The sequence below is a fragment of the Streptomyces beihaiensis genome (assembly GCF_026274175.1).
GTDB lineage: Bacteria > Actinomycetota > Actinomycetes > Streptomycetales > Streptomycetaceae > Streptomyces > Streptomyces beihaiensis.
Genome location: NZ_JAPHNL010000277.1, coordinates 1 through 56377, shown reverse-complemented (window position 1 = coordinate 56377; position 56377 = coordinate 1). Strand labels below are relative to the sequence as shown.

Below are 56377 nucleotides of genomic sequence, written 5' to 3'. Positions count from 1 at the left end.
CTCGTGGTCGGTCAGTTCGCGGCGGCGGGCGTCGAGTCCGGCGCGGACGCGGTTGACCGCGCCGAGCACATCGGCGATGTGTTCCAGGATGGCGGTGCGGACGGTGACGTCGGCGATGTCGAGGGCGCCGACGACGTCGGTGACGGTGCGCAGTTCGTCGGCGAGTTCGTCGAGCTGTGCGGCGATCTTGTCGGCGCCCGCGGCCGTCTCCGCCTGCTCGCACAGGTCGGCGAGTTCCGTCACGCGCTGCCGCTGCTGGGCGAAGGCGTCGTCGCGGGCGAGGAAGGCGACGGCGCGCTGCCCGAAGTGGGCGAGGTCGTCCTCGGCGCGGGCGGCGAGTTCCTCGACGCGTTCGACGTCGACGTACCTGAGGTCCTTGAGCGTGAGCAGGTGGCCTTGCGCGCGGCGCAGTTCGGTCAGGCCCGCCACCCACTGCCCGGCGTCGCGCGGCACCTCGCCGCGGAGCCTGCGTACGACGGCGGTGATGCGGGCGGCGGCCTCCTCCAGGGTGCGGGCGGCCTGTTCGGTCAGTTCGCGTACGGTCTCGAACTCCGCGACGATCTGCTCGGCCGTGGCCCGCAGCGCGCTCAACGGACCGTCCAGCGCGCCCGCTTCGGCGTCGGCCAGCCACGGGTGGCTGTCGGCGGCGCGTACGCATCCGGCGAGCAGCGCCGCGTAGCCCTCGCTGGTCGGGGTGGCGGTGGTGGCGGCGCGGGCGAGGGAGAGGCAGTCGGCGACGCCGCGCACCAGGTCGGCGTTGCCGATGCGGGCGAGGGCGCCCTCGCCGACGGGCTGGGCGGCCGCGTAGGTGTCGGTGACGTACGGGGAGTCGTAGCGCTGCACCGGGTGGACGCGGGCGGGTTCGGCCCCGGCGTCGGTGCGCAGCACGACGAGCGTGCCGTCGTCCAGGAGCGCGTGCCCCTGGCAGCCCAGCGGGGCGAGCGCCTCCTTGCGGATGGTGTTGTACGAGAGCAGCAGGTCGCGGCCTTCGGTGCGGTCGTGGAAGACGTAGAGGACGTCCTCGCCGTTGGGCGAGCGGACCGTCTGCTCGTGGGCGAGGCCCGCGGTGTCGATGTCGAAGGTCTTGTGGCCGCCCTCGGACAGGCAGTAGCCGCCGGGGAAGACGACGCCCTGCTCGTCGGGCAGGACGCGGCAGGCCCGGCCGATGCCGTCGAGGCGTACGACGTCGTGGGTGAGGGTGTGGTAGACGAGGTGGCGGTCGGCGCTCTCCTTGTAGGGGCGCACCCGCAGCAGCAGGAGGGAGCCGACCCGGGCGTAGGCGATGTCGGCGTCGGCGAGCGACTGCAGCGGCTCGTCGACGGGTTCGCTGTGGATGCCGTCGCCGGTCTCGGTGTCGTTCTCGGTCTTGACGGTGAGGCTGCCGCCGACGGTGGAGACGTAGATCTCTCCGTCGACGGCGACGTGCGGGTGGCGGCCCAGGACGTGGTCCTCGCGGCCGGTGGTGTGCCAGGTGACGTCGTGGGCGGGCGGCAGGACGTCGTCGCGGTCGCCGCGTGCGTCGAGGAAGCGGACGCCGCCGTCGGCGGTGAGCGCCCAGCGCAGGACGCGGATGTCGGTGGTCTTGTCGCCGGTCTGGAAGACGGCCAGCAACTTGCCGTCGACCAGGCGCAGTCGAAGCAGACGGGCTGCCTGGTAGTAGCGGTGCAGCGCGGTGAACTCGTGGACGAACGCCGGGTCGTCGAGCAGTCCGGGCACCGCGTCGTCGGGCAGCGGGTTCAGGTCGCGGTCGTAGAGGGCGAGCACGTCGCCGACCGCGGTGCGGGGCGCGCCGTCGGTGCGCGCGGTGTCGTGGCCGAGCAGCAGGTGTCCGCCGACGGCGGCCAGGTCGCGCGGGGTGGAGGGCCGTTCGGTGCGCAGCCGGTCGGTGCCGGCGAGCTCCAGGCGGGTGGAGGCGAACTCCTCGATGCGGCGGGCGTTCAGCTCCTCCGCGCCGCGGGCGAGGTCGGCGGCCTGCCGGGCGAGGCGGTCGCGCAGCAGTTCGTAGGTGCCGGTGGCGTCTTCTCGGCGGCCCGTTGCCATCGTCGTCCAGCGTCCTTTCCGGTCTTCACCGGGCGTGCTTCGTCAGTCGTGATGCGGCGGGCCGGGGCCCCCGACCCCCGTACGGCGGCCCCGGCGGTTGGTGGGCGGCTCAGCTCGCGGCGGAGCCGTTCAGCTCGGTGAGCCGCAGGTCGGCGAGGCCCAACTGGCCTGCCTTGTCGAGCAGTTCGCGGACCTGACCGGCCTGGTCGCCGCCCTTGTTCATGAGCTTCATGAGCAGGGCGGAGACGGTCAGGTTCTGTACGTCGGCCGTGGAGACCGAGCCGAGGATCTTGCCGATGTCCTCGGTGAAGTTCGCCGAGCCGTCAAGCCAGGGCCCGGCGAGGGCCTGTGCGGTCTCGGAGTTGTGCACGAAGGAGTCGATGCCCTTGCCGAGCGCGATGGAGCCCACCAGCCGGTCGAAGAAGACGGAGTCGCCGCCGACGATGTTGATGTCGGCGCCTTCCAGGCCGGTGGCGACGACGCTGGCCTGCGCCTCGGCGACCTGGCGCTGGACGTCGATCCCGGCGAGCCGGATCTCCTTCTCGGCCTGGAGCCGCAGCCGGTACTCCTCGTGTCCGCGGGATGCCTCGTCGAGCGCGGCCATCGCGGCGGCCTTCTTCGTGATGCCCTCGGCCTCCGCCTTGAGCTTCTCGGAGATGGCCGTGGCCTCGGCGAGTGCCTGTTCGCGGGCGCCCTGTGCCTCGGCGCGCATCCGGGCCTCGGTGGCCTCGGCCTCGGCGCGGCCGGTCTTCTCGATGACCTCGGCCTCCTTGTCGCGCACCTGGACCTCGGCGAGTCCGGCGGCGGCGGCCTCGGCGCGCAGCCCTTCGGCGAGCCGCACCTTGGCCTGGGCCTGGAGGTCGGAGGACTTGAGTTCGGCCTCGGCGAGGGTGAGCCGCTCCGCGGCCTTGTGGGTCGCGGCCTGCTCGGCGGCCTCCGCGGCCTTGATGTCCTTGACGAGCTTCTCCTGCGCCTCGGCCTCGGCGGCGATGATGACGGCCTGGCGGCCCCGCTCGGCCTCCTCGACCGCGCGCAGCTTCTTGATGGACTCCTCCTGCTCGGCGACCGTGCGGTCCACGGCGACGCGCTCGCGCACGACCTCGGCGATCTCGCGCCTCTCCGCCTCGACCTCCTTGTCGGCGGCGATCTTCGTGAGCGACGTCTCGCGTTCGCGGGCGATGACTTCGAGGAGGCGGTCCTTCTCGATGCGCTCGTTCTCGACGGCGATGACGCGCTCGCGGTTCTTCTGCGCGACCGCGACCTCGCGGGCCTGGTTCTCGCGCTGTACGCCGAGCTTCTCCTCGGTGGACAGGAACGCGGTCTGCGCGCGCAGCCGCTCCTCCTCCACCACTCGTGCCGTCTCGGCCTCCTCACGGGCCCGGACGGTGTCGATCTCGCGCTTCTGCTTGATCTCGGCGTCGGCCTGGCGGCGCTCCAGTTCGAGGATGGCCTCGCGGGCGTCGACGTTCTGCCGGGTGATCTCCTTCTCCTCGGTGCGCTGGTACTCGTTGGTGCGCACGTGCTCGACCGTGGTCAGTTCGGTGATCTTGCGGATGCCCTGGGCGTCGAGGACGTTGTCCGGGTCGAGCTGGCTGAGCGGCGTCTGCTCCAGGTAGTCGATCGCCGCGTCCTCGAGGTGGTAGCCGTTCAGGTCGACGCCGATGACCTCGATGATGCGAAAGCGCAGCTCCTCGCGCTTGGTGTAGAGGTCGGTGAAGTCGAGCTGCTTGCCGACGGTCTTCAGCGCCTCGGAGAACTTGGCGTGGAACAGTTCCTGGAGCGTGTCGCGGTCGCTGGCGCGCTGGGTGCCGACGGACTGGGCGACGCGGATGACGTCGTCGACGGTCTTGTTGACCTTGACGAAGAACGAGATGCGGATGTCGGCGCGGATGTTGTCCCGGCAGATCAGCCCGTCCTTGCCGGTCCGGGTGATCTCGATCGTCTTGACCGAGATGTCCATGACCTCTGCCTTGTGCAGCACCGGCAGGACGACCTGCCCGGTGAAGGTGACGTCCACCTTGCGCATCTTGGAGACGATCAGCGCCTTGCCCTGTTCGACCTTGCGGAACAATCGGGTGAAGACGAGCAGCAGTACGGCGGCGACGAGCAGGACGACGGCGACGGACACGCCGATGCCCACGGTGGTGGCATTCATGGTGAAGTCCTTTGACTCCAGGGGCGGTTGACGCCCCTCGGCGGAGGTGTGCGTAAGGGTGTACGAGGTGCGGGGGCGCGCCTGTCCGGCGCGCTAGGCGCTGCCGCCGGAGCGCGGTGCGGCGGATGCGGCGATCAGCGCGCGGGCGGCGGCCCAGCCGACGGCCGACGCGGCGCACAGCAGGGCGAGCTGGAGCGCGGCGTGCGCCACGCCGAGCACGCCACTGCGTTCGAGCAGCACCGCGCCGCCGACGCAGACCAGCCAGGCGACGGAGATCGCCAGGGTCAGCGCGACGGCGACGGGCGCTCCCCCGAGCCCGGCCGCGCGCAGGTCGATGTCCGCGTCGAAGGTGTGCCGGTCGGCCGCGCCCACGGCCACGAGCAGCCAGAAGCCGACGGCGACGACGAGTGCGGAGCTGAAGACGAGCCCGGGAAAGGAGGCGGCCGCGGTGATCAGCTCCCCCATCGCGCCGTCCCCCTCCCGCTGCACTCCCGGCTCCACCCCGGTGCCGGTCCGGGTTTCCGGGATCCGGCACCGGGGCTGGCCCCCGTTTCTGCCGGAGCCATCCTGACGCGGTCTTAACGTCTGGCGCATTGCCGCTTTCCGGCAATGTTTACGCCGCCTTGATGCCGGTCGCCGCCACCCCTGCGCAGTCGTACACCGCTGCGTACGACTCCCATCGATGCCGCACGACAGTGACGCAGGTCACCACCCCGCTCACCAGCCGACTTGACACGTTTTGCATAATGCAAAAGTAAGGAAGGGGAAACAGTGAGGGACTTGCGGAGTGACAGGCGGGCCGTACGCCCGGCCTTGAGCGGTCGAGGCGCGATGATGGTGATCGCCGTGATCGTCGGTGCGGGAGCCGGCGGCGGAGCGATCGTCTTCCGAATGTGCATCAAGACATTCACCCATCTGCTCTCGGGGCACGACGACTACGCCGCCGCGGGCGGCAGCGCCAACCCGCACGTCCCCTGGCTCGGGCCGTTCTTCGTCCTGATCGTGCCGATCATCGGCGGGCTGCTGTACGGGCCGCTGGTCAACCGGTTCGCCAAGGAGGCCCGCGGGCACGGCGTCCCGGAGGTGATGCTGGCGGTCGCCCAGAAGGGCAGCCGCATCAGCCCGAAGGTCGCGGTCGTCAAGACCATCGCCTCGGCGCTCACGATCGGCTCCGGCGGCTCCGTGGGCCGCGAGGGGCCGATCGTGCAGATCGGCGCTGCGCTCGGCTCCACGCTCGGCCGACTGGTCAAGCTCACCGAGGACCGGATGAAGCTCGTCGTCGCCTGCGGCGCGGCGGGCGGCATCGCGGCGACGTTCAACGCGCCGCTGGCGGGTGTCTTCTTCGCCATGGAGCTGATCCTGGGCACGTTCAGCGCCGAGGCGTTCGGCGCGACCGTCCTGGCCAGCGTCACGGCGAGCGTCATCGGCCGGGCCAAGTTCGGAAATGCGGCATTTCTCACACTTCCCGACTTCCACGTCGACCACCTCGTCCAGTACGCGCTGTTCGCCCTCCTCGGCGTGCTCGCGGGTGCCCTCGGCGTCGGCTTCATGCGGGTCCTGTACGCCATCGAGGACCTCTGCGACTGGGCCTACCGCGGCCCCGAGTGGCTGCGTCCCGCGGCGGGCGGCCTGCTGCTCGGCCTGGTGCTGCTCGCGCTGCCCGAGATGTACGGCGTGGGCTACCCGGTCCTGCAGAACGCCACCGAGGGCAAGTACGCCATCGGCTTCCTGCTCCTCCTGGTCGTCGGCAAGATGATCGCGACGAGCCTGACGATCGGCATCGGCGGCTCCGGCGGCGTCTTCGCCCCCGGCCTGTTCATCGGTGCGTGCTTCGGCGCCGCCTTCGGCGCGGTGGTGCACGACGTGATGCCCGGCAGCGGCGGGGCGGTCGGCGCGTACGCGCTGGTCGGCATGGGTGCCGTCTTCTCCGGTTCGGCGCGGGCGCCGATCACCGCGGTGGTCATCCTCTTCGAGCTGACCGGCGAGTACTCGATCATCCTGCCGATGATGCTGGCCATCGTCCTGGCCACCGTCGTCAGCAAGCTGATGACCGGCGACACCATCTACACGCTCAAGCTGCGCCGTCGCGGCATCGACCTGGGCGGCCCGGTGGCCGGTGCGCCCATCGGCGGGCAGCTCGTGTCGTCCGTGATGGAACCGCTGCCGGCGCCGCTGTCCGCGTCCACGCCGCTCGCCGACGCGGCCGATCTGCTCAGCCTCTCGGACCACGGCGCCCTGCCCGTGCACGACGAGCGGGACGGCTACCGCGGCGTCGTCACCGCCCAGGCGGCCGCCGAAGCGCTCGCCGAGCAGCCCGACGGCGCTCCGGCGACCGCCGGCGACCTGGCACAGCTGCCCGCCCGGATCACGGCCGACCAGCCGCTCGCGGCGGCCCTGCACCACCTGGTGTCGGCCAGCGGCGGCGTACCGGTGCTCGACACCGAGACGGACCAGCCGGTCGGCTGGCTCAGCCACCAGGGCGCCCTGCGCGCCCTGCACCCGGGGACGGCCCGTGTGGCCGCCGCCAGGACCCAGCCGGAGCCCGTCAGCGCCTGACGGGCGCGCGCCCGCGCCCGCACACGTCCGCCCCACTCCTCCATGAGTGGGGCGGACGTTGGTCGATTCGGACGACTTTTCATACCGCGGGCGGGATGTCGCGGTTGGCGCCACCCCTCGCCGCGGTACGGCTCAGTGCGTTCCCTTCCGTACGACCGCCGCGCCTGGAGGCCCGATGGCAGCCCGCCCCTCCCGCTCCCGACTGTTGTCCCGGAAGACCTTGCTGGGGGCGGGCGCCGTGGTGGCCCTTGCCGCGGTGAACGCGCCCGCCGTACTCGGCGCGGCGAGCAACGCCTACCACGACTGGGAGATCGAGCAGCCCTCGTACAAGGCGGCCATGGGTCACTGGGCGATCGCGGACATGCCCAAGAGCTACCAGCTCAACTCGATCCACGCGATCATGCTGCACACCGGCAAGGTGCTGCTCATCGCGGGCTCCGGCAACGACATCAAGCACTTCGAGGGGGGCAGTTTCCGGGCGACCCTGTGGGATCCGGTCAAGAACACCTTCAAGAAGATCGACACCCCGGCGGACATGTTCTGCGCCGGGCACGCCCAGCTCCCGGACGGAAAGATCCTCGTCGCGGGCGGCACGGCCCGCTACGAGGTGCTCAAGGGCGACGTCAAGCGCGCGGGCGGCGCCATGCTCGTGAAGAACGAGGACCCCGACAAGAGCCGCACGCTGCCCAAGGGCACCGTCTTCCGCTCCCCCGACGGCGCCGAGTACCGCAGCCAGTTCCCGGTCCACGTCCCCGCGGCGAAGAAGAAGATCGTCGGCCCCGGCGGCACCGCGAAGGTGACCGCGAGCCAGGCCCGGGTCTACGTCGAGTCGACCGTCGAGGGCAGCCGTGGCATCACCCAGGCCACCGACCAGTACGAGATCGAGGGCCTCAAGGGCAAGGACGCCGACAACGTCTACGGCATCGCCAACAAGCTCGGCCTCGACAAGAAGGACTTCCAGGGGATCAAGAGCGCCTACGAGTTCGACCCGGTGACCGAGAATTTCACCAAGGTCGGTTCGATGCACGAGGCCCGCTGGTACCCGACCCTGACCTCCCTGTCCGACGGCCGGGTCCTCGCGGTCTCCGGGCTCGACGACATCGGGCAGGTCGTGCCGGGCAAGAGCGAGATCTACGACCCGAAGACCAAGACGTGGAAGTACACGGGGATGAAGCGGCAGTTCCCCACCTACCCGTCGTTCTTCCTGACCGGCAAGAAGAAGATCTTCTACTCGGGTTCCAACGCGGGCTACGGTCCGGCCGACGTGGGCCGCACCCCCGGCCTGTGGGACATCGGCACGAACGCCTTCTCGCCGGTCAAGGGCCTCAAGGACCCGAAGATCCTGGAGACGTCGTCGTCGGTGCTGCTGCCGCCCGCCCAGGACCACAAGGTGATGGTGCTCGGGGGCGGCGGGATCGGCGAGTCGCACAAGTCGACCGCGCGTACCGCCATCGTCGACCTCAAGCAGGACAACCCGACGTTCCAGCAGGGGCCCGACCTGCCGGAGAAGACGCGCTACCTCAACAGTGTGCTGCTGCCGGACGACAAGGTGTTCACCACCGGGGGCAGCCGTGACTACCGGGGCCGCAGCGACAGCGACATCCTGCGCTCACAGATCTACGACCCGGCGAAGAACACCTTCACGGCCGCCGCCGCGCCGACCGTGGGCCGCAACTACCACACGGAGGCGCTGCTGCTGCCGGACGGCCGCGTCGCGGTGTTCGGCTCCGACCCGCTCTTCGGTGACAAGGCCAACACCAAGCCGGGCACGTTCGAGCAGCGCGTCGAGGTCTTCGAACCGCCCTACCTGCACCACGGCGAGCGGCCGGATCTCAGCGTCGCGCAGAAGTCGGTCGAGCACGGCGGGACGCTGACCCTGCGCACGAAGGACGCGAAGGACATCACCAGGGTCCGGCTCATGCATCCGGGCTCCGCCACCCACGTCACCGATTTCGACCAGCGCTCCATCGCCCTGGACGTGCGGCGCGGCGCCGACGGATCGCTGACCGCCACCGTCCCGGACGACACGGCGCTGGTGCCGTCCGGCTGGTACATGGTGTTCGTCACCGACCGCGGTGGCGTGCCGTCGAAGGCCGCCTGGGTACACGTCACCGCATCGTGAGGGGGGCCGCGCGCCTCCGTCGGGGGACGGGGCCGTAGACGTCAGGGGACGTAGACGCGCCTGGCCCGGGACGGCGCGCCCCGGTCGTCGTCGACGAAGAGCATGTACCAGCCCGACGGGACCACGTTTCGGTTCCCGGGCGCTCGCCGGCATGTCGACGATCTCCCAGTGACCGTTGTCGGCCTTGCGCTCGGGCCTGTCGATCGCGTACGCGTGGTACTTCGCCTTGCCGAAGCGGTACAGCCACGGGCCGTTGAGCCCGGCCAGGGCGAGCACCACCACTGCGATCATCGTGAATCGACGGGCACGACGGTGCCCGGCACGGTCCAGCATCCCCTGGATCCCCCCAGATCACTCAACTGCCCCATGTCGCGCGGCCATCGGCCGGTCCGTCCGGGCGCCCCCTGGTGGGCATTACGCAAGCGCGGCACGGGCCGGAAACGCGGGACCGCGCCTCAAGGGGCGCCTTTGGCCTTCCGATGAGGGGCCGTTGACCGCGTGTGCGGTCAATCGTTCCTGCCGGGCGCCCCGGTCAGCCGTTCCTGCCGGAGGGCTGGTCCGCCCAGCCGAGCGGGAAGATGTCGGCGTCCAGCGGTCCCGGCACCGGGGGCTCGCCGCCCGCCTCGTTGAACGCGGTGAGCGCGCCGATCAGGGCGTCACGCCGGCCGGGGTCGAGCCGTTCCACGATCGCGGCGATCTCCTGACGGCGCCGCATGGTCACGTTCTCGACGGTGAGCCGGCCCTCGTCGGTGGGGCGCAGCAGCGTCTCACGCCGGTTGTCCGGGTTGATCTGGCGCACCGCGAGCCCGGCGCCGATCAGCCGGTCCACCATGCGCATCGCGGTCGACGGCGCGACCTGCAGCAGGTCCGCGAGGGTGACCAGCTTGGTGGTCCCCCGGGTGGCGAGCACCACCAGCATGCGGAACTGCGGCAGCGTCACGCGGTCCTCGACCTCGGCCAGCGATCTCGCCGACACCGCGACCAGGAGCCTCGACGCGGTCAGCACCGCGCGGGTCACCGCGTCGACATCGTCCTCGCCCCCGACCGGGGCCTTGCTCGGATCCATATCTCCTTTCTACCGCGCCACCGGTCGGCTGATCCTCCCGGTACCGGGGTTCGGCGACGACATTGCCGACGCCCGGCAGGTAAAGGGGATCCTGGCTGCATGGCAAGGGCGTGTCAGCGTCGCGTCAAGAACATGTAAGGTCACCCTTGGTGTGCCGGGAAGTCTGGTCGGCGGTTCGCCACACGTCTCTTGCCGATCGGGGTCCTGTCCATGGTGCTCATCGTCGTGTTCGGGATCGCCCTGCTCGTCGCCGTCCTGCTCTCCGGGCTCGCCGCGCGCACGGTGCTCTCGACCTCCTTCCTCTTCCTGGTCGGCGGCGCCCTGGTCAGCGACGGTTTCCTCGGGCTCATCCACATCACGCCGGACAGCGGGATGGTCTCGGTGACGGCGGACCTCGCCCTGTTCGCGGTGCTGTTCACCGACGGCATGCACGTCTCCTTCCCGAAGCTGCGGGCGGGCTGGAAGCACCCGGCCCGTGCCCTCGGTCTCGGCATGCCGCTGGCCTGCGTCGGCACGGCCGTGCTCACGCACTACCTGGTCGGCCTCGACTGGACGACGTCGTTCCTGGTCGGCGCGGTGCTGGCGCCCACGGACCCGGTGTTCGCCTCGGCGATCGTGGGCCGCAAGGAGGTTCCGGCGAAGCTGCGGCAGCTGCTGAACGTCGAGAGCGGCATCAACGACGGTCTGGCGCTGCCCTTCGTACTGATCTTCATCGCGGCGGCCGGGCCGACCGCGGGGCACGCCGAGGCCGGCCTGGGCAGGATCGCCGTGGAGCTGGTCACGGGGCTCGGCCTCGGCGTGGTGCTGCCGATGGCGGTCGTGGCGCTGGCCCGGTTCCGCCTGCTCGGTGCCGAGCCGAAGCTCCAGCCGCTGCTGCCCCTGGCCGTCGGCGTGATCCTCTACGCCACCTGCCACCTCACCCACGCCAACCCGTACCTCGCGGCGTTCTCGGCGGGTGCCGTGCTCGCCGCGCGTTCGCCGGAGGCCAAGGAGGCGTTCGAGCCGCTGGGCGAGGCGCTGGCGGAGCTGGCCAAGTTCGCCGCGCTGCTCGTGTTCGGCGCGCTGCTCACACCGCGTCTGTTCGGCGAGCTTCCGGTCGGCGGCTATGTGGCGGTGGTGCTGGCGATCGTGCTGATCCGTCCCGCCTCGCTGCTGATCTCGCTGCTCGGCTCGCGGATCGGGCGGCGCGAGAAGCTGGTCGCCGCCTGGTTCGGGCCGAAGGGTTTCGCCTCGGTGGTCTACGGGCTGCTCGTGCTGCAGGCCGGGATCCCGCAGGGCGACAAGGCGTTCACGCTGATCGCCGTGTGCATCGCCTTCTCGATCATCGCGCACAGCAGCACGGACGTGCCGATCGCCCGGCTCTTCGACGTCGAGGACCTCACGGGAATCGACGAGCCGCGCGACGAGGTGGAGGCGGCGGCACAGCAGGCGGCCCGGCGCGCCGACGCTCCGGCGGAGAGCCGCAGGGGCGAGCATGTCGACGCCTGAGCGAAGGCGCGCCGGCCAAGGCCGGCGCGCCGACCGGGAGGACCGAGCCGGACGAACCACCATCGGAGGACCGTGAACGACTGGCACAGCTGGGCGGCGATCGCCGTCTTCGTCGGCGCGTACGCGCTCATCATCAGCGAGAAGGTCCACCGCGTCGCCGCGGCCCTGGGCGGCGCGGGCCTGATGCTCGCCGTCGGAGCCACCGACGACGGGTCGGCCTTCTACTCCGAGGAATCGGGCATCGACTGGAACGTCATCTTCCTGCTCATGGGGATGATGATGATCGTCGGTGTGCTCAAGAAGACGGGCATGTTCGAGTACCTGGCCATCTGGGCGGTGAAACGGGCGCGCGCGAAGCCCTTCCGGGTGATGGTCATGCTCATCGTGATCACGGCCCTGGCCTCGGCGCTGCTCGACAACGTCACGACGGTGCTGCTGGTCGCCCCGGTCACGCTGCTCGTCTGTGAGCGGCTCGCGCTGCCGGTGGCGCCGTTCCTCATCGCGGAGGTCTTCGCCTCGAACATCGGCGGTGCGGCGACGCTGGTCGGTGACCCGCCGAACATCATCATCGCCAGCCGCGCGGGCCTGACGTTCAACGACTTCCTGGTCCACCTCGCCCCGCTGTCGGCGGTGCTGACCGTGGTACTGATCCTGCTGTGCCGGGTGATGTTCCGTAAGTCGTTCGTCTTCGACGCGGCGCGGGCCGCGGACGTGATGGCCCTGGAGGAGCGCGAGGCGATCAAGGACCCACGACTGCTCGTGCAGGGGCTCATGGTGCTGGCCCTGGTGGTCGCCGGGTTCGTCCTCCATCCTGTGCTCGGCTACGCGCCCAGCATCGTCGCGCTGCTCGGCGCGGGGCTGCTGGTGGCCATCTCGGCCGTGGAGACGGGTGAGGTGCTCACCGAGGTCGAGTGGCCCACGCTCGCCTTCTTCGCGGGCCTGTTCGTCATGATCGGCGGCCTGATCGAGACCGGAGTGATCAGCCAGGTCTCCAAGTCGCTCGCCGACGTGATCGGGGGCAGCGAGCTGGGCGGCTCGATGGTGCTGCTGTGGGCGTCGTCCGCGCTGTCCGGCATCGTCGACAACATCCCGTACGTGGCGACGATGGCGCCGATCACCGCCGATCTGGTCCGTGACATGGGCGGGGCGAACGACCACGTCATGTGGTGGGCCCTCGCCCTCGGCGCCGACCTGGGCGGCAACGCCACCGCGATCGGCGCGAGCGCCAACGTCGTCGTGCTCGGTATCGCCGAGCGCAATCGCCAGCCCATCTCGTTCTGGCAGTTCACGAAGTACGGCCTGATCGTGACGGCGGTCACGGTGACGGTGTCGGCGGGATATGTCTGGCTGCGGTACTTCGCGTTCGGGTGAGCCGGGAGCCTTCGGTCGAGCTGGGTGGCCTTGCGTCGACGCGGCCTGAAACTTCCGGATCTTGAGCGCGGATACTTACGACCGCGGCGTGGACCGCGGCGGCGGGGCCCAGGGCGCCCCTCCGGCCGGATCTTGTCGGGGTCGCCGGACCCGCCACGCCGACCTGCGGCGTTGTCGTCGGTTGCCGACGCTGCGCGCGTCGCCGCTCCTCCTCCGCCTCGCGGCCAGGCGCAACGGACCGCGCTCGGCGGCGCCGATCGGCACGGTCGACCGGGTCCGACCTGCCCCCGACAGGCGCCCGCGTCGGTCCGAATCCCCCACCGCACCGATGATGGCGCCGCTGAACCGGGTGGCCCGTTCGGGTCAGTCCGGCACGTTTCACCCCGAGGGACTACACCCGCGGCACTGAGCTGCGCTTTCCCCGGTGAACGGCGCGGGGGCCCTAAGCACTTGCGGCCCATGCGGCCTGCGGGGCTGTGGGGACAGGGGTTGTGTTCGGGACGCGGGCGGTCAGTGAGCGGCATGTGGTGTGCCGCGGCCGCCGCGTTGGAGGTTCTCCCGATGCGTACGCTGAAGATAGCCACCGGCACCGTCCTCGCCGGCACCGCTCTTCTGTTCACCGCTCCCCTCGCCTCGGCGTCCGACAGCCAGTGCGACCCGGCCACCGCGGCCGCGCAGAAGGCCGAGTCCGACTACAAGTCGGCCCTCGCCGACTACCAGAAGACGATCGACGACGGTGGCCACCCCGGGAAGGCGGAACGCGACAACGTCGACCAGCTCAAGCAGAAGGCCGACTCGCTCGCCTCGCAGGCCCAGCGCGCCTGCGGCGACCAGAGCATGAAACCGACGTCGCCGAGTTCCACGCCACCCGCGAGCAAGAAGCCCAGCGGCGCCATGCACACCGGTACCGGCTCCACGAGCACCGACCCGGCCGGTGTCCCCGCCCTGGCCGCCGTGGGCGGCCTCGCCGTCGCGGCCGCCGCGGGTTTCGCCGTACGCCGCCGGGGCCACAGCCGCCAGCACTGACACGCACGCACCGCGCTCCGCCCTGCCGCCGTGTGTGCGCCGCGGCACGGCGGGGCGCGCGTCCCACGGAGGGAACGGGTCGTGGCCACCGATCTTCAGGTCCGCAGGCCGTCGCTCGCCGGCCGGTTCTTCAGGGGGCTCGTGCTGGCCGTGACCGGCACCGTGGCGTTCGCGTTCACCGTCGCCGAACGGCCGTCGGGCCCTCCCCAGCCGAGCGCGGCGGCGCAGCACACCGGCCGGGGCTCCGCGCACGCCGCGAGCGCCGCCGCGCCGCTGCCCGCCTCGAAGCCGCTGCGGGTCACCGTCCCGGCCATCCACGTGGACGCGCCCCTCACGAGACTCGCGCTCGACGACGACGGGCGTCTGGCCGCGCCGCCCGAGGACGACAAGAACCTGGCGGGCTGGTGGGCCGGCGGCCCCTCGCCCGGAACCCGTGGCACCGCGATCATCGCGGGACACGTCGACATCCCCACCGGCCCCGCCGTCTTCTACGATCTCGGCGCCCTCAAGCCCGGCATGAAGGTCGCGGTCACCCGCGCCGACGGCCGCACCGCGCACTTCTCGATCGACCGGATCGACGTCTACTCCGCCGCCCACTTCCCCGACGACAAGGTCTACGCGGACACCGGCCGCCCCGAGCTGCGCCTCATCACCTGCGGCGGCGGCTTCGACCACGCCCGGCAGCGCTACAAGGGAAACGTGGTGGTCTCGGCACACCTGGTGGGCTGAGCCCTCCCGCCGAGGCCGCCCCGCCGAGGCCGTCCGGTCACGCCGTCCGGTCACTCGTCCAGTTGCCGAATCCCGGCCGCGCGTTACCACAGCCGGGCCCGGGCGTTTGGATTTCTGGGCGTTCGCGGTGCAGGAACGTCTCTGCAGTTGAAGATGGCGGGACGTCAGCTCCCACGAGAGGCCGACGGTCATCCGGTACGAGACGGGCGGGAAAGCGATGGATCGGCTGACGGGCCGACTCCCCGGTCCACGGCGGGCGGGGGACGACGCGCACCGGACGCGCCTGATCGGGCGCGGCGAGGACCTGCGCACGGTGAACGAACTCCTGTGCTCCCAGGCGCTGGTGACCGTCACGGGCGCCGCGGGCATCGGCAAGAGCGCCTTGGCCCGGGAGGCGGCGGACCACTTCGACGGCGAGGTGCTGCGGCTGCGCCTGTGGCCGGAACCGGAGCCTGAGGCGGCGGCGATGTCCACACCGGAGCCTGACGCGGCGGCGACGTCCACCGGGGCCTCGGCAGCGGCCGAGGACAGGGTGCGGACAGCGCTCGCCGAGTGGCGGGGCGGGCGCGGCGGACGGGGTCTGCTGCTCCTCGACGACGCCGACCCGGTGCGCCTGGCCTGCATCGGGTTCGTACGGGAACTGCTGGAGACACACCCTGAGTTGGTCGTCCTGGTGACCGCGCGGCAACCGTTGGGGGTCGGTCAGGAGCAGGTGGTGCGGTTGGGTCCGTTGCCGATGTATGAGGGTGACGGACTCGAAGGGGCGGAGCGGGCGGACGGGCCGGAGCGGGTCGACGCCGCCGTGCACGGACCCGCCGTGCGGATGTTCATGGAGGGGGCGCGGCGGTGGGGCGGGAGCCTGACGCCGTCGGCGGGCGACGACTGCGTCGCCGATGTGTGCCGGCGGACCGGCGGCGTGCCGCTGGCGCTGGAGCTCGCCGCGCGCCAGACGCGACGACGGTCCGTCGCGGAGGTGGCTGCGCTGCTGGCCACCGGAGTGGGGTGGCTGCGCGACGACGAGCGGGAGGGCCCGGCGCGGCACCGCTCGATGGACCGGGCGGCGGGTGCGGTCTACGGGCACCTGGAACGGGACGAGCGCATCGTGTGGGCCAGGGCGAGTGTGTTCGCGGGCGAGTTCGACGAGGCCGCCGCCATGTTCGTCTGCCAGAGCCTGGACGTTCCGACGGCACGTGTGCCGTCCGTGCTGTCGCGGCTCGCCACGATGTCCGTCCTGGAAGCGGCGAAGGACCCGGGCGGCGTGGTCCCCGTCCGCTACCGGATGAACCCGGCCTGCCGCGACTTCGGGCGGGGCTGTCTGCGGGCGGCGGCCGAGTGGCCGACCGCCGTCGACCGGCACTTCGCCTGGCAGTGCAGCCTCGGCGACGCGGCCGCCGACCTCTGGTACAGCGGCCACCCGACCGTCGCCCTCGACCTGCTGCGCGGCTGCGCGACCGATCTGCGCGCGGCGCTCGTGCGGAGCACGGTGCACGGGGGCCGTGTCGAGGACGCCCTCGCGCTCGCGGTCGACCTGTGGTTCTGGTGGGGCGTGTGCGGGCATCCGGCCACCGGGCACGCCCTGGTGCGCGGCCTGCTCCGGACGGCCCGTCACGAACAGGTCACCGTGCCCGCGGCCGCGCTGTGGCTGGAGGGCTGGCTCGCCGCGCGCCTGGGCCGCCCGGAGGCGCCGCTCGTCCTGGGAGAGGCGTCCCGGGCGGCCGTCGCGGAGAACGACCTCGGCCTGCTCGGCCAGATCTCCGACGCCCTCGGCATCCACTACGCGCTGGCCGGCGACCGGGACCGGGCCGTCAGCCACCTCGAGGACGCCGTGCTGTTCGCCTCCCGGCGCCCCCTGCGCGGGCCCGCGGCCGCGATCAGCCGCGCCGTCCTCGCCTGCAACGAGGCGCGCTCCGATCCCGCTCGCGCCCGCGCGTGCCTGCGCCGCGCCCTCAGCGATCCGGCGGCCCGGGACGACCTGTGGGTCCGGTGCACGACGGGGTACGCCCTCGCGCTCATCGACCACCTCCGCGGCAACAAGTCCAAGGCGTGGCGCAGAGCCAGCCGGGTGCTCGCCGACGCGAAGGCGCTCGGTGCCCCCGCCGGGGTGGCCCTCACCCGGGAGCTCCTGCACGAGCTGCGAACCGGCCGCGCACCGGCACCGCCGACCGCCCCGACCGTCCACGCGCTCGCGGTGGCCTGAGGCAGGGGGCCTCGGCAGGACTTGTCGGGATCCCGTCGCGGCGCCCCCGCCTTCACCTGCCGGCTGCCCCGCACCCATGCTCGGACCGGCCGGGGGAGAACTCTGCCGAAGAGGGCGGGATCAGAGGTCACGCGGGGCCCCGGCGACCCGTGATGCGGGGCCGTGCGGTGAGCGGCTGCTTCGCGTGCGCCCGCGTGCAGGCGTCGCCGGTCACGAGCGGGTCGGCGGCCGTCTCCGCCGTCACGACGCACGGCATGTCGTGCGTGGCCGCCGCTTCGGCGGTGGCCGCTCGGCCGACGGCGAGGAGGTCTCGCCCCCTGGCTCCGGCTCCGGCTCCGGCTCCGGCTCCGGATTTCCACGCGTGTCGTCGGCAGCCCGAGCACGCGGCCGAGCCTATGGAAGGTGCCCATGGGGAGCCGGGCCACGGGCGAGGGGGGACGCGCGCAACCACCGCGAGGTCACGTGGTCGGACGGCTGCCCATTTCCGACATGAAGAGAACCGGGTCGCTGTCGAAGCCCCGGATCAGCTCATGCAGCTCCCACTCCCCGGTCGCGCCCCTGGTGAACTCCGCCACGGTCGCGGCCGTCGCGTCGGCGACTCCCGAGAAGTCGTCCTCCAGCAGTTTCCGGTACCCCTCCACGACCTGGACACCGGCGTTGGAGATGTCACCGAAGGCCCGGGGCCCGTCGTTCTGGTGGATGGCCACACCGACCACGACCCGGCCGTAAGCGGCCGACATGCGCTCGAACTCCAGCACCATCACCTCGACGAAGCCGAGGCCCATGCCGGTCTGGCTGTGCCGCTTCATGGTGATGGTCCCGTCCGGCGAACGGCTGTCGTAGTGCACGACGTTCATCGGCCGCCCGTAAGGGTCGTCCGCCGGGTAGGCGGCGGCGATGATGTCAAGATGCCGGGGCGCCTCCCCCCACGGGCTCGGATCCCACCGCAGCCGCACCTCTGTCTTGCCCAACTCCTGGCCCCCACCACTCACCGCGCCGCACCTCTCGGACAGCATCGCGGGACCTCCCCGCATCACAAGTATGCGTTCCGAACGGGACTTTGATGCCTTCCTGACGTGTCGGGACCCGGTCACGCGAGGAACGACAGCCGGACCTGGCGCCGCGGGTTGTCCTTGTTCGTGTCGACCAGGCACACCGACTGCCACGTCCCCAGCTCGAGGCGGCCCGCCACCACCGGCAGCGTGGCGTGCGGTGGCACGATCGCCGGGAGGACGTGGTCGCGGCCGTGGCCGGGTGTGCCGTGGCGGTGCTGCCAGCGGTCGTCCGCCGGGAGGAGGGTGTGGAGGGTGGCGAGGAGGTCGTCGTCGCTGCCGGCGCCCGTCTCGATGACGGCGACGCCCGCGGTGGCGTGCGGGACGAAGATGTTGAGGAGGCCGTCACGCCCCTGGGCTGCTTCGCCCAGGAACGACTCGCAGTCGCGGGTGAGGTCGACGACCTGTTCGCTGGAGCCGGTGGTGACGTTCAGGACGCGCGTCGTGAAGGCATCAGACATGAGGGCATTCTCGCGCACCGGCTGGCGTCGGGGCTGACCGGCGTCGGCCGGTCGGGGCGGGAAGTTTCTCGGTTCCCGCGCAGTTGGCAGCAGTGTGAATCACATGGAGCGGCAGAGCGACACGGACGCGCGGCAGGTCGATGTGGTGGTCGTCGGCGCCGGTCAGGCGGGCTTGTCCGCCGCATACCACCTGCGCCGCACGGGGTTCGAGCCGGGGCGCGACTTCGTCGTCCTCGACCATGCGCCCCGGCCGGGCGGCGCCTGGCAGTTCCGCTGGCCGTCGCTCACGTACGCCAAGGTGCACGGGATGCACTCCCTGCCGGGCATGGAGCTCACCGGGGCGGACCCCGCCCGCCCCTCCTCGCAGGTCGTCGGTGAGTACTTCTCGGCGTACGAGGAGGCGTTCGACCTGCGCGTCCGCAGGCCGGTCGATGTGCGCAAGGTGCGCGAGGCGGGCGATGGGCGGCTGCTCGTCGAGAGCTCGGACGGGGTGTGGACGACGCGCTCGCTCATCAACGCGACCGGGACGTGGGACCGGCCGTTCTGGCCACGCTACCCCGGGCAGGAGACCTTTCGCGGGCGGCAGCTGCACACCGCCCAGTACCCGGGGCCCGACGCGTTCGCCGGAAAGCGGGTCGTGGTGGTGGGCGGCGGGGCGTCCGGCACTCAGCATCTGCTGGAGATCGCCCCGCACGCCGCCGAGACGACCTGGGTGACGCGCAGGCCGCCCGTGTTCCGCGAGGGCCCCTTCGACGAGGAACGCGGCCGCGCCGCCGTCGCGCTGGTCGAGGAACGGGTACGGCAGGGGCTCACGCCCCTGAGCGTCGTCTCGGTGACCGGGCTTGCGGTGAACGACACCATCCGCGCCGCGCGCGCCGACGGGACCCTCGACCGCTTGCCGATGTTCGACCGCGTCACCCCGACCGGCGTGGCCTGGGACGACGGGCGTGACATCGCGGCCGACGTCATCCTCTGGGCCACCGGATTCCGCCCCGCGCTCGACCACCTCGCGCCGCTGCGACTGCGCGGGGCGGGCGGCGGCATCCGGATGGAGGGAACCCGCACGGCGCTCGACCCGCGCGTCCACCTCGTGGGGTACGGCCCGTCGGCGAGCACCATCGGCGCCAGCCGCGCCGGGCGCGCGGCCGTCCACGACATTCGCCGCAGGCTCGCGCGGGACCCGGCCCCTGTGCCGGCTCCTACGGCCGCGGAGACTCCCGTGACGGCGGTGGCGTGAGTCCGCCTCGGCTCAGCTGGAAGCCTTCGCGGCGGCGTGGTTCTTGTTGAACTCGGCCACGTTCCTCTGGTGTTCGGCGAAGTCCGCGGTGAACCGGGTGTCGCCCGGCTTCACGGTCACGAAGTACAGCCAGTTTCCGGGCGTGGGGTGCTCGGCCGCCTTCATGGCCTGTTCACCCGGGTTACCGATGGGCGACGGCGGCAGACCCATCCGCGTATAGGTGTTGTACGGGTTGTCCTTCTTGGTGTCCTTGGCGCTGGTGCGCACGGTGGAACGGCCCAGCGCGTAGTTGAGCGTCGAGTCCATCTGCAACGGCATTCCGTGGTCGAGTCGGTTGTAGATGACGCGGGCGACCTTGCCCATGTCCGCCACGTTGTCCGCCTCCGCCTCCACGATGCTCGCGATGGTGACGGTCTGGTACAGGTTCACGGCGTTGAGGTCGGCGCCCGCCGTGGTCTTGGCTGCCTGGAACTTCTTGTTGGCCGTGTTGACCATGTACGAAAGGAGCGTTGTCGGCGTCGACTTGTCGTTGAGCGGATAGGTCGCCGGGAAGAGGTAGCCCTCGGGGTTTCCGCCGGCGTCCCCCGGAAGCTTGAGGCCCGCCTTGGGCACAGCCTTCCTGGTGGTGCCGGGCGCCACTCCGAGCGCCTTGTCCACAGCCTCGTAGACCTGGCCCGAGCGCCAGCCCTCCGGAATGGTCAGCGCCTTCGGCCGCCCCCCGTCGTCACCTGACAGCGTCAGCGGCACCGCGACGGCGGTGGCCGCCACGACGGCCCCGGTCGCGATGAGGGCGATACGGCCTCTGGGCGTGAGTCGGATGGTGCTCCGTCGCGGAGTCTCGTTCAGCATGCCGGAAAGGTAACGCCCCTTACCGGACAAACCCGGCATATTTTCATCTCAACGGCCGGGACTGCCCCAGGTGGGTCAGCGTGCCACCCGCTCCCTTCCCCCACTCGGGGCTCACACCACCGCCTCCACCTGGGTGTCGCGCCGCACCAGCGCCGCGTACCGACCGTCGAGTGCGAGCAGCTCCTCGTGCGTGCCCCGTTCGGCCACCCGTCCGCCGTCCAGGACGACGATCTGGTCCGCGCCACGGACCGTGGAGAGCCGGTGGGCGATGGTCAGGGTGGTGCGGTCGGCCGACAGCGCGTCGATGGCCTCCTGCACGGCGCGTTCCGTGCGGTTGTCCAGGGCACTGGTCGCCTCGTCGAGGATGAGCACCGGCGGGTCCCGCAGAATGGTGCGCGCGATCGCCAGGCGCTGCTTCTCGCCGCCGGAGAAGCGGTGACCGCGCTCGCCGACCACGGTGTCGTAACCGTCGGGCAGCGAGGCGATGTGGTCGTGGATCTGGGCCGCTCGGGCCGCGGCGTACACCTCCTCGTCGGTCGCGTCGGGCTTGGCGAAGCGCAGGTTCTCGGCGACCGAGGCATGGAAGAGATAGGTCTCCTGCGAGACGACGCCGACCGCGCGCGCGAGGGTGTCGAAGTCCAGATCACGTACGTCGACCCCGTCGAGGGTCACCCGGCCGCCCGTGACGTCGTACAGCCGGGGCACCAGGTGACTGAGCGTGGACTTGCCCGCGCCGGTCGAGCCGACGACGGCGAGGCTGCTGCCCGCCGGCACGGTCAGGTCGATGCCGTCGAGGATCGGACGGTGCCGCTCGTCGGCGGCGTCGTAGCGGAACTCGACACCCTCGAAACGGATGTCGCCCTTGATGGTGTCGAGGCGCACCGGGTTGTCCCGCTCAGTGATGTCGACGGGCAGGTCGAGGTATTCGAAGATGCGCTGGAACAGGGCGAGCGAGGTCTGGATCTGCACTCCGGTCTGGAGCAGGCTCACGGTCGGGCGGAACAGGCCCTGCTGCAGCGACACGAACGCGACGAGCGTGCCGATGGAGATGGTGGGCCCGCCGAGTTGCAGGGCTATGCCGGCCGCCCAGTAGATGACGGCGGGCATCGCGGCCATGACGATGCTGATGACAGCCATCCGCCACCGGCCCGCCATGTTGGAGCGGACCTCAAGGTCGACCAGCTGCTCCGACTCGTCGGCGAAGGACGCGGTGAGCGAGTCGGCGCGGCCCATGGTGCGGCCGAGCACGATGCCGCTCACGGAGAGCGACTCGGTGACGGTGGCGGCCATCGCGGCCATCTGCTTCTGCCTGCGTGTGGCGATCTTCTTCCGCTCGCGCCCGACACGGCGGCTGATCCAGACGAAGACCGGCAACAGGAGCAGGGAGACGATCGTGAGGCGCCAGTCGAGGGCGACCATCGCCACGATGGTGGCGGTCACGCTCGTCACGTTCGAGACCAGTGAGGTCGCTGTGGAGGTCACGGTCGCCTGCATGCCGCCGATGTCGTTGGCGATGCGTGACTGGACCTCGCCCGTGCGGGTCTTGGTGAAGAAGGCGAGGGACATGCTCTGCAGGCGTCCGTAGACGGCAGTGCGCAGGTCGTGCATGACGCGCTGGCCGACCGTCGTGGAGATGAGAGTCTGCAGCACGCCGAAGACGCTGGTCACGACGGCACTGGCGATCATCCCGAGGGCCAGCAGGGTGAGCAGCCCGGTGCGCCGCTCGGGGATGGCCACGTCGAGGATCTCGCGGAGCAGGAAGGGCGTGGCGACCGTGACGAGCGAGGCGGCGCACACGAGCAGACCGACGAGGGCGAGCCGTGCGCGGTAGGGACGGAAGAGGGAAAGGATGCGGCGGATCTGCCGCGGCTGCCCCGACGCGACCGCATCGGGGGGCGGCGTCCAGTTGATTTCGTGGCGCTGCATGGGCCTCCTACGGGCCGATCGACGACAAGGCATCACGACGAAGCATCGCGACGAAGCATCGCGGCCGTGCGACGCCCGGCACCGGGCGAGCATCGGCCGACTTCGAGGAGCATAGCTCATTGTTACCTATACTCACAATGCACGAGGTCCTGATAATGTTCCGCCATGAACACACCGGACGCCGACGGCTTCCTCGCCGAGCAGTTGCTGCGGCTCACCCGCCGCCTGCACCGCATCCAGAAGCGACAGCTCGAACCGGTGGGAATCACCCCCGCGCAGTCACGGCTGCTGCGCACGCTCGTGCACTACGAGACCCCGCCGCGCATGGCCGACCTGGCGCAGCGGCTCGAGGTCGTACCGCGCGCCGTGACCAGCGTCGTGGACGGTCTCGAGGGGGCGGGCATGGTGCGCCGGGTCCCCGACCCGGGCAACCGCCGGGTCATCCGGATCGAGCTGACCGAGCACGGCAGGGCCGCCCTTCGGGAGCTGCGCAGCGCGCGCCGGGCGGCGGCAGAGGAGATCCTTGCCCCATTGGACGCGGAGCAGCGCGCGCAGCTGACCGTCTTGCTGAACGCGCTGTTCGAGTCCCCCCTCGACACCTCGCGCCCACCGGACCACTGACAGGACGACCGAGCACCGTCGCCGCGCCACCGCGAAGGAGAGGCCATGCCGCTGCTGGAGCCGAAACCGGAAGCACTGCGCCCCGCGACCCGTCCCGCGGGCCCGGCCCCCGACCGGGTCTCGGACCGGCAGGCGGGCGGCACGCCGGAGCCGCTGCGCTCGGAGCTGACCGCCCTCCTCGGCGAGCAGAAGGTGCTCACGAACATCTCGGACCTGGTGCGGTACGCGTCGGACGCGAGCCCCTATCGCTTCGTGCCGCAGGTGGTGGTCGTCGCCCAGGACGTGGACGACGTGTCGGCCGTGTTGTCGTACGCGCGCGGCAAGGGTCGTGAGGTCGTCTTCCGCGCGGCGGGCACGTCGCTGAACGGGCAGGCGCAGGGCGAGGACATCCTGGTCGACGTCCGCAAGTTCTGGGCCGGGGTCGAGGTCCTGGACGACGGTGCGCGGGCCCGGATCGGTCCGGGCACGACGGTGATGCGCGCCAACGTCACCCTGGCCCGGCACGGCCGGATCCTCGGCCCGGACCCGGCGAGCGCCATCGCCTGCACGGTCGGCGGTGTGGTGGCCAACAACGCCTCGGGGATGACGGCGGGCACGACCCGCAATTCGTACCGTACGCTCGCCTCGCTCACCTTCGTCCTGCCGTCCGGCACCGTCGTGGACACCGCCGACCCGCGGGCGGACGAGGAACTCGCGCACGCCGAGCCCCGACTGTGCGAGGGGCTGCTCGCGATCAAGCGGGAGATCGAGGCGGACACGGAACTCACTCGGCGGATCCGCGCCAAGTACGAGATCAAGAACACCAACGGATACCGCCTGGACGCCTTCCTGGACGGGGCGACGCCGGCGCAGATCCTGCGCGGGCTCATGGTGGGCTCGCAGGGCACGTTCGGGTTCATCTGCGAAGTCGTCTTCGACACGCTGCCGTTGGACCGGAAGGCGTCGACGGCACTGTTGTTCTTCCCCTCGCTGCCCGCGGCCGCCGCGGCGGTGCCCGCGTTCAACGAGGCGGGGGCGCAGGCCGTCGAGCTCATGGACGGCAACACGTTGCGCGCCTCGGTCAGCGTGCCGGGCGTGCCCCGGGACTGGGCCCGGCTGCCCAAGGACACGACGGCGCTGCTCGTGGAGTTCCGCGCGCCGAACGAGGAGCGGCAGGCCGCCTACGAGGCCGCTGCCGCCGAGGTGCTCAAGGGGCTCGACCTGGTGGCGCCCGTCGACTCCGTCACCAACGCGTTCACACGCGACGCGAAGACGATCGCCGGGTACTGGAAGGCTCGCAAGGCGTTCGTGACGGCGGTGGGCGGTTCACGTCCCTCAGGGACGACGCTGATCACTGAGGATTTCGCGGTGCCGCCCGCCCGCCTGGCCGAGGCCTGCGAGGAACTGCTCGACCTCCAGACACGGCACGGCTTCGAGGCGGCGGTGGCCGGGCACGCGGCGCACGGCAACCTGCACTTCCTGCTGGCGTTCGACGCGGCCCGCCCGCAGGACGTGGAGCGGTACGCGGCCTTCATGGACGATTTCTGCCGCCTCACGGTCGAGCGGTTCGACGGTTCGCTCAAGGCCGAGCACGCCACGGGGCGCAACATCGCTCCCTTCCTTGAGCTCGAATGGGGCCCACGGGCCACGGAGTTGATGTGGCGCACAAAACAGGTCATCGACCCCGACGGCGTCCTGGCCCCGCGCATCGTCCTGGACCGTGATCCACAGGCCCATCTGCGTGGTCTCAAGACGATCCCCACGGTGGAGGCGGTCGCGGACCCGTGCATCGAGTGCGGATTCTGCGAGCCCACCTGCCCCAGCGAGGACCTGACCACGACGCCGCGCCAGCGGATCGTGCTGCGCCGCGAGATGACCCGTCAGCCGTCCGGTTCGCCGGTCGAGCGCGAGCTGATCGACGCGTACGGGTACGACGCCGTGGACACCTGCGCCGGGGACTCGACGTGCAAGCTGGCCTGCCCCGTGGGCATCGACACCGGCGCGTTCATGAAGGATCTGCGGCACGCGCGGCACAGCCCGCGTGAGGAGAAGGCGGCGGCGTTCACCGCACGGCGTTTCAAGGCCGTCGAGGCGTCCGCGCGCCTCGCCGTCGCGGCCGCCGACAAGATCAGCGACCGGCTGCTCACGTCCCTCACCGGCGCCGCCCGCAAGGCGGTCCGCCCCGACCTGGTGCCCGAGTGGCTGCCGCGGATCCCGGGGGCCGCCGCGCGTACGCTGCCGCGCACCGCGCGCGTGGGTGCCGCGGCCGTCTACTACCCGGCGTGTGTGAACCGTATTTTCGCTTCGCCCGGTGCCGTGTCGCTCCCGCACGCCGTTGTCGCGGTCTCCTCTCGCGCGGGCAGGCCGGTCTGGATTCCCGGTGATGTCTCGGGCACCTGCTGTGCCACGATCTGGCACTCCAAGGGCTACGAGGAGGGCAACACGATCATGGCGAACCGGATCGTGGAGGCGGCCTGGGGCTGGACCGCCGGCGGCCGCTTCCCCCTGGTCGTGGATGCCTCGTCGTGCACGCTGGGCATCGCCCACGAGGTCGTGCCGTATCTCACCGACGACAACCGCGAGTTGCACGCGGAGCTGACGGTGGTCGACTCGATCGTCTGGGCGGCCGAGGAACTGCTGCCCCGTCTGGAGGTACGGCGCGTGGTGGGCTCGGCCGTGCTCCACCCGGCCTGTTCCATGGAACACCTGGGGGACGTCGGACACTTGAAGGCCGTCGCCGAGGCGTGCGCGCACGAGGTGGTCGTCCCCGACGACGCGGGCTGCTGCGCGTTCGCCGGCGACCGCGGGATGCTCCACAAGGAGCTCACCGAGTCCGCGACCCGCAAGGAGGCCGCCGAGGTCGGGTCGCGCTTCTACGACGCGTATCTGTCGGCGAACCGGATGTGCGAGGTCGGCATGGACCACGCGACGGGCCGCTCGTACCACTCCGTGCTCGTCGAACTGGAGCGGGCCACGCGCCCCGGTCCGCCGTGACGCAGCGGTGGCCGGTCAGGGCGCCTGAAGGTCGGCCTTGTCACCCATGACGACGACCGGGTGCTGAGCGGGGTCGAGCGTCTTGAGCAGGTAGGCCATGTTCGCCCGCGACTGACTGACACACCCGGAGGTGCCGCTGCCGTGGTCCATGTGCAGCCAGATGCCGCCGCCCTTGGACTGGCCCTGGGGGCGGGTCGGATCGTTGGGCGGGGTGCCCTTGACCCGGTTGTAGTCGATGGCGATCACGTAGTCGAAGTCGTGCCAGTACGACGTGGACCAGGTGCGCGGAGCCCGGAACGCGGCCGAGCGTGTGTACGGGAGCTTGGCGCCGGGATCGGCGAGTACGCCGCCGGCGTCGGAGAGGGTGAACACCCCGACGGGGCTGCGCCGGTCGCCCTCGTGGTGGTCGGTCGTCCAGCCCTTCTTTCCGTTGTGACCCGACCAGTCGCGCTGCTTCTTCCAGCTGCCGCCGGACTTGGTGTACAGGGCGATGGTCGCGTTCCCTGAGTTCTTGCCGTCGCCGTAGACCACGACGGCCTGCCGTGTGTCGTCCGGTATCTGCTGCCAGTAGCGCTCCCCCACACCGGGGATGCGCCCGGGGGCGACTGTGCGCGCCTTGTCGCTCTGTGCCCCGCCCGCCGAACCCCGTTCTCTCGCGGCCGGCTTGTCGCCCTCGCTCCTGCCGCCGCCGTCGGCACCGCATGCCCCGACCGTCGCCAGAAGAACCCCGAACGCCGCCGTCACGGCACCCGCCCGCACCACCGAACCCGCACCACGCATGCGGTCCATCGTCGCACCACGTCCCGGCCCGCACCGCGCCGGCCCAGGATTCCGCGGTGCGGGGGCCGATTCTTCGCGGGGGACGGAAAACCGTTTGCCTCCGGTCACGGTGGGACGCGAACCTTTCACGGCTTGCCACGACCGAATCTCACCCACGGTCCCCGTTTCGAGTCCTGGGACGTCATGCAGATCTCCGACCTTCCGTACCCCGACCCCGGCGTGCCCGACGCGCGCTCCGGGCCTCGGTTCCTGTTCTGGCTCGGCCGGAACCAGCTCCGCGGCCAGCTCCGCTCCCTGGCCTGGGGGCTGCTCCACTTCGCCTCGGTCGCCGGACTTCCGTACGGCGTCGGATACGCCGTACAGGCGGTCGTCGACGGCTCGGGGTCCCGCCTGGCCGCCGCGGGCGGTCTGATCGTTCTGCTCGGCGCAGGGATCGCCCTCGGCGACACGATGCTGCACCGCACCGCGGTCACCAACTGGATCACGGCCGCCGCACGCGTGCAGCAGCTCCTCGCCCGCAAGGCGGCCGCGCTCGGCTCCGCGCTGACCCGGCGGGTCGCCGCGGGCGAGGTCGTCGCGGTCTCCACCGGGGACGTGGAGAAGATCGGCTGGTTCGTCGAGGCGCAGTCGCGGTTCCTCGCGGCGGCCGTCACCGTCGTCCTGGCCACGGTCGGACTGGTCGTCTACCAGCCCGCGCTCGGTGTCGTCGTCGCGATCGGCATGCCCGTGCTCGCACTGGCCGTCCTGCCGCTGCTGCCGCGTGCGACACGCCGCGCCGACCGTCAGCGCGAGAAGGCGGGACGGGCCACCGAACTGGCCTCGGACACCGTCGCCGGGCTGCGCGTGCTGCGCGGCATCGGCGGCGAGGAGCTGTTCCTCGACCGTTACCGCCGTGCGTCGCAGGAGGTGCGCGAGGCCGCCGTGCACAGCGCCCGCATGTGGGCTCTGATCTCCGCCGTCCAGGTCCTCCTTCCGGGACTGCTGCTGATCGCCGTGGTCTGGTACGGCGTCCATCTGGCGCGCGAGGGTCGGATCGCCGTGGGCGACCTGGTCACCGTGTACAGCGCGATCATGACGCTCGCCTATCCGTTGCGGCACTTCGAGGAGATCGCACAGGCCTACTCGTTCTCCCGGCCCTCGGCGCAGCGTGCGGCCCGCGTGCTGGCCCTCGATCGCGGCACCCGCGCCGGCGAGGGCGGGGCACGGGAGGCTGCCGGTGTGCCGACAGGTGACCTGTACGACCCGGCGACCGGGCTGCTCGCCCCCTCGGGCCTGCTCACGGCCGTCGTCTGCGGCGACCCCGACGCCGCGGGGCGGCTCGCCGACCGTCTGGGCGGGCACGCGCCCATGGACGACGACGGTCCGGCGCAGCCGTCCGTGCTTCTCGGCGGTGTTGCGCTGGACGAGCTGTCCCTGGAAGAGGCGCGTACGGCCGTGCTCGTCCAGGACAAGGACCCGGTGCTGTTGTCGGGCACGCTCGCCGAGCTCTTCGACGTCCCGGCGTCCGGGGCTGTCGGCCCGCGGGAGGCTCTGGCGGCGGCTGAGTGCGGCGATGTCCTCGACGCGCTCTCGCAGGCCTGCGTCGACGAGGATCCGATGCGCGCCCGTGTCACCGAGCGCGGCCGCTCTCTGTCCGGCGGCCAACGCCAGCGCCTGGCGCTGGCCCGGTCGCTGGTGACCGACCCGGAGGTGCTCGTCCTGGACGAGCCGACGTCCGCCGTCGACTCGCACACCGAGGCCCGCATCGCCCGGGGGCTGCGGACGCTGCGGCGCGGGCGTACGACGGTGGTGTTCACCTCGTCCCCGCTGCTGCTCGACCGTGCCGACCGTGTGGTGTTCGTGCGGGAGGGGCGGGTCGCGGCGGCCGGTGAGCACCGGAAACTGGTGCGCGGCGAGCCGCTGTACCGCGCGGTCGTCACCCGAGAGACGGGCGAGGAGGCCCTCGTACGCCCGGCCGTTCAGGGCCCGGAAGAAGACAGTGATATCGACATCGAGGAGACGGCATGATCGGCGTGGCGCCCCCGGAGTACGATCCGGCGGCCCCCACCACGGCCAGCACGCTGCCGGTCGGGACCACGGCCACCGTCCGCGGCTACGTGAGGGAGCTGTACCACCGTCACCGGCGCGCCTTCCTGCTGTTGATCGGTGTGAACACCGTCTCGGTCGTGGCGTCGATGGCGGGCCCCTACCTTCTGGGCGGCCTGGTGCAGGACGTCTCGGACGGCGCTGACGCGCTGCGCGCCCTGCACCTTGAGCGCACCATCGGCCTGTTCGCGCTGGCGCTGGTGGTTCAGGCCGTGTTCGTGCGACAGGTGCGGCTGCGCGGGGCGATGCTCGGTGAGCGGATGCTGGCGGATCTGCGCGAGGACTTTCTGGTGCGGTCCGTCGGCCTGCCGCCGGGCGTGCTCGAGCGAGCCGGGACGGGTGACCTGCTGTCCCGGATCACGACCGACATCGACCGGCTCGCCAACGCGATGCGGGAGGCGGTGCCGCAGCTGTCCATCGGCGTCGTGTGGGCGGCGCTGCTGATCGGCGGGCTCGCGGTGACAGCTCCCCCGCTGGCCCCGGCGCTTCTCATCGCGGTGCCGGTCCTGGTGCTCGGCTGCCGTTGGTACTTCAGGCGGGCGCCGTCGGCGTACCGGTCGGAGGCCGCCGGGTACGCGTCCGTCGCGGCGGCGCTCACGGAGACCGTGGACGCCGGACGCACGGTGGAGGCGCACCGGCTCGGCGGGCGCCGGGTGGAGCTGTCGGAGCGGCGCATCAAGGAGTGGACGGCGTGGGAGCGCTACACGCTCTATCTGCGGTCCGTCCTCTTCCCCGTGATCAATGCCGTCCACGTCATCGTGCTGCTGTCCGTCCTGCTGATCGGCGGTGTCTTCGTCCTGCGGGGTTGGATCGGAGTGGGTCAGCTCACGACGAGCGCGCTCATCGCGCAGATGCTGGTGGACCCGATCGGCCTGATCCTGCGCTGGTACGACGAGCTTCAGGTCGCCCAGGTCTCGCTGGCCCGGTTGGTCGGCGTACGGGACATCGAGTCGGACTCGGGCGACCCGTCCGTGCGGCCCGACGGGCGCGACGTGCTCGCCGACGACGTGCATTTCGGCTACCGCGAGGGCGTCGACGTGCTGCGCACGGTGTCGCTCCGGGTGGCCCCCGGAACACGGCTCGCCCTGGTCGGGCCGTCCGGGGCGGGGAAGTCGACGCTGGGGCGGCTGCTCGCCGGCATCTACGCGCCGCGCACCGGCCGGGTCACACTCGGAGGGGCACAGCTGTCGCGGATGCAGGCCGAGCGGGTGCGGGCGCATGTGGCCCTGGTCAACCAGGAGCACCACGTGTTCGTCGGTTCCTTGCGGGACAACCTGCGCCTGGCCAGCGCCGATGCCGGGGACGCGGAGCTGTGGGCGGCGCTCGGCGCGGTCGAAGCCGGAGACTGGGCGCGGGCCCTTTCCGAGGGGCTCGACACGGAGGTCGGTTCGGGCGGCGTGGCACTCACTCCCGCGCAGGCCCAGCAGATCGCTCTGGCCCGGCTGGTCCTCGCCGACCCGCACACGCTGGTTCTCGACGAGGCGACCTCGCTGCTCGATCCGCGTGCCGCGCGGAACCTGGAGCGGTCCCTGGGCCGGGTCCTCGACGGCCGCACCGTCGTCGCCATCGCGCACCGGCTCCACACGGCGCACGACGCGGACGTGATCGCCGTGGTCGAGGACGGACGGATCCGCGAGCTCGGCAGCCATGACGAGCTGGTGGCGGCCGACGGTGCGTACGCCGCGCTGTGGCGGTCCTGGCACGGGTGAGCGCGCCGGGGGCGCGGCCGGGCTCAGATGAAGTTGAGCGCGGCCGCGCAGCCCATCCCGCCGAGCATCATGAAGACGGGCATGAGGACCTTCACCTCGACCCAGCTGCCCGCCCGGAACCGCATGACCTTCGGCGGGCCCACCGGGTACCAGCGCTTGCGGCCGATCGGGATGGGCCACAGGATCGGGCAGCCCGACACGGTGAGCGCGTCGCCGATGTCGTGCACCAGGGCGCCGAGCACGATCGGCAGGCCCAGCCACAGGTACTCCTGGCCCGGCTGGGTGAACAGCCAGTCCGATCCGTGGCCCGGTTTGTCCAGTATGCCGGCGAGGATCCAGGCGCTGGTCGCCGCGAGAAGCCACACGAGGACGTCGCTGCTGGAGCCGCGGGCGGCCCGCCACAGCAGCCCTTCGATGGCGAGCACCATGTGCACGAACAGGATCCCGAGGACGACCCAGCGGCCTCCCGTGATCGCCGCGAAGGAGGTGCCGGCGCCGATCAGCACCGCCCACAGCCACGTGTGCGTGAGGGTGCGGTGCCCCCCGGAGCGGCTGGGGTCGCCTTTCTTCCGGGTGGCCTTGTAGACGGTGGCCGAGAGTTTGTCGACGACCTCGCACACGCCTCGTGAGAGCGGTCCGAAGGCACGCGAGATCGTCGCCGCCTTGTGGTCGAGGTCCGGGGCGAGGGCGGCGCCCGCGCAGATCAGCGCCCCCACCAGGACGACGGGCCAGGGCATCGGGTGTCCGGCTGCCGCCGCTGCCGCGCCCACCCCCAGCCAGGCCGCCGCTCCGGACAGCGAGTGTGCCGGTCCCATCATGAGTGTCTTCCGCCCCTGTCCCTCGTGTGTCGGCCGCGCGCGGCCCGACGGCATGTCCCTTGCACGGATGCCGTGTTGCCCCTTGGGGGGTGTGCGCGCGACGGTGCCTCGTCGGCGCCTCAGCGTAACGTTGGTGATCTTCGCACGGACATCCGATTGCCGGAACGGGTGGGGAGGCAGGCAAGATGGTGACGTGACCCTTATCGATCAGCTCCCGCAGACCGCCGATCCCGACGCCCTCTACGACGCCTTCGAGTCGTGGGCACAGGAGCGTGGTCTGACCCTCTATCCCCATCAGGAGGAGGCGCTGATCGAGGTGGTGTCGGGGGCGAATGTGATCGTCTCGACGCCCACCGGTTCCGGCAAGAGCATGATCGCGGCCGGTGCGCATTTCGCGGCGCTCGCACGCGACGAGGTCACGTTCTACACGGCACCGATCAAGGCACTGGTCTCCGAGAAGTTCTTCGAGCTGTGCAAGCTCTTCGGGACGGAGAACGTGGGCATGCTGACCGGCGACGCGTCCGTGAACGCGGACGCGCCCGTCATCTGCTGCACCGCCGAGGTCCTGGCCTCCATCGCGCTGCGGGACGGCGCGCAGGCCGACATCGGTCAGGTCGTGATGGACGAGTTCCATTTCTACGCGGAAGGCGACCGCGGCTGGGCCTGGCAGATCCCGCTGCTCGAACTGCCGCAGGCGCAGTTCGTCCTGATGTCGGCGACGCTCGGTGACGTCTCGATGTTCGAGAAGGACCTCACGCGGCGCACCGGCCGGCCCACGTCGGTGGTGCGCTCGGCGACCCGCCCGGTACCGCTGTCGTACGAGTACCGGGTCACGCCTCTCACGGAGACGCTGACGGAGCTGCTGGAGACGAAGCAGGCGCCCGTCTACATCGTGCACTTCACGCAGGCGCAGGCCGTGGAGCGGGCACAGGCGCTGATGAGCATCAACATGTGTACGCGCGCGGAGAAGGACCAGATCGCCGAGCTGATCGGCAGTTTCCGGTTCACCACCAAGTTCGGCCGCAACCTCTCCCGCTACGTCCGGCACGGCATCGGCGTCCACCATGCGGGGATGCTGCCGAAGTACCGCCGTCTCGTCGAAAAGCTCGCTCAGGCGGGACTGTTGAAGGTCATCTGCGGCACCGACACGCTCGGCGTCGGCGTCAACGTGCCGATCCGCACAGTGCTGTTCACCGCCCTCACCAAATACGACGGCAACCGGGTGCGCACGCTGCGCGCGCGGGAGTTCCACCAGATCGCGGGCCGAGCCGGCCGCGCCGGGTTCGACACCGCGGGGTTCGTGGTGGCGCAGGCGCCCGAGCACGTCATCGAGAACGAGAAGGCGCTGGCCAAGGCGGGCGACGACCCGAAGAAGCGCCGCAAGGTGGTGCGCAAGAAGGCACCCGAGGGCTTTGTCGCCTGGTCGGAGAACACCTTCGAGAAGCTGATCGCCTCGGAGCCGGAGCCGCTGACCTCGCGATTCAGGGTGACGCACACGATGCTGCTGTCGGTCATCGCGCGTCCGGGCAACGCGTTCGAGGCGATGCGGCATCTGCTCGAGGACAACCACGAGCCGCGCAGGCAGCAGCTGCGGCACATCCGCCGGGCCATCGCCATCTACCGTTCGCTGCTCGACGGCGGCATCGTCGAGAAGCTCGACCAGCCCGACGCGACGGGCCGCATCGTGCGGCTGACCGTCGACCTGCAGCAGGACTTCGCGCTCAACCAGCCGCTGTCGACGTTCGCCCTCGCCGCGTTCGACCTGCTGGACCAGGAATCGCCGTCGTACGCCCTCGACATGGTCTCGGTCGTGGAGTCCACGCTCGACGACCCGCGGCAGATCCTGCACGCCCAGCAGAACAAGGCGCGTGGCGAGGCGGTGGCGCAGATGAAGGCGGACGGGGTCGAGTACGAGGAGCGCATGGAACGGCTCCAGGACGTCTCCTACCCGAAGCCCCTGGAAGAGCTGCTCCTGCACGCCTACAACACCTACCGCACCAGTCACCCGTGGGTCGGCGACCATCCGCTGTCGCCGAAGTCCGTGGTCCGTGACATGTACGAGCGGGCGCTGTCCTTCACGGAGTTCGTCTCGTTCTACGAGCTGGCCCGCACCGAGGGCATCGTCCTGCGCTACCTCGCGAGCGCGTACAAGGCGCTGGACCACACGGTGCCCGACGATCTCAAGAGCGAGGACCTCGAGGATCTGATCGCCTGGCTCGGTGAGATGGTGCGGCAGGTCGACTCCAGCCTTCTGGACGAGTGGGAGCAGCTCGCCAACCCGGAGGTGATGACCGCCGAGGAGGCCCAGGAGAAGGCCGATCAGGTCAAGCCGGTCACGGCGAACGCGCGGGCCTTCCGTGTTCTCGTCCGCAACGCGATGTTCCGCCGCGTCGAGCTGGCGGCCCTCGACAACGTCGAGGAGCTGGGAGAGATGGACGCGGACTCCGGCTGGGACGCGGACGCCTGGGGCGAGGCGATGGACGCCTACTGGGACGAGTACGAGGATCTCGGCACCGGTCCCGACGCCCGCGGCCCCAGGCTGCTCATGATCGAGGAGGATCCCGAGCACGGTCTGTGGAAGGTACGTCAGACGTTCGCCGACCCGAACGGGGACCACGACTGGGGTATCAGCGCCGAGGTCGATCTGGCCGCTTCGGACACCGAAGGCCGCGCTGTCGTCCGCGTGACGGATGTCGGCCAGCTGTAGACGCCGGAGCGGACGGGCGGTGGTGCCCGTCCGTGCACATGAGAGAGAGTCACGCATGACGAATCCTGCGGAGCGGCTCGTCGACCTGCTCGACCTGGAGCAGATCGAGGTGAACATCTTCCGTGGGCGCAGCCCGGAGGAGTCCCTCCAGCGCGTGTTCGGCGGGCAGGTCGCCGGGCAGGCGCTGGTGGCGGCGGGCCGCACCACGGACGGAGCCCGTCCGGTGCACTCGCTGCACGCGTACTTCCTGCGCCCCGGCCGGCCGGGCGTGCCGATCGTGTACCAGGTCGAACGGGTCCGTGACGGCCGGTCGTTCACCACCCGGCGTGTCACGGCCGTGCAGCAGGGTCGCACGATTTTCAATCTCACCGCCTCCTTTCACAAGCCTGAAGAGGGCGCCTTCGAGCATCAGTTGCCCCCCGCGCGGAAGGTTCCGGATCCGGAGTCGCTGCCGACGGTCGCCGAGGAGGTCAGGGAGCGTCTGGGCGCGCTGCCCGAGTCGCTCGAGCGCATGGCCCGCCGGCAGCCGTTCGACATCCGCTATGTGGACCGGCTGCGCTGGACGCCGGAGGAGGTCGAGGCCGCCGAGCCGCGCAGCGCCGTGTGGATGCGCGCCGTGGGGCCTTTGGGTGACGATCCGCTGGTGCACACGTGCGCACTGACCTACGCCAGCGACATGACGCTTCTGGACGCCGTGCGGCTGCCGGTCGAGCCGCTGTGGGGTCCGCGTGGATTCGACCTGGCCTCGCTGGACCACGCCATGTGGTTCCACCGCCCTTTCCGTGCCGACGAGTGGTTCCTCTACGACCAGGAGTCGCCGATCGCGACCGGTGGGCGCGGCCTGGCGCGGGGCCGCATCTACGACGTCGAGGGGCGCATGCTGGTCTCGGTGGTGCAGGAGGGCCTGTTCCGGCGGCTCGAGAGGTGACCTGGGCGGCAGTCGTGCGCCCGCCGGCCCGGCGCTCCCCCGGGCCTCGGGCCTTCACCCGTGTCGGCCGAGCAGCCTCCTCCACAGGCCGCGGGCCGTTTCGCCCACGACGGGTTCGTCGCCCGTGCCCGGGCGGGGCCGCACATCGTCCGGTGGTTGCCACGGCACGTCTCCCCCGTCGGTCCGACACGATCCACAGGCACTCTCCGTAACTGCTCGAAAGGAACCGTAGCGCGGATCGCGGGTCACCGTTGCCGCCTGTGGACAACTCCGGCGACTGCGTTGTCAGTGCGGGTCAGGGCGGCGTGCGTCCACGCCGAGGTGCTCGCCGACGCGGTTGACCAGCAACGTCATCTCGTACGCCACGAGGCCGATGTCCGCGTCGGCGGCGCTGAGCACGCACAGACAGCTTCCGTCCCCGGCGGCGGTGACGAACAGCACCGCGTCGTCGAACTCGACCATCGTCTGCCGTACTCCGCCGACGCCGAAGTGGCGTCCCGCCCCTTTGGCGAGACTGTGCAGTCCTGACGCCACGGCCGCGAGATGTTCGCCGTCCTCGCGGCGCAGCCCTGTGCTCACCGCGGTGACCAGACCGTCGTCGGACAGCACGAGCGCATGCCGTACGTGGTCCATCCGCTGCGTCAGATCGTCGAGCAGCCAGCCGAGTCCCGCGTTCTGTCCCATGATCTTGTCTCCCCGCTTCTTCGTGGCTCCCCAGTGGCCCCCGCCGCCGAAGAGGCGGCGCCTTCGGCCGGAGGCGGAAGATATGCCTCGCAAGCCTCCACCACCGCCGCGGCGCGAGCAAGGAGGATGGCCTCATGGCACACAACATGACCGATGAGGAATGGCGGGCTTTCGTCTCGCACGGCACGCGCACCGCCAAAGTGTCCACCGTTCGCGCGGACGGCAGTCCGCACGTCGCGCCGGTCTGGTTCATCGTGGACCGTGGCGACATCGTGTTCAACACCGGAAAGGACACGGTCAAGGGACGCAATCTGGCGCGCGACAGCCGTGTCGCCCTGTGCGTCGACGACGAGAGGCCGCCGTTCTCGTTCGTGACCGTCCAGGGCCGCGCCGAGCTCAGTGAGGATCCCGGCGAACTGCTGGATTCGGCCACCCGGATCGGTGGCCGCTACATGGGAGCGGACCGGGCGGAGGAGTTCGGCCGGCGCAACGGCGTTCCGGGCGAACTGGTGGTACGGGTCCGGGTCGACAAAGTGGTGGCCGTCGACGGGCTCGCCGACTGACGGCGGCACCGAGCGCGGCCTGTGACAGCTCGTCCCACAGGAACCAGAACCGGTCCTGCCCCCGGGTGTGCCGAACAGGTAGAGCGACAGGCCGGACCTGATGGTGATGCGGCCGAAGTCCATGGCGACGGTCGTGGTGGTCTTGCGCTCCACGGCGGCCGTGTCGTCCACGAACTGCCCGGCTTCGCTGAGGTGTTCCTCGGTGCGCAGCGGACGGATCTCGCTCACGGCACCGACCAGGGTCGTCTTGCCCACCCCGAACCCGCCGGCGACCAGGATCTTCAGTGTCAGTGCCGCCGACGCGCCGACGGTTTCAGAGTGCTCGGAGTCCATCGATTACGTCTCTCAGGGTCTGCTCGTCCGGCAGCTGCGTGGGCGGAACGGGTCCGCTGACCTCGATGCGGCCCCGTTCCAACAGGCCGCCGAGGAGGACGCGGATCACGCCCACGGGCAGGTCGGTGTCCGCGGCGAGTTCGGCGACGGTCTGCGTCCCGGTGCGGCACAGTTCGAGGATCGACCGGTGTTCCGGTGCGAGGATCGCGCCGTCGGCGCCGTCGGACGCCGCCGCGACGGCCGACACCAGGGCGATCATGTCGAGGTGTGCGCCCTGCGGCCCGGCCGTGGTCCGTCCGCCGGTCATCGCATAAGGGCGGACCAGCGGGCCCGCCTCCTGGCCGAACCATTGGCCGCCCGGCTCCTGCCCGATGCCGTACGGCCCTGTGTCGAATGTGCCGTCGTTCATGGTCACCTCCGTCCCGTCAGCCGACGGCAGGCGGCCGCCCGACGAGCCTGGCCGGGGTGTAGAGGTGTTCGTCCACGCGCTTGACCAGGCGCGCCATCTCGTAGGCGCCGAGTCCGATGTCCGCGGTGCCGGCACTGAGAACAGCCAGGCAGGAACGGTCGCCCGCGGCCGCCACGAACAGGAAGCCGTCGTCCATCTCCACCATGACGGAGAAATGGTCTCGGACGATCGCGCCGGCGTCGAACGTGCGCGCTGAACGTTCCTGCGACGCCCATAGTGCTGAATCGGGAGTTTTCGATCAGGCACATGAGCCGCCGTGCTGCGCAATCATGGGCACATGAGCGACAACCGCACAGACGACCACGCACGCGTACAGGAGTTTTTCGCCGCGCGGGCTTCCGACTGGGACGCGCGCTTCCCCGACGACGGCCCTGCCTTCGACGCTGCCGTCGCCTCGCTGGAGCTGCGGCCCGGCAGCCGGGTGCTCGACGCCGGATGCGGCACCGGGCGGGCGCTGCCCGCCCTGCGCCGGGCCGTGGGCCCCTCGGGTGTGCTCGTCGGGGTCGATCTGACGCCCGAGATGCTCGCGGCCGCCGTACGGGCCGGACGTGGCCGGGAGGGCCAGTTGCTGCTCGCGGACGTCGGTCGTCTGCCACTGCGCACGGAGTCGCTGGACGCGGTGTTCGGGGCGGGGCTGATCTCGCACCTGCCGCGGCCGACGGAGAATCTGCGGGAGCTGGCGCGCGTGGTGCAGCCCGGCGGCCTGCTGGCCCTGTTCCACCCGATCGGCCGGGCCGCGCTGGCCGCACGCCACGGTCGTCAGATCACGCCGGACGACCAGCGAGCCGAGCCCAACCTCCGGCCGCTGCTGGCCGGTTCGGGCTGGGAACTCACCTCGTACACCGACGAGGACACGCGTTTCCTGGCGCTCGCGCGCCGCACGGGCTGAGCGGCGCCGGACGCCTGTCAGACCGCCGGAGCCGACAGGGCCGCGGCGAAGGCGTCCGGGGCATCGAACATGACGTTGTGTCCGGCGCCCGGTACGCGCACCACACGCACTCCCGCGGCCTCCAGGGCGTCCGCACCCGGCAGTTCGCCGCTGAGCTCGCCCTGGAGGTACACACGGTCGACGTCGAGCTCCTCCAGCATCCGCCGCATCGTCGGATCCGTGCCGCGCACGAGACCCGTGGCGCTGCGGTGCAGGGCGAGGGGATCGGCCAGACGCATCGTCGCGGCCCACAGCGGCCCGACTCTCTCCAGCACGCGCGTGTGCCCGCCGCCCGACACATAGGCGGTTTCGTCGAAGTCGGCGATACAGCTGCTGCCCGAGGTTCGGGGCGGATCGGGATCCAGATTGCCTTCCGTGACCACCAGTCGGGCCACGAGGTCGCGGCGCCGGTGAGCCAGCACGATCGCGACGGCGCCTCCCATGCTGTGACCCACGATCTCGGCGCCGCTCACACCCGCGGTGTCCAGCGCCGCCGCCAGCGCTTCGGCGTGCTCCTCCAGCGTGTAGCCGAACTCGGCGGGCCGGTCGCTGATGCCGTGCCCGGGAAGATCCACGAACAGGGAGCGCCGCCCCGCCAGTCCGGGCCGAGCGGCGATGTGCGCGTGGTAGACGGTCGACGCCGCACCGAGGCCATGGACGTACACGCGTGCCGGTTCGGCCCCCGCGGCCTCCGTCCAGCGAATGCAGCTTCCCTGCCCGTCGAACACCGCCTGCCGCATGGCGCCTCCCCTGCCTCGCGTTTCCGTTCACGGAGGACAATACATCGTCGCCGTAGTATTGCGGAAAGGATGTATCACGGGTGCGTCCCCGCGGGCTCGGGTGGACGACAATGGAGCCATGCTGGAGCTCGCGATCCTCGGTTTCCTCCACGACGCACCCCTGCACGGCTATGAGCTGCGCAAGCGCATCACCGCCCTGACCGGTCACGTCCGTCCCGTGGCCGAGAGCACGCTCTATCCGGCGATCAAACGTCTGGAGAAGGCAGGGCTGCTCGCGCGGGAGACGCGACCTGGGGCGGTGGCCGCGCCGCGGCACATGCTGAACCTGACCGAGGACGGCCGCGAGGAGCTGAGGCGCAGGCTGCGCGAGGCCGACCCCGGCGACATCACCGACGAGAACCGCTGGTTCACCGTGCTGGCCTTCCTGCGCCACCTGGACGACCCGGGGGAGCAGGCGGCCGTGCTGCGGCGTCGGCAGACCTTTCTCCAGGAGCCGGCGAGCTTCTTCTACGACGGGGAACGACCGCTGCGCGCCGAGGAACTGGACGACCCGTTCCGCCGCGGCGTCCTCACCATCGCGCGGGCCACCAGCCGCGCGGAACTGAGCTGGTTGCGCACGACACTTGCCGAGCTCGACGCGCGCGGCGCCTGACCCGGCACCGGCCGGCCCGCTCCACCAGGTTCGACACGAGAGCCACACACTGCGCACACCAGTCGGCGACACTCCGTCCACCAGCCGGGCCCGCCGCCGCCGAAGCCATGAATTTCCTGATCAACAGCCCTGTACGACATCCACCATGACTGGCTAAGGTCACGCCGACACCACCACGCAAGGGGAGGCAGGCATGGCCGGGACGGACGACGCGGTCGCCGACGGGGACGACGCGCTGTACGTACTGACGGCGGTGCTGCTGACGCCCGCGAAGTTCCCGAGCGTGCTCGGTGACGACTATCCGGAGGCGTGTGCCACCCTGGGGCTCGCGCCCGTGGCGGACGGATACGGCCTTGTCCTCGGCCAGGACGGCCAAGGCGCCCGGTGGACCGTGGTGGTCGACGACGTGTCGCTCGTGGCCGTGGCCATCGCGTCCTGGGACTGCGGCATGGAGTACGAACTCTCACCGGACGAGAACAGCATGGTCGCCGCGCTGCCCGGCTGGCCGCTGGCGCTCGCCGTGTCCGCGCCCGACGTGCCGGCACCGCACGACCCGGAGCCGGACCCCGAGCTCGACGACATGCCGCCGCTCACCCCTCCGGACACCGAGACGTGGGGCGCGGCGCAGCGGCGCCTGGGAGCGGACGAGATCGCCTTGCAGTGGGCCGCGTGGCGCGACCAGGTCGACGACTCGCAGTTCGCCACAGGGCCGGGCGGCGCGCCGGAGGGGTCCACCGACGCACAGGCCGCCCCGGACGGCACCGCACCGGGTGGCCGCGGTGGACAGCACCAGGGCATACAACGGGTCCTCGCCGAGGCGCGCGCGTACGTGGAGACGCCCCCGCCGCTGGGCCGGGTGCGGTCCGCGTTCGCCTCGGGCGAGGCTCGCACGCTGCGCGCCGACGGCCCCGGCTGGTCGATGGTCGCGCGGACGGACGACATCGCCTTCGTGCTGCTCGACGACGAGCCGGGAGAGGTGCTGCCGGTCGGCCGGGGCGCCGAGCTGCCCGGCCTGCTGGAGGCGCTCGACAAGATGGCCGTGCGGCCGACCGCCTGACCCGCCCGCGCGGGCCCGCCGCGCGCCGACCGGTCGGCTCAGCGCCCCAGTTCCTTGCGGGAGACGCGCCGGAGCCTGCGCCTCTGCGAGGGGTCCAGCATCAGGTACGCCGCGGTGGGCACTCCGAGCACGATGAGCAGGGCGGCCCACCAGGGCAGCCAGATCAGCAGGATGAGTCCGGCCGCCACGCCTCCCGCGGCGATCTTCGCGTTCCTCGACATGTGTGTTGGCCTCCTTCGGGGCGGCTCGCCCTCGGCTGAGTGGTGCGGTCCCGCCTCTGTTGTGAGAAACGGGCTCGCGGCGTCCACGGTTCCTGCCCGCGACCCTGATACGACCCTGATCCCGCGCCCCGGACGACGCCGGGGCACGGGCTTCCCGGCCGGACGCTCGGGCCCTGTGGTCAGATGTCGGCGCGGAGCGGCTCGCCCACTGTGTACAAGTGTCGCAGGGCCTGGCGGTAGGAGTCGACGAGGCCGGTCCGCACGTAGGGGATGCCCAGGTCGCGGCAGTGGGCCCGGACCATCGACTGGGCGAGCCTGAGATGGGGGCGCGGCATGCTGGGGAACAGGTGGTGCTCGATCTGGTAGTTGAGGCCGCCGAGGAACCAGTCGGTGAGCGGGCCGCCCTTGATGTTGCGTGAGGTGAGAACCTGTCGGCGCAGATGGCCCCACTTCTCGCCGTCCGGGTCGGGCATGTCCATCCCCTTGTGGTTGGGGGCGAACGCCAGCCCGAGGTGGAGACCGAACAGCGCCTGGTGCAAGACCGCGAAGACGAGGGCGTGCGCGAGGGGCATGGTGGTGAGCAGCAGCGTCACGTAACCGGCGACATGGGCGACGAGGAACGCCGCCTCCACCGCGCGGTCGCGTCCCGACTGGTGGCGCAGATGCTGGAAGCCGTAGACCTTCAGGGCGATGCCTTCGAGCAGGGTGAGCGGGAAGAACAGCCAGGCCTGGTGGCGGGTGAGCCAGCGGCGCAAGCCGGCCCGCGTGGCGGCCTGACGGCTGGTGAAGACCAGCACGTCGGCGGCGACGTCGGGGTCCTTGTCGATGTGGTTGGGGTTGGCGTGGTGCCGGTTGTGCTTGTCGTTCCACCACGCGTAGCTCATGCCGAGCAGCAGGTTGCCGTGGACGAGCCCGATCAGCCGGCTCGCCGAGCGGTCCCCGGTGATCTGGGCATGGCCCGCGTCATGACCGATGAACGCGGTGCGCGCGCAGAAGACCGCCAGGACGGGCGCGAGGGCGAGCACCCACCACGACCCGCCGGTCAGGGCCATGCCGGTGACCACCGCGGCGAGGCAGAGCGCGTTGACCACGATGGTGCGCGTGTACCAGCCCGTGCGCCGGTCGAGCAGCCCCTGACCCTTCACGGCGCGCAGCAGTGGTGCGAACTCGCTGCGCCTGTCGGGCGGGTCCTGCCGTGTCGCGGGCGCCGATGCGTCTTCGGGGGTGGTGCGAACAGCCGTGGGCATGGCAGGTCTCCGGTCTGTGGTGGCGAGGTCGAAGCGGTCGGCCGGACTGCGGGCCGTCACAAAGAACCTAGGAATCAAGGCCGTTGACCGGCCATGGCGCCACCACCCGACTCCGGCGGGGGCCGGCTCGCCCAGCATGAGGGGGGTTAGCCACACCCTTGAGGGTGTGGTGATCCAGATCACCGGGGAACCGCGCCCGCCCGTCCTGCCGCGGGGTGTACCCTCGGCGCCTCCAAGGTGAGTAGTCAAATTTGAGGAATCCGAGGAAGCTGCCATCTCCGCACACACCGGCCCCGCCCCCACTCCCGACGAGACGGCCCGGCTCGCCCAGTGCCGCGCCGTGTTCACCCCAGCCGATCCCGCCCGCGCGGCGACCGTCTCCTTCTGGCGACACGACGGTGACGAGCCGCCGCTGCCGCGGGCGGGCACCCGCGTCGACCTGCCCTTGGCGCTGCCCGGCGACGAGGGCATCGAGGTGACGACGGTCCCCGCCGCCGCTGTACCGGTGCGCGTCGCGCTGCCGGTGCTGACCCGCGCGCGTGCGGGCTCGGACACCGACGCGACGACGGCGTTCTGGGGCGCGGCCGCGCTGCTCGCCCTGCAACTCGCCGCTCGTGGGCTGCTGTTGCCGGGCCTGAGTCCACACGGGTACGACGCGTGGCGGATGGGGCCGCTCACCGCGCGGGACCAGGAACGGGTGCGGGAACTCGCTGCCGCCATGCCTCCTGAGGCGCACGCGGTCCCCCTGGAGGACGCCACGCCGCCCCGGCTCCACGCTCCGGAGCGCCTCCTGCGGGCGTTTCTCGACGCGGTGGCGGACACCCTGCCCCGCTCCCCCGCCGCCCCGCTCGCCGCCGGCGCACCGGCGTTCGCCGCGCGGCAGGCGCAGCGGGCTCCTCAGCTGCGCGACTGGGCGCAGGACGTGGCGGCCGGGCATGACGCCGGGGTGCGGATCTCACTGCGCGTGGAGCTGCCCGGGCTCGGGGCTGCCGGCGGCGAGGAGGCCGGGATCGGCCAGAGGGCTTTCCGTGCCGTTCTGCAACTGCACGACGTGAGCGATCCGGCCGTGGTGGCGGATGCCGCGGACGTCTGGGAGCGGGCCGGTCTTGCGCACTCCTGGTTCGGCGCCCGGGCCCGGATGGGCGCCCTGGTGGCGCTGCGCCGCGCCGCGCGCGCGTGGGCGCCACTGGAACCGCTGCTCTCGGCGTCGGTGCCGGACGTGCTCGAACTGGCCGACGAGGAGGTCACCGAGCTCCTGTCGACGGGCGGGCGGGCCTTGGCGGCGGCCGGTGTCGAGGTGCACTGGCCACGGGAGGCGGCCCGAGGTCTCACGGCTCTCGCGGAGATCGGCCCGCCGCGAGACGGACGTGACCGGCTCGCCTCGGACGCGTCGCCGTTCCTGTCCACGCAGGCGCTGCTCGCGTTCTCGTGGCGGTTCGCCCTCGGTGACCAGGAGTTGAGCCGCGAGGAACTCGACCGGCTCGCCGAGGCCAAGCGTCCCGTGGTGCGGCTGCGCGATCGCTGGGTGCTCGTCGACCCGCGCGAGGCCCTGCGCGCCCGCGCCCACCGGGACCGCGAGGTCACACCGGTCGACGCGCTCAGCGCCGTTCTGACGGGCGTCGCGGAGGTCGACGGCCGCCGCGTCGAGGTGCGGCCCACGGGCTGGCTGGCCGAGCTGCGAGAGCGCCTCTTGGACCCCGAGGGCATGGAGCCCGTCGGGCAGCCGGCCGCACTCGCCGCCGATCTGCGCGACTACCAGCTGCGCGGTCTGAACTGGCTGGCCCGGATGACCTCGCCCGGCCTGGGCGCCTGCCTTGCCGACGACATGGGCCTCGGCAAGACCATCACGCTCATCGCGCTCCATCTGCACCGGGCGGCCCAGGCGCACACCGCCGGGCCCACGCTCGTGGTCTGCCCGACGTCCCTGCTGGGCAACTGGCAGCGCGAGATCGAGAGATTCGCTCCGGGCACACCTGTGCGCCGCTTTCACGGCGGCGGCCGCCGTCTGGAGGACGTCGCCGACGCCGAGTTCGTGCTCACCACGTACGGGACGATGCGGCTCGACGCCGACCGGCTGTCGTCCGTGTCCTGGGGCCTGGCCGTCGCCGACGAGGCCCAGCACGTCAAGAACCCGCACTCGGCGACCGCCCGGCAGCTGCGCACCATCGGCGCACGCGCGCGCGTGGCGCTCACCGGCACCCCGGTGGAGAACAATCTCTCCGAGCTGTGGGCCGTCCTCGACTGGGCGACGCCCGGACTGCTCGGCAGACTCGGCGCGTTCCGCAGGCGGTACGCGCAGGCCGTCGAGGGCGGTAACGACCCGGCCGCCGCCGCGCGCCTGGCCGAACTGGTGGGGCCGTTCCTGCTGCGGCGCCGCAAGTCGGATCCGGGCATCGCGCCCGAGCTGCCGCCCAAGACGGAGACCGACCGCGCGGTGTCGCTCACGGCGGAACAGACGGGTCTGTACGAGGCCGTGGTGCGCGAGACGCTGGCGGAGATCGCCACGACGGACGGCTTCGAACGCCGCGGCCTGGTGGTCAAGTTGCTGACCGCGCTCAAGCAGGTCTGCAACCATCCGGCGCAGTACCTCAAGGAGGAGCGCCCTCGCGTCGCCGGTCGCTCCGGCAAGCTGGAACTCCTCGACGAACTCCTGGACACGATCCTCGCCGAGGACTCCTCGGCCCTGGTGTTCACCCAGTACGTGCGGATGGCCCGCCTCATCGAACAGCACCTGGCCGGGCGCGGGATCGCCACGCAGTTCCTGCACGGGGGCACCCCGGTCGCCGAGCGCGAGACCATGGTGCGGCGCTTCCAGGACGGTGAAGTGCCGGTGTTCCTGCTCTCCTTGAAGGCGGCGGGCACCGGTCTCAACCTCACGCGCGCGGAGCACGTCATCCACTACGACCGCTGGTGGAACCCCGCCGTGGAGGCGCAGGCGACCGACCGTGCCCATCGCAACGGGCAGACCCGCCCCGTGCAGGTGCACCGTCTGATCGCGGAGGGCACCGTGGAGGACCGGATCGCCGCCATGCTGGCGCGCAAAAGGGAGTTGGCGGACGCGGTCCTCGACTCCGGCGAGGCCGCGCTGACGGAACTGTCCGACGCCGATCTGGCCGACCTTGTCGAACTGCGCGGGGGTGCGTGATGAGCGACATGTACGACGAGGAGCGCGTCTTCGGCGCGCTGCCGGCCGCGCGCGGCGGCCAGCCCTTCACCCGGACGTGGTGGGGTCATGCCTGGCTCAAGGCGCTGGAGGACACGGCTCTCGACAACGCGCAGCTCAAGGCGGGGCGCAGGCTCGCGCGCGCGGGGGCGGTCGGTGCGGTCTCCGTGCGTCCGGGGCGCGTCACGGCCGTCGTGGCCGACCGCGACGGCCTGGCGCACCGCGCCGACGTGCTGCTCGCCCCGCTCGGCGACGACGCCTGGGGCCGCTTTCTGGACATGGCCCGCGAACGGGCCGGGCACATCGCGGCGCTGCTCGACCGGGACATGCCGCCACACCTGGTGGAGGACGCGGCCACGGCCGGGGTGGAGCTGCTGCCGGGCATCGGTGACCTGGAGCCGCGGTGCGACTGCGGGGGCTGGGACCACTGCGCCCACACGGCCGCCCTGAGCTACCAGCTGGCTCGCCTTCTGGACGAGGATCCGTTCGTGCTGCTTCTGCTGCGCGGGCGCGGTGAGCGGGCTCTCGTCGCTCAGCTGCAAGAGCCCGGCGCCACCGACCGGACCGGGGCGGCGCAGGCGCCCGAGCGGCCCGAAGGCGTGGACGCGGCGGAGGCGTACGCGTGCGGGCTCGTGCTGCCCGCGCTGCCCGAACCGCCGACGCCGCCGCCGACGCCAGGGCGGCCGCCGTCGCTGGACACCGCGGCCCCGGCGCCTGCGGGCACCGACGTGGCCGCGCTGGAGTTCCTGGGCGCGCGGGCCGCGGCCGAGGCGCGATCGCTGCTGGTGGACGCGCTGGCGCCGGAGCGTGAACAGCGTTCCGCGCGGGGTGAGTTGACCACGGCGCAGGACGCCGTGCGGCTGGCCGCCGCCGAGCCCGAGGCGCACATCCTGGCGCGGCTGGCGGAGGGTTCGGGCCGCTCGGTGAGGGAGCTGGCCCTGGCGGTGCGCGCCTGGCGGTACGGAGGCGCCGACGCGCTGGCCGCGCTGGAGGAGGAGCATGTGCCGGACCCGGAGGCGGCGGCACGCGCGCGGGCCGCGCTGGACGCCGCGTGGGACCGGGACGAGCGCCCGGTGTTCACGTCCGCCCGCAACCGCTGGACCGTCTTTGGAGCGCCCGCCCAGCTGCGTCTGGGCCCCGACGGGCGCTGGTGGCCGTACCGCGAGGAGGAGGGCCTCTGGACTCCGGCCGGTCCGGGGACGTCGGATCCTGCATCGGCGCTGGCCACAGCGGTGGAGGAGGCCGAGCGGTAGCGCCGCGTCGCCCTGTCGTGCGACCGGCATGGAGTAGTCCGGCGGGACGAACGCCGCGCTACGGGTGATCGTGGGTTTCACCCCCCTCCAACAGGGAGGCACGCTCAACCGGGGGACGACCAGAAGGCGCAGGCTCATGGCGATTTTGTGCAGACCCTCTGTCTCCGTACCGGAACACGTCATCACCATGGAGGAGACGCTCGATCTCGCACGCACCCTCCATGCCGACCACCCTCAGTTGCCTTTGGCGCTGCGACTGATCGAGAACACAGGGGTACGCAAACGGCACATCATCCAGCCCATCGAGGAGACGCTGAAGCATCCGGGTCTCAAGGAGCGCAACGACCTCTACGAGGCGGAGGCGAAGGCCCGGGTGCCGGACGTGGTACGCGGCGCGCTCGACGACGCCGGGCTGCGGCCCGCGGACATCGACGTGATCATCTACGTGTCGTGCACCGGCTTCATGATGCCGTCGCTGACGGCGTGGCTGATCAACGAGATGGGCTTTTCGAGCGACACGCGGCAGATGCCGATCGCCCAGCTCGGCTGCGCGGCGGGCGGCGCGGCCGTGAACCGGGCGCACGACTTCTGTACGGCCTACCCTGAGGCGAACGCCCTGATCGTGGCCTGCGAGTTCTGCTCGCTGTGCTACCAGCCCACCGATCTGGGGGTCGGTTCGCTGCTCTCCAACGGGCTGTTCGGGGACGGCATCGCGGCCGCCGTCGTGCGCGGCCGGGGCGGAACAGGGATCACTCTGGAACGCAACGGCTCCTACCTGATCCCGAAGACCGAGGACTGGATCGCCTACGACGTCCGGCCGACGGGGTTCCACTTCATGCTCGACAAGCGAGTGCCCACGACCATGGAGCCGTTGGCCCCGGCACTGCAGGAACTGGCGGCACTGCACGGATGGGACGCCTCGGACCTGGACTTCTACATCATCCATGCGGGAGGGCCGCGGATCCTGGACGACCTGAGCAAGTTCCTGCGGGTGCCGCCGGACGCGTTCCGGTTCAGCCGGGCGACACTCACCGAGTACGGCAACATCGCCAGTGCCGTCGTGCTCGACGCGCTGCGCCGCCTCTTCGACGAGGGTGGCGCCCGCGACACCGCGCGCGGTCTGCTCGCGGGCTTCGGCCCCGGCATCACCGCGGAGATGTCGCTCGGCCGCTGGATCCGCTCGGACGCCTCCTCAGGGCTCGTGGAGGCCCGCGCATGACAGCGGTGATCCGGTGACCGCGCTCACGCCCGCGGAGGGACTTCTGGTTCCGCCAGGGCAGGGTCGCACGGTCGACACACCCGCTCAGCAGGTGACCTTCAAGGTCACCGGGGACCACTCGCGCATGGCGTCGAGTTTCGAGGTCGTGGTGCCTCCGGGCTTCGACGTGGGCGCGCACGTGCACACCAGGAGCGAGGAGTTGTTCTACGTCCTGGAGGGCGAGTTGGACGTGCTCGCCTTCGAGCCGCGCGTGCGCACCCCGGACAGCTGGCGCTCGTGGCAGTCCGTCTCGGGCAACAAGGTGGTGCGGGCCACTGCCGGGACGGTGATCGTGGTGCCGCCGGGCTGCCCGCACGCCTTCGCCAATCCCACGGGGGACCCGGCGAAGATGTTCTTCCAGGCGTCTCCCCCGCCCGACCATGAGCGCTACTTCGAGGAGCTCCTGGAGATCCTCTCGGCGGGCGGGCGGCCGGACCACGCGGCGATCGAGGAACTGCGCGGCCGCTACGACATCGAGCAGCTCACCCCTCTGCGGCACGGACCGTAGAGATCATCGGCGATCCGCACGGTCGGCGACCGTGCGGATCACGGACCGGCCGGGCCCCGAGCGGCCCGGCCGGCCGCCGTCGTGGTCGGTGCGGTCAGCGGATGGGCAGGCCGGAGAGGGTGCGGGCGATGACCAGGCGCTGGATCTCGCTCGTGCCCTCGAAGATCGTGTAGATCGCCGCGTCGCGGTGCATGCGCTCCACGGGGTACTCACGGGTGAAGCCGTTGCCGCCGAGGATCTGGATGGCCTGGGCGGTGACCTTCTTGGCGGTCTCGCTCGCGAAGAGCTTGGACATCGAGCCCTCGGCGTTCTCGAACTTCTTGCCGGTGGTCGCCATCCAGGAGGCGCGCCACACCAGGAGGCGGGCGGCGTCGATCTGCGTGCGCATGTCGGCCAGCTGGAACGCGACGCCCTGGTTGTCGATGATCGGGCGGCCGAACTGCTCGCGCGTCTTCGCGTACTCCAGTGCCTCCTCGTACGCGGCGCGGGCCGTGCCCACCGCCATGGCGCCGACGGCGGGGCGGGATGCCTCGAAGGTGGCCATGGCGGCGTTCTTGACGCGCTCGCCGCCCTTCTTGGCCTTCTCACGCGCGCGGGCCAGGCGCTCGTCGAGCTTGTCCTTGCCGCCGAGGAGGCAGGAGCCGGGGACGCGCACGTTCTCCAGCACGACCTCGGCGGTGTGCGAGGCACGGATGCCGTGCTTCTTGAACTTCTGCCCCTGGGACAGGCCGGGCGTGTTCGGCGGGACGATGAACGAGGCGTGGCCCTTGGAGCCGAGCTCGGCGTCCACGGACGCGACCACCACGTGGACATTGGCGATGCCGCCGTTGGTCGCCCACGTCTTGGTGCCGTTGAGGACCCACTCGTCCTTGGCCTCGTCGTAGACCGCGCGCGTGCGCATGGAGGCGACGTCGGAGCCCGCGTCCGGCTCCGAGGAGCAGAAGGCGGCCACCTTCACGTCGTTCGCGTCGCCGTACATCTGCGGCACCCAGGTGCCGATCTGCTCCTCGGTACCGTTGGCGAGGACACCGACCGCCGCCAGGCCGGTGCCGACGATGGAGAGCGCGATGCCCGCGTCGCCCCAGAACAGTTCCTCCATCGCCATCGGGATGCCGAGCCCGCTGGGGTCGAAGAACTGCTGCGCGTAGAAGTCGAGCGAGTAGATGCCCAGCTTGGCAGCCTCCTGGATCACCGGCCACGGCGTCTCCTCGCGCTCGTCCCACTCGGCGGCCGCGGGGCGGATCACATCGGCGGCGAAGCCGTGAAGCCAGTCACGTACTTCCTTCTGCTCGTCGTTGAGATCCATCGTGAACTCGGCCATGGCCCCTCCCGGGCTGCGTACACTGCATGTGTTACTTGCGGTAACGAGAGTCTGTTACTCACCAGTAGCCCCTGTCAACCTCCGAGAACGCGTTCGAGGTCCGACCCCCGCCGGGTGCTACCTTTCGCGTGCGCAGAGCCATCACATGGGCGGGGAGAGACACATGGAGACCACACAGCGGACCGATCAGCGCGCGGAACAACGCTCCGCGGCTGAGCAGCGCCGGCGAGAGCTGCTGGAGGCCGCGGACCGTGTGGTGCTCAGGGACGGCCCGGGGGCCTCGATGAACGCCATCGCGGCCGAGGCCGGGATCACCAAGCCCATCCTCTACCGCCACTTCGGCGACAAGGGCGGCCTGTACGCCGCGCTCGCCAAGCGCCACACGGACGCCCTCCTGGCCTCCCTGCGCGCCGCGCTCGACGCGCCCGCCCAGCGGCGCCGGCGTGTCGAGTCGACCCTGGAGACGTATCTCGCGGCGATCGAGGCCCGCCCCCAGGTCTACCGGTTCCTCATGCATCCGGCGGAGGGCTCCCCCGCCGACTCCGGTTTCGACGTCGGGCGGCACTCCGCACCTCTGCTGCGCCGGATGGGCGAGGAACTGGCCGAGGTCATCGAGGAGCGCGTCGACCTCGGCCCCGGCGGCCAGCAGCTCGCGCGGGCATGGGGACACGGAATCGTCGGCATGATGCACGCCGCGGGCGACTGGTGGCTCGGGGAACGCCCCTGCTCGCGGACCGAGTTGGTGCGCGCTCTCGCCGACCTCCTGTGGGGGCGCCTCGCCGATGCCGGGGACCGCGCCGGCGGCCCCGGCTTCTGACCGGGGCGCGCCCCCCGGCACTCAGGCCCTCCCCGGCCGCGCCCAGGGCGCGCGTGCCGCCCGGCGCAGCACCCTGCGGCGGCGCCGGGCGCTGACCCGGTCCACGTAGAGTCCGCCCTCCAGGTGGTCGCACTCGTGCTGCAGGCAGCGGGCGAACCAGCCGGTGCCGTGGACCACCACCGCGGCGCCGGTGACGTCCTGCCCCTCCACGCGCGCGTGGTCGAAGCGGGGCGTGCCCGCCTCCAGGCCGGGCAGCGACAGACAGCCCTCGGGGCCACGGACCACGACACCGTCCGCGTCGACCAGACGCGGATTGACGACGTGGCCGACGTGGCGCACATCGTCGTCGTCCGCACAGTCGTAGACGAAGACCCGCAGCGCCTCGCCGACCTGGTTGGCGGCGAGCCCCACGCCCTGGGCCGCGTACATGGTCGCGAACATGTCCTCCACGAGGCGGGCCAGGGACCGGTCGAACTCCGTGACCGGCGCGCAGGGTTGCCGCAGCACCGGGTCACCGAGCAGAGTCAGGGGCCGTACGCGCCCGGAGGCGCCCGCAATCGTGCCGTGTCGCATGGCCGCAAGGGTACGGTCCGCGGGGCTCGACGCCTCCCCGGCGGTGCCGCGGTTCGGGCTTGTCGGTGGAGGTCGATAGGCTGAGGCCACTGAGCGATGCCGAGGGCAGGCGCGGCGCCGTGAGCAAGGAGGACCCAGGAAGATGGCAGGCAACTCGGAGCCGATGTCTCCGCGGGCCAAACTGGCCGTGACGGCGGGCAAGGCCGCGGCCGCGGTGTCGCGCGCGGCCGGTCGCGGCAGTGGTTCGGTGATCGGCGGCAAGGTCGCGCTCCGGCTCGACCCCGAGCTGCTCGGCCGGCTCGCCCAGCACCTGGACACCGTCCTCGTCTCGGCCACCAACGGGAAGACGACGACGACCCGGCTGATCGCCGAGGCGCTGCGCGCCAGCGGCCCGGTCGTCTCGAACGCGCTGGGGGCCAACATGCCGGCGGGCATCACCTCCGCCCTGGCCGGTGGCTCGGACGCCAAGTTCGGCGTCATCGAGGTCGACGAGAAGTACCTCGCCGGTGTCGCCCGCGACGTCGAGCCCAAGGCCATCGCGCTGCTCAACCTCTCGCGCGACCAGCTCGACCGGGCCGCCGAGACCCGCATGCTCGCCGAGAAGTGGCGCGAGGGCCTGTCCGGCTCCAAGGCCGTGGTGATCGCCAACGCCGACGACCCGCTGGTCGTCTGGGCCGCCTCCTCCTCGCCCAACGTGGTGTGGGTCGCCGCGGGCCAGGAGTGGAAGGACGACGCCTGGTCGTGCCCGTCCTGCGGCGGCGTCATGCAGCGCCCCGGTGACGACTGGTTCTGCGCGGAGTGCGGCTTCCGCCGCCCCACCGCGAGCTGGGCGCTCCAGGGCGACTACGTCCTGGACCCGCACGGATCGGCCTGGCCCATCCACCTCCAGCTGCCCGGCCGCGCCAACAAGGCGAACGCGGCGACGTCGGCCGCCGTCGCCGCCGTCTTCGGCGTGCCACCGCAGGTGGCCCTGGAGCGCATGTACCAGGTGCAGGCCGTCGCGGGGCGCTACGACGTGGTGCAGTTCCACAACCGCGACCTCAGGCTGCTGCTCGCCAAGAACCCGGCCGGCTGGCTGGAGACGTTCACGCTCATCGACCCGCCACCCACCCCGGTGATCCTTTCCGTGAACGCGCGCGGGGCCGACGGCACCGACACCTCCTGGCTGTGGGACGTCGACTACACCCGGCTCGCCGGGCACCCGATCTGCGTGATCGGCGACCGCAAGCTCGACCTGGCCGTCCGCCTCGAGGTCGCGGGCCTGGACTTCCGGGTCTGCGAGACGCTCGACGAGGCGGTCGGGATGTGCCCGCCCGGGCGGATCGAGCTGATCGCCAACTACACCGCGTTCCAGGACGTCCGCCGACGCGTGGGCAACTGAGCCGGCTCATCACGACCGGGAAGAGCCCAGGAAGAGCCCATCGAAGGATCATGAGCATGAGTGACAGCAGCCTGCGTCTCGTGTGGGTCTACCCCGACCTCCTCAGCACCTACGGCGACCAGGGCAACGCCCTGGTGGTCGAGCGACGCGCCCACCAGCGCCGCCTCCAGGTCGAGCGCTACGACGTCCGCAGCGACCAGCCGGTGCCCACGTCCGGCGACATCTACCTGATCGGTGGCGGCGAGGACCGGCCGCAGCGCCTGGCGGCGGAGCGGCTGCGCCGCGACGGCGGCCTGCAGCGCGCGGTGGCCAACGGCGCCATCGTGTTCTCCGTCTGCGCCGGCTACCAGATCCTCGGCCACGAGTTCGTCAACGACCTCGGGGAGCGCGAGCCCGGCCTCGGGCTGCTCGACGTCATCTCCACACGCGGCGAGGGCGAGCGGTGCGTCGGTGACGTACTGGCCGACATCGATCCGCAGTTGGGGCTGCCGCAGCTGACCGGGTTCGAGAACCATCAGGGCGTCACGCACCTCGGCCCGTCCGCGCGCCCGTTCGCCCGCACACGCATCGGGCGGGGCAACGGCACGGGTGACGGCACGGAAGGCGCCTTCAACGAGACGGTGTTCGGTACGTACATGCACGGGCCCGTGCTGGCCCGCAACCCGCAGATCGCTGATCTGCTGCTGAAACTGGCGCTCGACGTGAACGCGTTGCCGCCGGTGGACGACCGCTGGTACGAGGCACTCCGTGAGGAGCGGATCAGCGCCGCGGCGGCCGCGGCTTCGGCGTAGCGTCCGCCCGCGTGTCCCCGTGCAGCCCCCCGCCCCTTCAGGGCGCCTCCGCGCCCATATGAGCGGGGGCGTCCAACCAGCGGACAGGGCTTACGAGCCCCACCCCCGGCGCCGATAAAGTACGAGGTATCCCGCCGGACGACGTGGTCCGGTCATCGGCCCACGTCTGCAAAGGTTCTCCGGGCTTATGCGTATTGGTGTCCTCACCTCCGGCGGCGACTGCCCCGGTCTGAACGCCGTGATCCGTTCGGTCGTGCACCGTGCCGTCGCCGATCACGGCGACGAGGTGATCGGGTTCCACGACGGGTGGAAGGGACTGCTCGAGTGCGACTACCGCAAGCTGGACCTGGACGCGGTCAGCGGCATCCTCGCCCGCGGTGGCACCATGCTCGGCTCCTCGCGGGTGCAGCCCGCGCATCTGCGTGACGGTGTCGAGCGCGCCAAGGGGCACGTCGCGGACCTCGGCCTGGACGCGATCATCCCGATCGGCGGCGAGGGCACGCTGAAGGCGGCACGGCTGCTGTCGGACAGCGGCCTGCCCATCGTGGGCGTGCCGAAGACCATCGACAACGACATCGCCGTCACCGATGTGACCTTCGGCTTCGACACGGCCGTCGGCGTCGCCACCGAGGCGCTCGACCGCCTCAAGACCACCGCCGAGTCCCACCAGCGCGTGCTCATCGTGGAGGTCATGGGCCGGCACACCGGCTGGATCGCGCTCAACTCGGGGATGGCCGCGGGCGCGCACGCGATCGTCGTTCCCGAGCGCCCCTTCGACATCGAGGAACTGGCCGCGAAGGTCGGCGAGCGGTTCGAGGCGGGCAAGAAGTTCGCCATCGTCGTCGCCGCCGAGGGCGCCAAGCCCCGGCCCGGCTCCATGGAGTTCGACGAGGGCGGCAAGGACATCTACGGCCACGAGCGGTTCGCGGGCATCGCCCGGCAGCTCTCCATCGAACTGGAGGAGCGCCTGGGCAAGGAGGCGCGGCCCGTGATCCTCGGCCACGTCCAGCGCGGCGGCACCCCGACCGCGTACGACAGGGTCCTCGCGACCCGGTTCGGGTGGCACGCGGTGGAGGCCGTGCACCGAGGCGAGTTCGGGCGGATGACGGCGCTGCGCGGCACCGACATCGTGATGGTGTCCCTCGCCGAGGCCGTCGAGACGCTCAAGACAGTGCCGTCGGACCGGTACGCCGAGGCGGAGTGCGTGCTCTGACCACCGCGGGCCCAGGCTCCCGGCACCGTACGATTGTGGTTTCTCTTTAAAGGGAACTGCCCCCGGCCGCGGCGACGGCCGGGGGCAGTTCTAGTCTGGTGGCGCACAATCCGTACGAAACGAGCAACAGGAGCCGGCGGATGGACCACAGCGGGCACGGCATGTCCGGCATGCACATGGATCTCCCGCCCTTCACGCTGGGACGCGGCCTCGGCTGGTCGGGGGACCCGTTCTTCCTGGTCGGCAGCCTGCTCGTGCTCGGTCTCTACCTCTGGGGGATCGTGCGCCTGACGCGGCGCGGCGACAAGTGGCCGCTGGGGCGGACGGTGAGCTTCGTCGTCGGCGTCCTCACGGTCGTCCTGACGATGTGCACCAAGCTCAACGACTACGGCATGGTCATGTTCAGCGTGCACATGGTGCAGCACATGATCATCAGCATGCTGTCGCCGATCCTGCTGCTGATGGGCGCACCGGTCACGCTGGCGCTGCGCGCGCTGCCGGTCGCCTCCCAGCGCGGCCGCAAGGGTCCGCGCGAGCTGCTTCTGATGCTGCTGCACAGCCGCTATGTGCGGGTCATCACACACCCCATGTTCACCATCCCGCTGTTCATCGCGAGCCTCTACGGGCTGTACTTCACGCCGCTGTTCGACTTCCTGATGGGCTCGCGGGCCGGGCACATCGCGATGATGGTCCACTTCCTCGCGGTCGGGCTGGCCTTCTTCTGGCCGATCATGGGCGTGGACCCGGGGCCGCACCGCCGGGGCTATGTGATGCGCATGCTGGAGTTGTTCGCGGGCATGCCGTTCCACGCCTTCTTCGGCATCGCGCTGATGATGGCGACCACGACGATGGTCAAGACGTTCAATCACCCAGCCGCGTCCCTCGGCGTCGATCCCCTCTCCGACCAGACGGCGGCGGGCGGCATCGCCTGGGCGTTCAGCGAGGTGCCGTCGGTCCTGGTGCTGCTCGCCCTGCTGGTGCAGTGGAAGAAGTCGGAGGAGCGGCAGGCGCGCCGCAAGGACCGCGCCGCGGACCGCGACGGCGACAAGGAGCTGGCGGCGTACAACGCCTACCTGGCCTCACTGAACTCGCGCGGACAGTAGCGCCACGACCCGATCACGGGTGACTATGGCCTTCTGGCCGCGGCTCGGGCTGTGCACACCGCTGGCGCCGTCCGGGCTGCCGTGAGGAGGGTGTTGTGATGCCCGGTTCCACGAAGACGATGGGCGCCGTCACCATGGGTGGTCTGGTGGCCGTGACGGCGTACACGGTGGCGCTCGGAAGCAACGGCTGGCTCTGGTTCGGCTGGGTGGTGCTCGGTCTGATCACCGTGGGGATGGTGGCGTCCCGTAGCACCTGAGCACCTGAGGCGGGGGAAAGGCGACCGGAATGTTCTACCGACTGCTCAAGTACGTGCTCCTGGGGCCGCTGCTGCGGCTCCTGTTCCGGCCCCGGATCGAGGGGCTCGAGCATGTCCCGGACTCGGGTGCCGCGATCGTCGCCGGCAACCATCTGTCGTTCTCCGATCACTTTCTGATGCCCGCGATCCTCAAGCGGCGCATCACGTTCCTGGCGAAGGCCGAGTACTTCACCGGCCCCGGCCTCAAGGGACGCCTCACGGCTGCGTTCTTCCGCAGCGCGGGCCAGATCCCGGTCGACCGCTCCGGCAAGCAGGCCGGCCAGGCCGCCATCCGTGAGGGCCTTCGCGTGCTCAGCCGCGGTGAGCTCCTCGGTATCTACCCGGAGGGCACCCGCTCGCACGACGGTCGGCTCTACAAGGGCAAGGTCGGCGTCGCCGCGATGGCGCTCAAGGCGCAGGTACCGGTGATCCCGTGCGCGATGATCGGCACGTTCGAGGCGCAGCCGCCGGGACAGGTGATTCCGAACCTGCGCCGCGTCACGATCCGGTTCGGCGAGCCGCTGGACTTCTCGCGCTACGCCGGCCTGGACGGCGAGAAGGCGATCCTGCGGGCGGTCACCGACGAGATCATGTACGCGATCCTCGGCCTGTCCGGGCAGGAGTACGTGGACCGGTACGCGGCGCAGGTCAAGGCGGAGGCCGAGCAGGCGCCGGAGGGCGGGGCCCGGAAGTTCCCGAGGATGCCGCTGAGCTGAGCCGCTCCGCCGACGGCGGATTCCCGCGGTGCCGGGCCGCGGCGAGGCATACCGTCCGGGCATGGGAACAGCTTTGGTGATCGGTGCGGCAGGGCAGATGGGCCGGGCGGCGGTGCCCGCGCTCGCGGCGGACGGTTGGGAGGTGACGGCCGCGTCACGGCGCGCGGGCCGGGACCGCGGCTGGCCCGAGGAGG

General features: G+C 71.4%; 48 protein-coding genes and 3 pseudogenes (1 of these 51 cut by a window edge). 30 read left to right on the top strand and 21 right to left on the bottom strand.

Annotated elements, in window-relative coordinates:
* From OFY01_RS23350 to OFY01_RS23340, 3 genes are all read right to left on the bottom strand, one after another.
* Positions 1-2040 carry the start of a DNA repair ATPase gene (locus OFY01_RS23350; protein ID WP_266602996.1) on the bottom strand. Its footprint begins 2859 nt before the window's first position, so the window shows 2040 of its 4899 coding nt (coding positions 1-2040); its start codon is at positions 2038-2040; its stop codon lies off the left edge, out of view.
* Between the two features lie 109 nt (positions 2041-2149).
* Positions 2150-4195 carry a flotillin family protein gene (locus OFY01_RS23345; protein WP_266602994.1) on the bottom strand — a complete coding sequence of 682 codons (2046 nt, stop codon included), beginning with the start codon at positions 4193-4195 and terminating at the stop codon, positions 2150-2152.
* A gap of 93 nt (positions 4196-4288) precedes the next feature.
* Entirely contained in the window at positions 4289-4684 is a 396-nt protein-coding gene (locus OFY01_RS23340) for a hypothetical protein (RefSeq protein WP_266602992.1), read from the bottom strand.
* A 345-nt stretch (positions 4685-5029) separates the two neighbouring features.
* Between OFY01_RS23340 and OFY01_RS23335 the strand changes: the two genes are divergently transcribed.
* Both OFY01_RS23335 and glxA read left to right on the top strand, forming a co-directional pair.
* Positions 5030-6751 carry a chloride channel protein gene (locus OFY01_RS23335; RefSeq protein WP_266603050.1) on the top strand — a complete coding sequence of 574 codons (1722 nt, stop codon included), beginning with the start codon at positions 5030-5032 and terminating at the stop codon, positions 6749-6751.
* 175 nt (positions 6752-6926) lie between these two features.
* Positions 6927-8873, top strand: coding sequence for a radical copper oxidase GlxA (gene glxA, locus OFY01_RS23330; RefSeq protein WP_266602990.1), 1947 nt, complete (start codon positions 6927-6929; stop codon positions 8871-8873).
* 41 nt (positions 8874-8914) lie between these two features.
* Here the strand turns inward: glxA and OFY01_RS23325 are convergent, their stop codons facing one another.
* From OFY01_RS23325 to OFY01_RS23315, 3 genes and pseudogenes are all read right to left on the bottom strand, one after another.
* Positions 8915-8998 carry a hypothetical protein gene (locus OFY01_RS23325; protein ID WP_266603049.1) on the bottom strand — a complete coding sequence of 28 codons (84 nt, stop codon included), beginning with the start codon at positions 8996-8998 and terminating at the stop codon, positions 8915-8917.
* A gap of 7 nt (positions 8999-9005) precedes the next feature.
* Positions 9006-9206 (bottom strand): annotated as a pseudogene (locus OFY01_RS23320) (galactose oxidase); the annotation flags it as partial.
* 199 nt (positions 9207-9405) lie between these two features.
* Complete coding sequence (locus OFY01_RS23315) at positions 9406-9939, bottom strand: MarR family winged helix-turn-helix transcriptional regulator (protein ID WP_266602988.1); 534 nt, start codon at positions 9937-9939, stop codon at positions 9406-9408.
* 210 nt (positions 9940-10149) lie between these two features.
* Here OFY01_RS23315 and OFY01_RS23310 point away from each other — a divergent pair, with 210 nt between their 5' ends.
* The 5 genes from OFY01_RS23310 to OFY01_RS23290 all read left to right on the top strand — a co-directional run bounded on the left by OFY01_RS23310 (position 10150) and on the right by OFY01_RS23290 (position 16750).
* Entirely contained in the window at positions 10150-11427 is a 1278-nt protein-coding gene (locus OFY01_RS23310; protein ID WP_266602986.1) for a cation:proton antiporter, read from the top strand.
* A 72-nt stretch (positions 11428-11499) separates the two neighbouring features.
* Complete coding sequence (locus tag OFY01_RS23305) at positions 11500-12798, top strand: ArsB/NhaD family transporter (protein ID WP_266602984.1); 1299 nt, start codon at positions 11500-11502, stop codon at positions 12796-12798.
* Positions 12799-13359: 561 nt separating this feature from the next.
* Positions 13360-13824 (top strand): hypothetical protein, encoded by a 465-nt coding sequence (locus tag OFY01_RS23300; RefSeq protein ID WP_266602982.1) that lies wholly within the window; start codon positions 13360-13362, stop codon positions 13822-13824.
* A gap of 81 nt (positions 13825-13905) precedes the next feature.
* A complete protein-coding gene (locus OFY01_RS23295; protein WP_266602981.1) occupies positions 13906-14553 on the top strand; it encodes a class F sortase in 648 nt (215 codons plus the stop codon).
* 217 nt (positions 14554-14770) lie between these two features.
* Positions 14771-16750, top strand: coding sequence for an ATP-binding protein (locus OFY01_RS23290; RefSeq protein WP_266602980.1), 1980 nt, complete (start codon positions 14771-14773; stop codon positions 16748-16750).
* A gap of 458 nt (positions 16751-17208) precedes the next feature.
* Here OFY01_RS23290 and OFY01_RS23285 read toward each other — a convergent pair whose 3' ends face one another.
* Both OFY01_RS23285 and OFY01_RS23280 read right to left on the bottom strand, forming a co-directional pair.
* Positions 17209-17766 (bottom strand): TerD family protein, encoded by a 558-nt coding sequence (locus OFY01_RS23285; RefSeq protein ID WP_266602978.1) that lies wholly within the window; start codon positions 17764-17766, stop codon positions 17209-17211.
* 74 nt (positions 17767-17840) lie between these two features.
* Positions 17841-18263, bottom strand: a complete 423-nt coding sequence (locus tag OFY01_RS23280) for a secondary thiamine-phosphate synthase enzyme YjbQ (protein WP_266602976.1) — start codon at positions 18261-18263, stop codon at positions 17841-17843.
* A gap of 103 nt (positions 18264-18366) precedes the next feature.
* On the opposite strand from OFY01_RS23280, the gene OFY01_RS23275 reads away from it, so the two are divergent.
* Positions 18367-19500, top strand: coding sequence for an NAD(P)-binding domain-containing protein (locus OFY01_RS23275; protein ID WP_266602974.1), 1134 nt, complete (start codon positions 18367-18369; stop codon positions 19498-19500).
* Between the two features lie 12 nt (positions 19501-19512).
* On the opposite strand, the gene mltG is transcribed toward OFY01_RS23275, so the two are convergent.
* Both mltG and OFY01_RS23265 read right to left on the bottom strand, forming a co-directional pair.
* Entirely contained in the window at positions 19513-20349 is an 837-nt protein-coding gene (mltG, locus tag OFY01_RS23270) for an endolytic transglycosylase MltG (RefSeq protein ID WP_266602972.1), read from the bottom strand.
* A gap of 111 nt (positions 20350-20460) precedes the next feature.
* Positions 20461-22275, bottom strand: coding sequence for an ABC transporter ATP-binding protein (locus OFY01_RS23265; protein ID WP_266602970.1), 1815 nt, complete (start codon positions 22273-22275; stop codon positions 20461-20463).
* A gap of 165 nt (positions 22276-22440) precedes the next feature.
* On the opposite strand from OFY01_RS23265, the gene OFY01_RS23260 reads away from it, so the two are divergent.
* Both OFY01_RS23260 and OFY01_RS23255 read left to right on the top strand, forming a co-directional pair.
* Entirely contained in the window at positions 22441-22896 is a 456-nt protein-coding gene (locus OFY01_RS23260) for a MarR family winged helix-turn-helix transcriptional regulator (protein WP_266602968.1), read from the top strand.
* Between the two features lie 45 nt (positions 22897-22941).
* Complete coding sequence (locus tag OFY01_RS23255; RefSeq protein ID WP_266602967.1) at positions 22942-25869, top strand: FAD-binding and (Fe-S)-binding domain-containing protein; 2928 nt, start codon at positions 22942-22944, stop codon at positions 25867-25869.
* Positions 25870-25884: 15 nt separating this feature from the next.
* On the opposite strand, the gene OFY01_RS23250 is transcribed toward OFY01_RS23255, so the two are convergent.
* A complete protein-coding gene (locus tag OFY01_RS23250; RefSeq protein ID WP_266603047.1) occupies positions 25885-26649 on the bottom strand; it encodes a L,D-transpeptidase family protein in 765 nt (254 codons plus the stop codon).
* A 183-nt stretch (positions 26650-26832) separates the two neighbouring features.
* On the opposite strand from OFY01_RS23250, the gene OFY01_RS23245 reads away from it, so the two are divergent.
* Both OFY01_RS23245 and OFY01_RS23240 read left to right on the top strand, forming a co-directional pair.
* Positions 26833-28656, top strand: a complete 1824-nt coding sequence (locus tag OFY01_RS23245; protein ID WP_266603045.1) for an ABC transporter transmembrane domain-containing protein — start codon at positions 26833-26835, stop codon at positions 28654-28656.
* The gene (locus OFY01_RS23240) at positions 28653-30443 is read left to right on the top strand and encodes an ABC transporter ATP-binding protein (protein WP_266602966.1); all 1791 of its coding nucleotides are present in this window, start codon (positions 28653-28655) and stop codon (positions 30441-30443) included. Before OFY01_RS23245 ends, OFY01_RS23240 begins: the two co-directional genes overlap by 4 nt.
* A gap of 23 nt (positions 30444-30466) precedes the next feature.
* Here OFY01_RS23240 and OFY01_RS23235 read toward each other — a convergent pair whose 3' ends face one another.
* Positions 30467-31261 (bottom strand): metal-dependent hydrolase, encoded by a 795-nt coding sequence (locus OFY01_RS23235; protein WP_266602965.1) that lies wholly within the window; start codon positions 31259-31261, stop codon positions 30467-30469.
* 67 nt (positions 31262-31328) lie between these two features.
* On the opposite strand from OFY01_RS23235, the gene OFY01_RS23230 reads away from it, so the two are divergent.
* Together OFY01_RS23230 and OFY01_RS23225 are read left to right on the top strand one after the other, a co-directional pair.
* On the top strand, positions 31329-33968 hold the full coding sequence (locus OFY01_RS23230) for a DEAD/DEAH box helicase (protein ID WP_266602964.1): 2640 nt from the start codon (positions 31329-31331) through the stop codon (positions 33966-33968).
* A 55-nt stretch (positions 33969-34023) separates the two neighbouring features.
* Complete coding sequence (locus tag OFY01_RS23225) at positions 34024-34896, top strand: acyl-CoA thioesterase (protein WP_266602963.1); 873 nt, start codon at positions 34024-34026, stop codon at positions 34894-34896.
* Positions 34897-35181: 285 nt separating this feature from the next.
* Here the strand turns inward: OFY01_RS23225 and OFY01_RS23220 are convergent, their stop codons facing one another.
* On the bottom strand, positions 35182-35580 hold the full coding sequence (locus tag OFY01_RS23220) for a roadblock/LC7 domain-containing protein (protein WP_266602962.1): 399 nt from the start codon (positions 35578-35580) through the stop codon (positions 35182-35184).
* 134 nt (positions 35581-35714) lie between these two features.
* Here OFY01_RS23220 and OFY01_RS23215 point away from each other — a divergent pair, with 134 nt between their 5' ends.
* Positions 35715-36143, top strand: coding sequence for a PPOX class F420-dependent oxidoreductase (locus tag OFY01_RS23215; protein WP_266602961.1), 429 nt, complete (start codon positions 35715-35717; stop codon positions 36141-36143).
* Here OFY01_RS23215 and OFY01_RS23210 read toward each other — a convergent pair.
* The 3 genes and pseudogenes from OFY01_RS23210 to OFY01_RS23200 form a co-directional block, all read right to left on the bottom strand.
* Positions 36124-36476 (bottom strand): annotated as a pseudogene (locus tag OFY01_RS23210) (GTP-binding protein); the annotation flags it as partial. The gene OFY01_RS23215 and the pseudogene OFY01_RS23210 sit on opposite strands and share 20 nt — an antisense overlap.
* Positions 36457-36885, bottom strand: a complete 429-nt coding sequence (locus OFY01_RS23205) for a DUF742 domain-containing protein (protein ID WP_266602960.1) — start codon at positions 36883-36885, stop codon at positions 36457-36459. The pseudogene OFY01_RS23210 and the gene OFY01_RS23205, both read right to left, overlap by 20 nt.
* 16 nt (positions 36886-36901) lie before the next feature.
* Positions 36902-37141 (bottom strand): annotated as a pseudogene (locus OFY01_RS23200) (roadblock/LC7 domain-containing protein); the annotation flags it as partial.
* Positions 37142-37222: 81 nt separating this feature from the next.
* Here OFY01_RS23200 and OFY01_RS23195 point away from each other — a divergent pair.
* Positions 37223-37834: a class I SAM-dependent methyltransferase gene (locus OFY01_RS23195; protein ID WP_266602959.1), complete on the top strand. Its 612-nt coding sequence runs from the start codon at positions 37223-37225 to the stop codon at positions 37832-37834.
* A gap of 17 nt (positions 37835-37851) precedes the next feature.
* Here OFY01_RS23195 and OFY01_RS23190 read toward each other — a convergent pair whose 3' ends face one another.
* Positions 37852-38613: an alpha/beta fold hydrolase gene (locus OFY01_RS23190; RefSeq protein ID WP_266602958.1), complete on the bottom strand. Its 762-nt coding sequence runs from the start codon at positions 38611-38613 to the stop codon at positions 37852-37854.
* A gap of 118 nt (positions 38614-38731) precedes the next feature.
* On the opposite strand from OFY01_RS23190, the gene OFY01_RS23185 reads away from it, so the two are divergent.
* Both OFY01_RS23185 and OFY01_RS23180 read left to right on the top strand, forming a co-directional pair.
* Positions 38732-39265, top strand: a complete 534-nt coding sequence (locus OFY01_RS23185) for a PadR family transcriptional regulator (RefSeq protein ID WP_266602957.1) — start codon at positions 38732-38734, stop codon at positions 39263-39265.
* Between the two features lie 193 nt (positions 39266-39458).
* Complete coding sequence (locus OFY01_RS23180) at positions 39459-40322, top strand: hypothetical protein (RefSeq protein ID WP_266602956.1); 864 nt, start codon at positions 39459-39461, stop codon at positions 40320-40322.
* Positions 40323-40360: 38 nt separating this feature from the next.
* On the opposite strand, the gene OFY01_RS23175 is transcribed toward OFY01_RS23180, so the two are convergent.
* Both OFY01_RS23175 and OFY01_RS23170 read right to left on the bottom strand, forming a co-directional pair.
* Positions 40361-40543: a hypothetical protein gene (locus OFY01_RS23175; RefSeq protein WP_266602955.1), complete on the bottom strand. Its 183-nt coding sequence runs from the start codon at positions 40541-40543 to the stop codon at positions 40361-40363.
* A 179-nt stretch (positions 40544-40722) separates the two neighbouring features.
* On the bottom strand, positions 40723-41790 hold the full coding sequence (locus tag OFY01_RS23170; RefSeq protein ID WP_266602954.1) for a fatty acid desaturase family protein: 1068 nt from the start codon (positions 41788-41790) through the stop codon (positions 40723-40725).
* Between the two features lie 340 nt (positions 41791-42130).
* Here OFY01_RS23170 and OFY01_RS23165 point away from each other — a divergent pair, with 340 nt between their 5' ends.
* From OFY01_RS23165 to OFY01_RS23150, 4 genes are all read left to right on the top strand, one after another.
* Positions 42131-44935, top strand: a complete 2805-nt coding sequence (locus OFY01_RS23165; RefSeq protein ID WP_266602953.1) for a DEAD/DEAH box helicase — start codon at positions 42131-42133, stop codon at positions 44933-44935.
* Complete coding sequence (locus OFY01_RS23160) at positions 44935-46206, top strand: SWF or SNF family helicase (protein WP_266602952.1); 1272 nt, start codon at positions 44935-44937, stop codon at positions 46204-46206. The genes OFY01_RS23165 and OFY01_RS23160 overlap by 1 nt, the downstream gene beginning before the upstream one ends.
* Positions 46207-46342: 136 nt before the next feature.
* Positions 46343-47425, top strand: coding sequence for a type III polyketide synthase (locus tag OFY01_RS23155; RefSeq protein WP_266602951.1), 1083 nt, complete (start codon positions 46343-46345; stop codon positions 47423-47425).
* 13 nt (positions 47426-47438) lie between these two features.
* Positions 47439-47972 (top strand): cupin domain-containing protein, encoded by a 534-nt coding sequence (locus OFY01_RS23150; RefSeq protein WP_266602950.1) that lies wholly within the window; start codon positions 47439-47441, stop codon positions 47970-47972.
* A gap of 94 nt (positions 47973-48066) precedes the next feature.
* Here the strand turns inward: OFY01_RS23150 and OFY01_RS23145 are convergent, their stop codons facing one another.
* Entirely contained in the window at positions 48067-49293 is a 1227-nt protein-coding gene (locus OFY01_RS23145) for an acyl-CoA dehydrogenase family protein (RefSeq protein ID WP_266602949.1), read from the bottom strand.
* 163 nt (positions 49294-49456) lie between these two features.
* On the opposite strand from OFY01_RS23145, the gene OFY01_RS23140 reads away from it, so the two are divergent.
* Positions 49457-50110 carry a TetR family transcriptional regulator gene (locus OFY01_RS23140; RefSeq protein WP_266602948.1) on the top strand — a complete coding sequence of 218 codons (654 nt, stop codon included), beginning with the start codon at positions 49457-49459 and terminating at the stop codon, positions 50108-50110.
* 21 nt (positions 50111-50131) lie between these two features.
* Here the strand turns inward: OFY01_RS23140 and def are convergent, their stop codons facing one another.
* On the bottom strand, positions 50132-50683 hold the full coding sequence (gene def, locus OFY01_RS23135; protein WP_266602947.1) for a peptide deformylase: 552 nt from the start codon (positions 50681-50683) through the stop codon (positions 50132-50134).
* 142 nt (positions 50684-50825) lie between these two features.
* Between def and OFY01_RS23130 the strand changes: the two genes are divergently transcribed.
* The 7 genes from OFY01_RS23130 to OFY01_RS23100 form a co-directional block, all read left to right on the top strand.
* On the top strand, positions 50826-52064 hold the full coding sequence (locus OFY01_RS23130) for a Mur ligase family protein (RefSeq protein ID WP_266602946.1): 1239 nt from the start codon (positions 50826-50828) through the stop codon (positions 52062-52064).
* Positions 52065-52120: 56 nt separating this feature from the next.
* Complete coding sequence (locus tag OFY01_RS23125; protein WP_266602945.1) at positions 52121-52855, top strand: type 1 glutamine amidotransferase; 735 nt, start codon at positions 52121-52123, stop codon at positions 52853-52855.
* Positions 52856-53042: 187 nt separating this feature from the next.
* A complete protein-coding gene (locus OFY01_RS23120) occupies positions 53043-54068 on the top strand; it encodes a 6-phosphofructokinase (RefSeq protein ID WP_266602944.1) in 1026 nt (341 codons plus the stop codon).
* A 140-nt stretch (positions 54069-54208) separates the two neighbouring features.
* Positions 54209-55171 carry a cytochrome c oxidase assembly protein gene (locus OFY01_RS23115; protein WP_266602943.1) on the top strand — a complete coding sequence of 321 codons (963 nt, stop codon included), beginning with the start codon at positions 54209-54211 and terminating at the stop codon, positions 55169-55171.
* A 98-nt stretch (positions 55172-55269) separates the two neighbouring features.
* On the top strand, positions 55270-55428 hold the full coding sequence (locus tag OFY01_RS23110; RefSeq protein ID WP_266602941.1) for a hypothetical protein: 159 nt from the start codon (positions 55270-55272) through the stop codon (positions 55426-55428).
* 29 nt (positions 55429-55457) lie between these two features.
* Positions 55458-56183, top strand: coding sequence for a lysophospholipid acyltransferase family protein (locus OFY01_RS23105; RefSeq protein ID WP_266602939.1), 726 nt, complete (start codon positions 55458-55460; stop codon positions 56181-56183).
* 61 nt (positions 56184-56244) lie between these two features.
* Positions 56245-56377, top strand: a 133-nt coding sequence (locus tag OFY01_RS23100; protein WP_266603044.1) for an NAD-dependent epimerase/dehydratase family protein, incomplete at its 3' end; no start/stop codon positions are given.

Excerpts from the sequence above, each read along its gene's own strand:
- OFY01_RS23345 (WP_266602994.1), bottom strand. The coding sequence starts at position 4,195 with ATGAATGCCACCACCGTGGGCATCGGCGTGTCCGTCGCCGTCGTCCTG.
- OFY01_RS23335 (WP_266603050.1), top strand. The coding sequence starts at position 5,030 with ATGGTGATCGCCGTGATCGTCGGTGCGGGAGCCGGCGGCGGAGCGATC.
- glxA (WP_266602990.1), top strand. The coding sequence starts at position 6,927 with ATGGCAGCCCGCCCCTCCCGCTCCCGACTGTTGTCCCGGAAGACCTTG.
- OFY01_RS23315 (WP_266602988.1), bottom strand. The coding sequence starts at position 9,939 with ATGGATCCGAGCAAGGCCCCGGTCGGGGGCGAGGACGATGTCGACGCG.
- OFY01_RS23310 (WP_266602986.1), top strand. The coding sequence starts at position 10,150 with ATGGTGCTCATCGTCGTGTTCGGGATCGCCCTGCTCGTCGCCGTCCTG.
- OFY01_RS23300 (WP_266602982.1), top strand. The coding sequence starts at position 13,360 with ATGCGTACGCTGAAGATAGCCACCGGCACCGTCCTCGCCGGCACCGCT.
- OFY01_RS23290 (WP_266602980.1), top strand. The coding sequence starts at position 14,771 with ATGGATCGGCTGACGGGCCGACTCCCCGGTCCACGGCGGGCGGGGGAC.
- OFY01_RS23285 (WP_266602978.1), bottom strand. The coding sequence starts at position 17,766 with ATGCTGTCCGAGAGGTGCGGCGCGGTGAGTGGTGGGGGCCAGGAGTTG.
- OFY01_RS23280 (WP_266602976.1), bottom strand. The coding sequence starts at position 18,263 with ATGTCTGATGCCTTCACGACGCGCGTCCTGAACGTCACCACCGGCTCC.
- OFY01_RS23275 (WP_266602974.1), top strand. The coding sequence starts at position 18,367 with ATGGAGCGGCAGAGCGACACGGACGCGCGGCAGGTCGATGTGGTGGTC.
- mltG (WP_266602972.1), bottom strand. The coding sequence starts at position 20,349 with ATGCTGAACGAGACTCCGCGACGGAGCACCATCCGACTCACGCCCAGA.
- OFY01_RS23265 (WP_266602970.1), bottom strand. The coding sequence starts at position 22,275 with ATGCAGCGCCACGAAATCAACTGGACGCCGCCCCCCGATGCGGTCGCG.
- OFY01_RS23260 (WP_266602968.1), top strand. The coding sequence starts at position 22,441 with ATGAACACACCGGACGCCGACGGCTTCCTCGCCGAGCAGTTGCTGCGG.
- OFY01_RS23255 (WP_266602967.1), top strand. The coding sequence starts at position 22,942 with ATGCCGCTGCTGGAGCCGAAACCGGAAGCACTGCGCCCCGCGACCCGT.
- OFY01_RS23250 (WP_266603047.1), bottom strand. The coding sequence starts at position 26,649 with ATGCGTGGTGCGGGTTCGGTGGTGCGGGCGGGTGCCGTGACGGCGGCG.
- OFY01_RS23245 (WP_266603045.1), top strand. The coding sequence starts at position 26,833 with ATGCAGATCTCCGACCTTCCGTACCCCGACCCCGGCGTGCCCGACGCG.
- OFY01_RS23240 (WP_266602966.1), top strand. The coding sequence starts at position 28,653 with ATGATCGGCGTGGCGCCCCCGGAGTACGATCCGGCGGCCCCCACCACG.
- OFY01_RS23235 (WP_266602965.1), bottom strand. The coding sequence starts at position 31,261 with ATGATGGGACCGGCACACTCGCTGTCCGGAGCGGCGGCCTGGCTGGGG.
- OFY01_RS23230 (WP_266602964.1), top strand. The coding sequence starts at position 31,329 with ATGCCGTGTTGCCCCTTGGGGGGTGTGCGCGCGACGGTGCCTCGTCGG.
- OFY01_RS23225 (WP_266602963.1), top strand. The coding sequence starts at position 34,024 with ATGACGAATCCTGCGGAGCGGCTCGTCGACCTGCTCGACCTGGAGCAG.
- OFY01_RS23220 (WP_266602962.1), bottom strand. The coding sequence starts at position 35,580 with ATGGGACAGAACGCGGGACTCGGCTGGCTGCTCGACGATCTGACGCAG.
- OFY01_RS23215 (WP_266602961.1), top strand. The coding sequence starts at position 35,715 with ATGGCACACAACATGACCGATGAGGAATGGCGGGCTTTCGTCTCGCAC.
- OFY01_RS23205 (WP_266602960.1), bottom strand. The coding sequence starts at position 36,885 with ATGAACGACGGCACATTCGACACAGGGCCGTACGGCATCGGGCAGGAG.
- OFY01_RS23195 (WP_266602959.1), top strand. The coding sequence starts at position 37,223 with ATGAGCGACAACCGCACAGACGACCACGCACGCGTACAGGAGTTTTTC.
- OFY01_RS23190 (WP_266602958.1), bottom strand. The coding sequence starts at position 38,613 with ATGCGGCAGGCGGTGTTCGACGGGCAGGGAAGCTGCATTCGCTGGACG.
- OFY01_RS23185 (WP_266602957.1), top strand. The coding sequence starts at position 38,732 with ATGCTGGAGCTCGCGATCCTCGGTTTCCTCCACGACGCACCCCTGCAC.
- OFY01_RS23180 (WP_266602956.1), top strand. The coding sequence starts at position 39,459 with ATGGCCGGGACGGACGACGCGGTCGCCGACGGGGACGACGCGCTGTAC.
- OFY01_RS23175 (WP_266602955.1), bottom strand. The coding sequence starts at position 40,543 with ATGTCGAGGAACGCGAAGATCGCCGCGGGAGGCGTGGCGGCCGGACTC.
- OFY01_RS23170 (WP_266602954.1), bottom strand. The coding sequence starts at position 41,790 with ATGCCCACGGCTGTTCGCACCACCCCCGAAGACGCATCGGCGCCCGCG.
- OFY01_RS23160 (WP_266602952.1), top strand. The coding sequence starts at position 44,935 with ATGAGCGACATGTACGACGAGGAGCGCGTCTTCGGCGCGCTGCCGGCC.
- OFY01_RS23155 (WP_266602951.1), top strand. The coding sequence starts at position 46,343 with ATGGCGATTTTGTGCAGACCCTCTGTCTCCGTACCGGAACACGTCATC.
- OFY01_RS23145 (WP_266602949.1), bottom strand. The coding sequence starts at position 49,293 with ATGGCCGAGTTCACGATGGATCTCAACGACGAGCAGAAGGAAGTACGT.
- OFY01_RS23140 (WP_266602948.1), top strand. The coding sequence starts at position 49,457 with ATGGAGACCACACAGCGGACCGATCAGCGCGCGGAACAACGCTCCGCG.
- def (WP_266602947.1), bottom strand. The coding sequence starts at position 50,683 with ATGCGACACGGCACGATTGCGGGCGCCTCCGGGCGCGTACGGCCCCTG.
- OFY01_RS23130 (WP_266602946.1), top strand. The coding sequence starts at position 50,826 with ATGGCAGGCAACTCGGAGCCGATGTCTCCGCGGGCCAAACTGGCCGTG.
- OFY01_RS23125 (WP_266602945.1), top strand. The coding sequence starts at position 52,121 with ATGAGTGACAGCAGCCTGCGTCTCGTGTGGGTCTACCCCGACCTCCTC.
- OFY01_RS23120 (WP_266602944.1), top strand. The coding sequence starts at position 53,043 with ATGCGTATTGGTGTCCTCACCTCCGGCGGCGACTGCCCCGGTCTGAAC.
- OFY01_RS23115 (WP_266602943.1), top strand. The coding sequence starts at position 54,209 with ATGGACCACAGCGGGCACGGCATGTCCGGCATGCACATGGATCTCCCG.
- OFY01_RS23110 (WP_266602941.1), top strand. The coding sequence starts at position 55,270 with ATGCCCGGTTCCACGAAGACGATGGGCGCCGTCACCATGGGTGGTCTG.
- OFY01_RS23105 (WP_266602939.1), top strand. The coding sequence starts at position 55,458 with ATGTTCTACCGACTGCTCAAGTACGTGCTCCTGGGGCCGCTGCTGCGG.